General features: G+C 68.9%; 49 protein-coding genes. 27 read left to right on the top strand and 22 right to left on the bottom strand.

The annotated features are described in order from the left end of the window. Nucleotides 1-459, bottom strand: a 459-nt coding sequence (locus tag QQK83_RS11015; protein ID WP_284264227.1) for an AMIN domain-containing protein, incomplete at its 3' end; no start/stop codon positions are given. 114 nt (nt 460-573) lie between these two features. Continuing rightward, entirely contained in the window at nt 574-1722 is a 1149-nt protein-coding gene (locus QQK83_RS11010; protein WP_284264224.1) for a pyridoxal phosphate-dependent aminotransferase, read from the bottom strand. A gap of 160 nt (nt 1723-1882) precedes the next feature. Between QQK83_RS11010 and QQK83_RS11005 the strand changes: the two genes are divergently transcribed. Beyond that, on the top strand, nt 1883-2635 hold the full coding sequence (locus tag QQK83_RS11005) for a DsbA family protein (protein ID WP_284264222.1): 753 nt from the start codon (nt 1883-1885) through the stop codon (nt 2633-2635). A 68-nt stretch (nt 2636-2703) separates the two neighbouring features. Here the strand turns inward: QQK83_RS11005 and QQK83_RS11000 are convergent, their stop codons facing one another. The 7 genes from QQK83_RS11000 to purC form a co-directional block, all read right to left on the bottom strand. Continuing rightward, nucleotides 2704-5448, bottom strand: coding sequence for an Rne/Rng family ribonuclease (locus QQK83_RS11000; protein WP_284264220.1), 2745 nt, complete (start codon nt 5446-5448; stop codon nt 2704-2706). Nucleotides 5449-5859: 411 nt separating this feature from the next. After that, nucleotides 5860-7176 (bottom strand): sigma-54-dependent transcriptional regulator, encoded by a 1317-nt coding sequence (locus QQK83_RS10995; protein WP_284264218.1) that lies wholly within the window; start codon nt 7174-7176, stop codon nt 5860-5862. 19 nt (nt 7177-7195) lie between these two features. Next, complete coding sequence (locus tag QQK83_RS10990; protein WP_284264216.1) at nt 7196-8965, bottom strand: sensor histidine kinase; 1770 nt, start codon at nt 8963-8965, stop codon at nt 7196-7198. A 49-nt stretch (nt 8966-9014) separates the two neighbouring features. Further along, nucleotides 9015-9683, bottom strand: a complete 669-nt coding sequence (gene purQ, locus QQK83_RS10985) for a phosphoribosylformylglycinamidine synthase subunit PurQ (RefSeq protein WP_284264214.1) — start codon at nt 9681-9683, stop codon at nt 9015-9017. 18 nt (nt 9684-9701) lie between these two features. Beyond that, nucleotides 9702-10745 (bottom strand): zinc-dependent alcohol dehydrogenase family protein, encoded by a 1044-nt coding sequence (locus QQK83_RS10980; protein ID WP_284264212.1) that lies wholly within the window; start codon nt 10743-10745, stop codon nt 9702-9704. After that, on the bottom strand, nt 10745-10975 hold the full coding sequence (gene purS, locus QQK83_RS10975) for a phosphoribosylformylglycinamidine synthase subunit PurS (protein ID WP_284264233.1): 231 nt from the start codon (nt 10973-10975) through the stop codon (nt 10745-10747). The genes QQK83_RS10980 and purS overlap by 1 nt, the downstream gene beginning before the upstream one ends. Nucleotides 10976-11038: 63 nt before the next feature. Continuing rightward, nucleotides 11039-11800 carry a phosphoribosylaminoimidazolesuccinocarboxamide synthase gene (gene purC / locus QQK83_RS10970; protein WP_284264210.1) on the bottom strand — a complete coding sequence of 254 codons (762 nt, stop codon included), beginning with the start codon at nt 11798-11800 and terminating at the stop codon, nt 11039-11041. A 175-nt stretch (nt 11801-11975) separates the two neighbouring features. Between purC and QQK83_RS10965 the strand changes: the two genes are divergently transcribed. Together QQK83_RS10965 and bmt are read left to right on the top strand one after the other, a co-directional pair. Further along, nucleotides 11976-12290: a DUF1476 domain-containing protein gene (locus tag QQK83_RS10965; RefSeq protein ID WP_284264208.1), complete on the top strand. Its 315-nt coding sequence runs from the start codon at nt 11976-11978 to the stop codon at nt 12288-12290. A gap of 180 nt (nt 12291-12470) precedes the next feature. Beyond that, nucleotides 12471-13487: a betaine--homocysteine S-methyltransferase gene (bmt, locus tag QQK83_RS10960; RefSeq protein WP_284264206.1), complete on the top strand. Its 1017-nt coding sequence runs from the start codon at nt 12471-12473 to the stop codon at nt 13485-13487. Here the strand turns inward: bmt and QQK83_RS10955 are convergent. Further along, nucleotides 13484-14083 carry an SAM-dependent methyltransferase gene (locus QQK83_RS10955; RefSeq protein WP_284264204.1) on the bottom strand — a complete coding sequence of 200 codons (600 nt, stop codon included), beginning with the start codon at nt 14081-14083 and terminating at the stop codon, nt 13484-13486. The two genes, bmt and QQK83_RS10955, sit on opposite strands and share 4 nt — an antisense overlap. A gap of 56 nt (nt 14084-14139) precedes the next feature. Between QQK83_RS10955 and QQK83_RS10950 the strand changes: the two genes are divergently transcribed. The 6 genes from QQK83_RS10950 (at nt 14140) to QQK83_RS10925 (ending at nt 18168) form a co-directional block, all read left to right on the top strand. Beyond that, on the top strand, nt 14140-14391 hold the full coding sequence (locus tag QQK83_RS10950) for an N-(5'-phosphoribosyl)anthranilate isomerase (RefSeq protein WP_284264202.1): 252 nt from the start codon (nt 14140-14142) through the stop codon (nt 14389-14391). A 263-nt stretch (nt 14392-14654) separates the two neighbouring features. Beyond that, nucleotides 14655-15359 (top strand): corrinoid protein, encoded by a 705-nt coding sequence (locus QQK83_RS10945; protein WP_284264200.1) that lies wholly within the window; start codon nt 14655-14657, stop codon nt 15357-15359. Between the two features lie 82 nt (nt 15360-15441). Beyond that, complete coding sequence (locus QQK83_RS10940; RefSeq protein WP_284264198.1) at nt 15442-15867, top strand: GNAT family N-acetyltransferase; 426 nt, start codon at nt 15442-15444, stop codon at nt 15865-15867. Nucleotides 15868-15909: 42 nt separating this feature from the next. Beyond that, nucleotides 15910-16644: a metallophosphoesterase gene (locus tag QQK83_RS10935; RefSeq protein ID WP_284264196.1), complete on the top strand. Its 735-nt coding sequence runs from the start codon at nt 15910-15912 to the stop codon at nt 16642-16644. Continuing rightward, complete coding sequence (locus QQK83_RS10930; RefSeq protein ID WP_284264194.1) at nt 16641-17531, top strand: EamA family transporter; 891 nt, start codon at nt 16641-16643, stop codon at nt 17529-17531. Before QQK83_RS10935 ends, QQK83_RS10930 begins: the two co-directional genes overlap by 4 nt. A 7-nt stretch (nt 17532-17538) precedes the next feature. Further along, nucleotides 17539-18168, top strand: a complete 630-nt coding sequence (locus tag QQK83_RS10925) for a DUF1638 domain-containing protein (protein ID WP_284264192.1) — start codon at nt 17539-17541, stop codon at nt 18166-18168. A 78-nt stretch (nt 18169-18246) separates the two neighbouring features. Here the strand turns inward: QQK83_RS10925 and QQK83_RS10920 are convergent, their stop codons facing one another. Then, nucleotides 18247-18675 (bottom strand): SufE family protein, encoded by a 429-nt coding sequence (locus tag QQK83_RS10920; protein WP_284264231.1) that lies wholly within the window; start codon nt 18673-18675, stop codon nt 18247-18249. A 146-nt stretch (nt 18676-18821) separates the two neighbouring features. Here QQK83_RS10920 and QQK83_RS10915 point away from each other — a divergent pair, with 146 nt between their 5' ends. Next, the gene (locus QQK83_RS10915) at nt 18822-19268 is read left to right on the top strand and encodes a hypothetical protein (RefSeq protein WP_284264190.1); all 447 of its coding nucleotides are present in this window, start codon (nt 18822-18824) and stop codon (nt 19266-19268) included. A gap of 43 nt (nt 19269-19311) precedes the next feature. Here the strand turns inward: QQK83_RS10915 and rnd are convergent, their stop codons facing one another. Together rnd and QQK83_RS10905 are read right to left on the bottom strand one after the other, a co-directional pair. Next, a complete protein-coding gene (gene rnd, locus QQK83_RS10910; RefSeq protein WP_284264229.1) occupies nt 19312-20469 on the bottom strand; it encodes a ribonuclease D in 1158 nt (385 codons plus the stop codon). Nucleotides 20470-20584: 115 nt separating this feature from the next. Beyond that, nucleotides 20585-21547 (bottom strand): DUF808 domain-containing protein, encoded by a 963-nt coding sequence (locus tag QQK83_RS10905; RefSeq protein WP_284264188.1) that lies wholly within the window; start codon nt 21545-21547, stop codon nt 20585-20587. Nucleotides 21548-21749: 202 nt separating this feature from the next. Between QQK83_RS10905 and gap (QQK83_RS10900) the strand changes: the two genes are divergently transcribed. After that, nucleotides 21750-22754, top strand: coding sequence for a type I glyceraldehyde-3-phosphate dehydrogenase (gene gap / locus QQK83_RS10900; RefSeq protein ID WP_284264185.1), 1005 nt, complete (start codon nt 21750-21752; stop codon nt 22752-22754). A gap of 6 nt (nt 22755-22760) precedes the next feature. Here gap (QQK83_RS10900) and QQK83_RS10895 read toward each other — a convergent pair whose 3' ends face one another. Continuing rightward, nucleotides 22761-23051 (bottom strand): CcdB family protein, encoded by a 291-nt coding sequence (locus QQK83_RS10895; protein ID WP_284264183.1) that lies wholly within the window; start codon nt 23049-23051, stop codon nt 22761-22763. Continuing rightward, on the bottom strand, nt 23039-23293 hold the full coding sequence (locus tag QQK83_RS10890; protein WP_284264181.1) for a type II toxin-antitoxin system CcdA family antitoxin: 255 nt from the start codon (nt 23291-23293) through the stop codon (nt 23039-23041). Before QQK83_RS10890 ends, QQK83_RS10895 begins: the two co-directional genes overlap by 13 nt. A 234-nt stretch (nt 23294-23527) precedes the next feature. Between QQK83_RS10890 and QQK83_RS10885 the strand changes: the two genes are divergently transcribed. From QQK83_RS10885 to QQK83_RS10835, 11 genes are all read left to right on the top strand, one after another. Beyond that, on the top strand, nt 23528-23776 hold the full coding sequence (locus QQK83_RS10885) for a PepSY domain-containing protein (protein WP_284264179.1): 249 nt from the start codon (nt 23528-23530) through the stop codon (nt 23774-23776). A gap of 82 nt (nt 23777-23858) precedes the next feature. Continuing rightward, nucleotides 23859-24398, top strand: a complete 540-nt coding sequence (locus tag QQK83_RS10880) for a cytochrome b/b6 domain-containing protein (protein WP_284264178.1) — start codon at nt 23859-23861, stop codon at nt 24396-24398. After that, nucleotides 24395-24928, top strand: coding sequence for a helix-turn-helix transcriptional regulator (locus QQK83_RS10875; protein WP_284264176.1), 534 nt, complete (start codon nt 24395-24397; stop codon nt 24926-24928). The genes QQK83_RS10880 and QQK83_RS10875 overlap by 4 nt, the downstream gene beginning before the upstream one ends. 67 nt (nt 24929-24995) lie before the next feature. After that, nucleotides 24996-25139: a hypothetical protein gene (locus tag QQK83_RS10870; RefSeq protein ID WP_284264174.1), complete on the top strand. Its 144-nt coding sequence runs from the start codon at nt 24996-24998 to the stop codon at nt 25137-25139. A gap of 149 nt (nt 25140-25288) precedes the next feature. Beyond that, entirely contained in the window at nt 25289-26128 is an 840-nt protein-coding gene (locus QQK83_RS10865) for a substrate-binding periplasmic protein (protein ID WP_284264172.1), read from the top strand. Next, entirely contained in the window at nt 26125-26982 is an 858-nt protein-coding gene (locus QQK83_RS10860) for an amino acid ABC transporter permease (RefSeq protein ID WP_284264170.1), read from the top strand. The genes QQK83_RS10865 and QQK83_RS10860 overlap by 4 nt, the downstream gene beginning before the upstream one ends. Next, nucleotides 26979-27728, top strand: a complete 750-nt coding sequence (locus QQK83_RS10855) for an amino acid ABC transporter ATP-binding protein (protein ID WP_284264169.1) — start codon at nt 26979-26981, stop codon at nt 27726-27728. The genes QQK83_RS10860 and QQK83_RS10855 overlap by 4 nt, the downstream gene beginning before the upstream one ends. A gap of 149 nt (nt 27729-27877) precedes the next feature. Then, complete coding sequence (gap, locus tag QQK83_RS10850; RefSeq protein ID WP_284264168.1) at nt 27878-28882, top strand: type I glyceraldehyde-3-phosphate dehydrogenase; 1005 nt, start codon at nt 27878-27880, stop codon at nt 28880-28882. A 222-nt stretch (nt 28883-29104) separates the two neighbouring features. Then, the gene (locus tag QQK83_RS10845) at nt 29105-30709 is read left to right on the top strand and encodes an ATP-dependent DNA ligase (RefSeq protein ID WP_284264167.1); all 1605 of its coding nucleotides are present in this window, start codon (nt 29105-29107) and stop codon (nt 30707-30709) included. 128 nt (nt 30710-30837) lie between these two features. After that, nucleotides 30838-31020 carry a hypothetical protein gene (locus tag QQK83_RS10840; RefSeq protein ID WP_284264166.1) on the top strand — a complete coding sequence of 61 codons (183 nt, stop codon included), beginning with the start codon at nt 30838-30840 and terminating at the stop codon, nt 31018-31020. Between the two features lie 104 nt (nt 31021-31124). Further along, nucleotides 31125-31514: a DUF4149 domain-containing protein gene (locus QQK83_RS10835; RefSeq protein WP_284264164.1), complete on the top strand. Its 390-nt coding sequence runs from the start codon at nt 31125-31127 to the stop codon at nt 31512-31514. A 30-nt stretch (nt 31515-31544) separates the two neighbouring features. On the opposite strand, the gene QQK83_RS10830 is transcribed toward QQK83_RS10835, so the two are convergent. The 6 genes from QQK83_RS10830 to pepN form a co-directional block, all read right to left on the bottom strand. Beyond that, nucleotides 31545-32324, bottom strand: a complete 780-nt coding sequence (locus tag QQK83_RS10830; protein WP_284264162.1) for a gamma-glutamyl-gamma-aminobutyrate hydrolase family protein — start codon at nt 32322-32324, stop codon at nt 31545-31547. A 142-nt stretch (nt 32325-32466) separates the two neighbouring features. After that, nucleotides 32467-32886: a GlcG/HbpS family heme-binding protein gene (locus QQK83_RS10825; protein ID WP_284264159.1), complete on the bottom strand. Its 420-nt coding sequence runs from the start codon at nt 32884-32886 to the stop codon at nt 32467-32469. A gap of 100 nt (nt 32887-32986) precedes the next feature. After that, nucleotides 32987-35131, bottom strand: coding sequence for a malate synthase G (locus QQK83_RS10820; protein ID WP_284264156.1), 2145 nt, complete (start codon nt 35129-35131; stop codon nt 32987-32989). 244 nt (nt 35132-35375) lie between these two features. After that, nucleotides 35376-36269 (bottom strand): Hint domain-containing protein, encoded by an 894-nt coding sequence (locus QQK83_RS10815; protein ID WP_284264154.1) that lies wholly within the window; start codon nt 36267-36269, stop codon nt 35376-35378. Nucleotides 36270-36320: 51 nt separating this feature from the next. Next, a complete protein-coding gene (locus tag QQK83_RS10810; protein WP_417750346.1) occupies nt 36321-36509 on the bottom strand; it encodes a DUF2256 domain-containing protein in 189 nt (62 codons plus the stop codon). A 53-nt stretch (nt 36510-36562) separates the two neighbouring features. Then, nucleotides 36563-39166, bottom strand: a complete 2604-nt coding sequence (gene pepN / locus QQK83_RS10805; RefSeq protein WP_284264150.1) for an aminopeptidase N — start codon at nt 39164-39166, stop codon at nt 36563-36565. Nucleotides 39167-39329: 163 nt separating this feature from the next. Here pepN and QQK83_RS10800 point away from each other — a divergent pair, with 163 nt between their 5' ends. From QQK83_RS10800 to QQK83_RS10785, 4 genes are all read left to right on the top strand, one after another. Beyond that, complete coding sequence (locus QQK83_RS10800; protein WP_284264148.1) at nt 39330-39713, top strand: VOC family protein; 384 nt, start codon at nt 39330-39332, stop codon at nt 39711-39713. After that, nucleotides 39713-40432: a helix-turn-helix transcriptional regulator gene (locus tag QQK83_RS10795; protein WP_284264146.1), complete on the top strand. Its 720-nt coding sequence runs from the start codon at nt 39713-39715 to the stop codon at nt 40430-40432. The genes QQK83_RS10800 and QQK83_RS10795 overlap by 1 nt, the downstream gene beginning before the upstream one ends. 123 nt (nt 40433-40555) lie before the next feature. Beyond that, the gene (locus QQK83_RS10790; RefSeq protein ID WP_284264145.1) at nt 40556-40732 is read left to right on the top strand and encodes a hypothetical protein; all 177 of its coding nucleotides are present in this window, start codon (nt 40556-40558) and stop codon (nt 40730-40732) included. 48 nt (nt 40733-40780) lie between these two features. Next, nucleotides 40781-42307 carry an FAD-binding domain-containing protein gene (locus tag QQK83_RS10785; protein ID WP_284264143.1) on the top strand — a complete coding sequence of 509 codons (1527 nt, stop codon included), beginning with the start codon at nt 40781-40783 and terminating at the stop codon, nt 42305-42307. A gap of 3 nt (nt 42308-42310) precedes the next feature. Here the strand turns inward: QQK83_RS10785 and QQK83_RS10780 are convergent, their stop codons facing one another. Next, the gene (locus QQK83_RS10780; protein WP_284264141.1) at nt 42311-43072 is read right to left on the bottom strand and encodes a heparan-alpha-glucosaminide N-acetyltransferase; all 762 of its coding nucleotides are present in this window, start codon (nt 43070-43072) and stop codon (nt 42311-42313) included. Nucleotides 43073-43119: 47 nt separating this feature from the next. On the opposite strand from QQK83_RS10780, the gene QQK83_RS10775 reads away from it, so the two are divergent. After that, nucleotides 43120-43985 (top strand): 1-acyl-sn-glycerol-3-phosphate acyltransferase (locus QQK83_RS10775; protein WP_284264139.1); only part of this gene is annotated, 866 nt, incomplete at its 3' end.

Raw genomic sequence — 43985 nt, 5'->3', positions numbered from 1 at the left:
CTCGTCCTCGGCGACCGGTGCAAGGGTCACCGCGACCTGCGCCATGCCGCTCGCGGGGTCGGTCGTCATCGCCGCGGTCCGCGGGGCCAGCGGTGCGGTCAACGTCAGCACCAGACGGGTCCAGCCCGCCTCGCGCGCGGGCCCCGCCGCCAGCGACGCAATGCCCGGCGGCAAGGCATCCGCCTGTGCCTCGGGCCAGTCGCCGAAGGCGACTTCGCGGAAATCGACGACAACGCGCGCCGGGTCGGCCAGCGTGAAGACACGGAACGGCACCGGCTGGCTCAGGCCCAGCGTGACGGACACCCCGTCGCCCGACGCCACGATCCGGCTGTCCTCGGGCAAAAGGCGCGACAGCGCGCCAAACCCCTGCGCCTGGGCGACGATGGGCAAAAGGCACAGCACAAGGCTGGCCAGAACACGGGTTACTGCTGCTCGGCGCACGGGGTTGGTCCCGGTCATGGTCTTGGTTGCCGACAGGTTACCAGACCGCCCCGGCAGGCCCAAGGACTTTGGGCGTCCCTCCCGCGAAAAACGCCGCGGCGCATCGCGGCACGGATGACCACGGCCTTGGCGTCACGCCAGAGTGCCGAAGAACCGGGCCAGACGTGCCACGCCTTCCTCGATCTCGGGCGTCGAGCGCGCATAGGAGAGCCGCAGGAACCCAGCCCCCCGCGCCTTGTCGAAATCGAGGCCCGGCGTGACCGCGACGCCCGCCTCCGCAAGGATGCGGGAGCAGAGCGCAAGGCTGTCATCGGTCAGGTGCGAGACATCGACATAGACGTAAAACGCCCCGTCGGCGGGGGCAGTTCCGGTCAAGCCCGCGGCTGCCAGACCATCAAGCAAAATCTTGCGATTCCTGACATATACGGTGCGATGTTCATCCAATTCCGCGCGCCCCTCGGGGCTGAGGGCGCCAAGGGCGGCGATCTGGCTGGCGTGGCTGGGGCAGATGAACATGTTCTGCGCCAGCCGCTCGACCACGCGCACGTGATCCGGCGGCACGACCATCCAGCCCAACCGCCACCCGGTCATCGAGAAATACTTGGAGAAGGAGTTGATGACATAGACGTCATCGGTCACTTCCAGCGCGCTGACGGCGCGGTCCCCGTATTGAAGCCCGTGGTAAATCTCGTCCGAAATCAGGGATATACCAAGCGATGTTGAAGTATCACTCAAACCTTGCAGCTCGGGCTTGCCCAGCATGGTCCCGGTCGGATTGGCGGGGCTGGCCACGATCAAACCGGCGAGGTCACCGGTCAACTGCCCCGGCACCGGCTGATAGCGCGTCGCCAGCTCGGTGCGCAGCGCAACCGGCTCGAGGCTCATCGCGGTCAGGATCTGACGATAGGACGGGTAGCACGGCTCGCCCAGCCCAACGCGGTCGCCCGCGTCGAACAGCGCCGAGAAGGCCAGAAGGAACCCGCCCGACGCCCCCGAAGTCAGGATCACGCGCGCCGGGTCGAGGTCGAGATCATACCACTCGCCATGGAGCGCCGCGATGGCCGCGCGCAGGTCGGGCCGCCCCAGCGCCACGGTGTAGCCCAGCGGCCCCTTCTCCATCTCCTCGGCCAGCCGCTGCCGCGCGGCCCGTGGCGCGCCGGTGCCGGGCTGGCCCACTTCCATGTGGATGATGTGGCGACCCGCCTCTTCGGCGGCGCGGGCGGCCTCCATGACATCCATGACGATGAACGGATCAACGGCGCTGCGGCGCGAAACACGCATGGAACCCTCCGGTTGCTGTGCCCGCGCCTTGAACCAGCCGCGCCCGCCCGCGTCAACGGTCACGCCCGCGTGAGCACCCCTCGGCGCAAGGTGTCGGTGCTGGCAAGCGGGCGCGGATATGCTACGCATGGAGCGACACCGCAACGAATGAGCAACGCCCGTGCTGAAACACCTCTCCGCCCTCGCCCTGACCTGTGCCATGGCCCTGCCGGCCGCGGCGACCGATCTGGACAATCTCACCGATGCCGAGCGCGCGGCCTTTCGCGCCGAGGTGCGCAGCTACCTTGTCGAGAACCCCGAGGTTCTGATGGAGGCCTTCGCCGTGCTCGAGCAGCGCCAGGCCGAGGCCGAGGTCGAGCGCGACGCCATGGCCGTGGCCGCGAATGCAAACGCGCTGTTCGCCTCGGCCTTCGACGTGGTTCTCGGCAACCCCGAGGGCGACATCACCGTCGTCGAGTTCATGGATTACCGCTGCGGCTTCTGCCGCCGCGCCCATCCCGAGGTGCTGGACCTGGTCGAGCTGGACGGCAACATCCGCCTTGTCGTCAAGGAATTCCCGATCCTGGGCGAGCAATCGGTTCTCGCCTCGCGCTTTGCCATCGCCACCCGCGTCGCGCTGGGGGACGAGGCCTATTTCGAGATCTTCGACGCGATGATGACGATGCGCGGCGACATGACCCAACCCGCGCTGATGGCGCTGGCCGAGGGGCTGGGCCTGGACAGCGCGGCGATCGTCGCCTCGCTCGACGATCCGCTGGTGCGACAGACCATCGACTACAACCGCGCGCTCGGCGAGCGGCTGCAGATCTCGGGAACGCCCACCTTCGTGTTCGGCGACCAGATGGTGCGGGGTTACGTGCCGCTCGACGGGATGCTCGAGATCGTGGCGATGCTGCGCGACGACGCGCAGTAAACGTCGCGTCATACATGCGAAAAGGGCGCCCCTCGGGGCGCCCTTTGTCGTTTCGAACGGTCGGACGGTCAGCCCTTGGACCACCAGCCGCGGCGCTTGGGCTTGGTCGGTTCGGCCTCTGCCACCGTCTCGGTTGCCGTCTCGGTCGCAGTCTCTGTCACCGTCTCGGTCGCCGTCTCGAGCACCGGTTCCGCCGTGGGCTCCGCTGCGGCCGGTTCCGGCTGCAGCGCGGGCTCGGGCACTTGCTCTTCTGCAACCGCGGGTTCCGGCTCGGGCGTCACGACCGGTTCGGCGTCGGGCACAACCTCGGCCTCGGCCGCGGGCTTGGGGTCCACCTCAGGCTCTGCCGATGCCTCGGCGGCCTCGGCGGCGGGCGCTGCCTCGGGCTTCTTGCGGCTGCGCGTCGCACGCTTGCGCTTGGGCTTTTCGGCGGGCTCGGCCGGGGCCTCGGCCTCGACCGAGGCGTCAGCAGCCCCTTCCGCTTCGGCCTCGGCACCATCGGCCGCGGGTGCATCGGGCGCAGCAGTCTCGGCGGAGGCCGGGGCGTCGGCTGCGACCGCACCGGTCTTGTCCTCGTCGCCCGACCCGTCCGTGCCGTTCTCCTGCCCCTCATCCGACTGCCCGTCATCCGACTGACCCTCGTCCGACTTGCGCCGGCGTCCGCGCCCGCCACGGCGGCGACGGCGCTTTTTCTTGGGCTGATCGTCGTCGCCTTCGGCCTCGGGGGCGCGCGGGGCATTGGTGCTTTCGACGGCCTCGGCGGCGTCTTCCAGCACCTCTTCCGCGACGTCCTCCTCCTCCTCGAGGTCATCCATCAGCGTGGCATCCATCGAGACGATGGGCGCGGCCGCCACGATGCGACGGGTCGCAACCTTGGAGCGGTCGATCTTGTAATCGGGCGCGACAAGGCTCGGGTCGGCCTCGATCCGGATCGACAGGCCGTAGCGCGCCTCGATCGCGGCGAGGTAGTCGCGCTTCTCGTTCATCAGGTAGTTGACGATGGCGACGGGTGCCGTGACCGTCACCTCCTTGGCGCGGCGCTTGGGGCCCTCTTCCTCAAGCTGGCGCAGGATCGAGAGCGCAAGACTGTCGTCCGAGCGGATCAGGCCGGTGCCATGGCACGCCTTGCAGGGCTGCGTCGTCGCCTCGAGCATGCCGGGGCGCAGGCGCTGGCGCGACATCTCGAGCAGGCCGAAGGCCGAGATGCGCCCCACCTGGATGCGCGCACGGTCGGTCTTGAGCTTGTCCTTCAGCTTCTTCTCGACGGCGGCGTTGTTGCGGCGCTCGTCCATGTCGATGAAGTCGATCACGATCAGGCCCGCAAGGTCGCGCAGGCGCAGCTGGCGCGCCACTTCCTCGGCGGCCTCGAGGTTGGTCTTGAGCGCGGTTTCCTCGATCGAGCCTTCCTTGGTGGCCCGGCCCGAGTTCACGTCGATCACCACCAGCGCCTCGGTGATGCCGATCACGATGTAGCCGCCCGACTTGAGCTGAACGGTCGGGTTGAACATGTCGGCGAGGTAGCCCTCGACCTTGTGCTTGGCGAACAAGGGCGTGGGGTCGGTGTAGTTCTTCACGTTCTTGGCGTGGGACGGCATGATCATCTTCATGAAGTCCTTGGCCTGCCGGTAACCGGCATCGCCCTCGACGATCACCTCGTCGATATCGCGGTTGTAGAGGTCGCGGATCGCGCGGTGGATCAGGTTGCCCTCTTCGTAGATCGGGGCGGGCGCGATGGATTTCAGCGTCAGCTCGCGGATCTGCTCCCACTGGCGCTGCAGGTACTCGTAGTCGCGCTTGATCTCGGCCTTGGTGCGCTGGCTGCCCGCGGTGCGGATGATCAGACCCGCGCCCTGCGGCACCTCGATCTCCTGCGCGATTTCCTTGAGCTTCTTGCGGTCGGCGGCATTGGTGATCTTGCGGCTGATGCCGCCGCCCCGCGCCGTGTTGGGCATCAGGACGCAATAGCGGCCCGCAAGGCTGAGGTAGGTGGTCAGCGCCGCACCCTTGTTGCCGCGCTCTTCCTTGACGACCTGCACCAGCATGATCTGGCGGACTTTCACGACCTCCTGGATCTTGTATTTCCGCGGCCGCGGTTTGCGGACCGGGCGGATGTCCTCCTCGGTGTCGTCATCGGCGACGGTCTCGGCGGTGGCGCGGCCCTCGGCCTCGTCGCCCTCGCCGTGGTCGGCATCCTCGGCGGCGTCGTCCTCGCCCGAATCCTCCCCCGTGTCCTCGCCGCTGTCTTCGCCCGTGTCGGCGTCGACGTCCTCGGGTTCCTCGACGGGCGTTTCGGCGACCATCTCCATCGGCGAGAGCCCCTCCACCGAGGTGGCATCCTCATCCGTGTCCTCATCGCCCAGATCGACGACATCCATCCCCGAAGGACCGCCCGACACCTCGCCGGTGGTCACGGCATCGCTTGCCGCGGCCTCGGCGCGGGTGTCCGAGGTCTTGCGGCGGCGCGTCCTGCGCGCACGCTTGGGCTTGTTCTCCTCGGCCTCGGCCTCGGCGGCCATGGCCTCGGCGTATTCGCGTTCCTCGGCCAGCAGCGCCTCGCGGTCGGCGACCGGGATCTGGTAGTAATCGGGGTGGATTTCCGAGAAGGCGAGGAAGCCATGGCGATTGCCGCCGTAATCCACGAAGGCGGCCTGCAGCGAGGGTTCGACCCTCGTGACCTTCGCCAGGTAGATGTTTCCTGCAAGTTGCCGCTTGTTCAGCGACTCGAAATCGAATTCCTCGACCTTGGTTCCGTCTGCCACGACAACCCGGGTTTCCTCGGGATGGGTGGCATCGATGAGCATCGTCTTTGCCATTTTGTCCTTGCCCGCGACAACGCCCCCGTTGGCCCCGGCGGCGCACCGCTGCGGGACGGGAGTGTCACTTCGCGTTTCATGTTAAGCGCGATGCCACGGGGCGTGGCCGCGGCGAGGGCATTGACCCCCGTCCGTCTCACCATGTTTGCGCCCCTGCGCTGCATCGCGTCTGTCTCCGGCCACGCCGGGCAAGCCGGAGGGCCAATTCTGCCCCGGATCGGGGCGGTTTCGGGTGGGCCGGGCGTGTAAGGCGCCATCGGCCCAAGTGACCTGCGGTCCCTTTCGCGCGGTTCTTTCAGGCGCGGAGCAGGGATGCAGAGAAACTGATCGGACCGGCACAAGGCCGGTCACGCCACATTAAGGGGGGCTTGCGGCGAAAGACAATGGCAATTCGTGCAAGCGGCGGACAGCTCAGAGATAATCCGACCGGCTGAGCCCGTATTTTGCCATTTTCTCGTTCAACGTCCGGCGCGGCAGGCACAGCTCGTCCATCACGCCCGCGATGGAGCCGCGGTGCCGCCGCATCGTGTTGTCGATCAGCATCCGTTCGAAGGCCTCGACGTATTCCTTGAGCGGCTTGCCCTCGCCGATCGCCTGCGGCGCGATCTCGGCGTTGTCGGCCATCAGGAGCGAGGCGATGGAGCCAGAGCCGCGGCGCTGCTGCAGGATCGCGCGCTCGGCGATGTTGATCAGCTGGCGCACGTTGCCGGGCCATGGCGCCTGCAACAGTTGCGCCGCCTCCTGGGCGGTCACCTGCGGGCTTTCGGTGCCGTATTCCTCGGCGAACTGCTCGCCGAAACGGGTGAAAAGCGTCAGGATATCCTCACCGCGCTGGCGCAGCGGCGGCAGGTCGATGCGCATCGCGGCAAGCCGATAGAACAGGTCGGGCCGCAACGAGGCCTCGCATTGCTCGGGCTCGGGCGCGTTGCAGATCGCCACGATCCGCGTCTCGGCCGGGCTGCCCTGCTCGTTGATCACCGTCAGAAGCCGCGCTTGCAGGGGCTGCGGCAGGCTCTCGATATCCTCCAGCACCAGCGTGCCGCCGCGCGCCTGTTCCACCAGCGGCTTGTCCTGGTCCTCGCCCACCGGGCCGAAGAGCTTGGCGGCCAGCGTCTCCTCGTCATGCGCGGCACAGGACAACGCGACAAAGCTCTTGCCCGCCCGCGGCCCCACCGCGTGCAGCGCATGGGCCACCAGCGTCTTGCCGGTGCCCGTCTCGCCCACGATCAGCACGTGACCATCGGCCTGGCCGAGGTCGAGGATATCCTCGCGCAACCGCTCCATCACGGGGCTGGAGCCGATCAGCTTGCGCATCAGCACGGTGCCGTCCGACAGCTCGCGGCGCAGCGCCCGGTTGTCGAGCGTCAGGCGACGTTGCTGGCTCGCGCGCTTGGCAAGGTCGGTCATCCGGTCGGGGTTGAACGGCTTTTCCAGAAAGTCATAGGCCCCGATCCGCATCGCCTCGACCGCCATGGGCACATCGCCATGCCCGGTGATCAGGATCACGGGCAGGCCGCTGTCCACGCCCATCAGCCGCTTGAGGAAGGCCATGCCGTCCATGCCCGGCATCTTGACGTCCGTCACCACCACGCCCGGCCAGTCGGGGCCGATCGCCTTAAGCGCCTCTTCGGCGCTGGCGTAGGTCTCGGTCTCGAAGCCCGACAGCGCCAGCCACTGACTGATCGACTGTCGCATGTCCTGCTCGTCATCCACGATGGCGATCTTCATCAGCCTTCGTCCTTTCCTGTCACTCCGCCGCCTTCGCCCCGCCCTCGCCGATCAGCGGCAGGCGGATCTCGAAGACGGCCCCGCCCTCTTCGCCGTTGCGCGCGGTCAGCCGCCCGCCCAGGTCCGCGACGATCCCCGAGGAGATGGCAAGGCCAAGGCCCACCCCCTCGCCGGGCTTCTTCGTGGTGTAGAATGGCTCGAACAAGGCGTCGAGATCGTCAATCCCCTTGCCGCTGTCGCGCACCGTCAGCACCGCTTCCTCGCCCTCGGCGATCAGCAGGTCCAGCTCGCGCGTGCGGGCCTCCTTCATCGCGTCCAGCGCGTTGCGCAACAGGTTGATGATCACCTGCTCGAGCCGCAGCCGGTCGGCCATCACCATCACCGGGCGGCGCGGCAGGCTCTGTGTGATCGCCACCCGCGTCGTGCGCAACTGCGGCTCCATCATCGTCATCGCGCCCTTCAGCGCGTCGCGCAGGTCGACCGGCTCGAAGGCCTCGCCGCCCTTGCGGGCATAGGATTTCAGTTGCCGCGTGATCGCGCCCATCCGCTCGATCAGGTCGTCGATGCGCTGGAAGCTCGAGGCGGCCTCCTCCACCCGCCGGCGCTGGAGCAGCAGGCGCGCGCCCGCCAGGTAGGTCTTCATCGCCGCAAGCGGCTGGTTCAGCTCGTGGCTGACGGCAGCCGACATCTCGCCCAGCGCGGCGAGTTTCTGGCTTTGCGCAAGGCTTTGTTCGGCCTCTTCCAGCGTCCGCTCGACCCTCTGGCGCTCGGCGATTTCCCGCTGCAGCCGGGCATTCAACCGGCGAAGCTCCGCCGACTCGCGCGCCAGCCGCACCGACTGCGACCGCGCGCGGCGGCTCAGAACGTAGAAACCGCCCGCAAGCAGCAGCGCGAATCCCATGATCTCGAGCGCCAGAACCGCGTTCACCCGCTCGCGCACCGAGGTGTAGGCGGTGTAGCTGATGATGCGCCATCCCCGGAACGGGATGCGGCTTTCCAGCCGGATCGTGTCCGAGCCGAAGAAATCGGGCCGCCGGTCGCCGAAGGCGAATTCCCCCGTCGCGTCGATGGCGCGCTGGATCGCGCTTTGCGGCGGCTGCAGCGCCAGCGCCTCGGCCTCGGTGCGGCCGCGCCAGCGCGGTTCCGTCGACAGGATGATCTCGCCCTGGCTGTTGGTCAGGAACACCGCCTCGGTGGTGCCGCGCCAACGGTCGATGATCCGCGCAAGGTCCACCTCGACGAGGATCACCCCCAGAAGCCGGTTCTCGGGCCCCCTCAAGGCGCGCGAAAAGGTGAAATCGTAGCGCCCGGTTTCCGGCTCGTTCGAGGTGAAGACCGTGTCGGGCGAGCGCGTGGCCTGCACGAAGAACGGGTCCGAGTTCCGCAACTGCGCCAGCCGCGAGCGGTCGGTGGCCGCCACGATCCGCCCCTCGCGGTCCAGCAGCACGAGCGAGGCCGCGCCGATCTCGTCCACGTAGGAAATCAGGCGCTGCGAGGTATCTGTGAAACTGTTGGTCTCGAGCGACCGGATCAGCACCGGGTCGCGCGACAACAGAAGCGGCACGACCGAATGGCGCTGCAGCTCGGACTGCACGGTGCCCGAATAGATCGCCAGCCGGATCTCGGCGCGGTTGCGCGTGGTCTCGGTGAACCGCTGCGTGAGCCAGGTGTTCGACACCCAGATCGCCGCGACGGCGACCATCACGAAGACCACGAGAAACGCCCGCAGCACCCATGCGCGGCGGCGATGGCCGATGTCGGCCCCGGTCTGGCTGTCACTTGCACTCATGGCCCACATGGTAGGCGCGCCGCGCCCCTCGCTCAAGCCGCGGGATGCGTCAGGCCGCGACCAGCGCCTCGGCCAGCCCCTTGAACATCGCCGCCCCGTCGGTGCCGCCCTGCGCCGCGTCCACCACCCGCTCGGGATGCGGCATCAACCCCAGCACCCGGCGGTTCGCACTCAGCACGCCCGCGATGTCGTCCATCGCGCCATTCGGGCTGCCGATATAGCGGAAGGCGACGCGATCCTCGGCCTTGAGCATCGCCAGCGTCTCCGGGTCGGCGACGTAATTGCCGTCGTGATGGGCGATCGGCACGGTGATCTCCTGCCCCGCGGCATAGCCGGCGGTAAAGGCGCTGTCGCTGGTCTCCACCCGCAGCCCCTGCATCCGGCAGACGAACTTCAGCCCCGCGTTGCGCATCAGCGCACCGGGCAGAAGCCGCGTCTCGCACAGCACCTGGAACCCGTTGCAGATGCCCAGCACATAGCCGCCCGCCTCGGCATGGCGTGCGACGGCGCGCATGATCGGCGATTGCGCCGCGATGGCCCCGCAGCGCAGGTAGTCGCCATAGGAGAATCCGCCCGGCACGCCGACGATGTCGGTGCCCGCGGGCAGATCGGCCTCCTTGTGCCAGACCATCTCGACCTCGAAACCGGCGGACCGGAAGGCCACGGCAAGGTCACGGTCGCAGTTGGAGCCGGGGAAGACGAGGACGGCAGCTTTCATCGGTCGGGACCTTTCGGGCTAGCGGGTGAAATCGGTGATGACGGCGACGCCGGGCGGGGCCGCAGCGTCGAAAAGGGCCAGTTCGGCGGAGACATCGGACAGCGCAACGCGACGCGCGATGATCGGCGACAGGTCAAGGCCCGTCGCCGCGATGAACTCGAGCAGCGCGGGATAGCGATGCGCGGGCATCCCCCGCGTGCCGTAGACGGCCAACTGGCCGGAATAGAGTGCATCCCAGGGCAACTCGATGCGGGCATGGTCGCCCGCGGGCATCCCCACCTGCACCATGCGCCCCAGCTTGCGCAGGCTCTTCAACGCGTTCTCGGCGGTCACCGCGAACCCCAGCGCCTCGAGCGCGACATGGGCGCCGCCCCCGGTGGCCGCGCGCATCGCCCCGGCGGGATCGTCCCCGCGCGCGTCGATCACCGCCTCGGCCCCCAGCGCGCGCGCCATCTCGAGCTTTTCCGCCACCACGTCGGCCACGGCCACCCGCGCTCCCATGGCGCGACCCAGCATCAGCGCGGCAAGCCCGATGCCGCCCGCGCCCCAGATGCCCAGCCATTCGCCCGGCCTCAGCCCCGCGCGCCCGGTCAGCGCATGCCAGGCCGTCGTCACCCGGCAACCCAGGGCGGCGGCCAACGCGGGATCCATCCCCTCGGGCAGCGCGGTCAGGTTGGCGTCGGCGCGCACCACCGCGACCCGCTCGGCAAAGGCCCCGTCGCAGGTGAAGCCGGGAACGGCTTGCGTGGCACAGATCGTCTGGTTGCCCGACTGGCAATCGGGGCAGCGCCCGCAGGCCAGGATGAAGGGCGCGATCACCCGGTCGCCCGCGCGCCAACGCGTGACCTCCGGCCCCGCCTCAAGCACCACGCCGCAGAATTCGTGGCCCGGCACATGCGGCAGGCTGACGTCCGGGTCCGCGCCCGTCCAGGCATGCCAGTCCGAGCGGCAGATGCCGCAGGCCAGCACCTCCAGCACCACCCCGTCGGGCGGGCAGGCGGGATCGGGCAGATCCTCGATCCGGAGCGGCTGGCGCCAGGCGGTCAGCCGGGCCGCGCGCATCAGCCCATCTCCACCCGGTAGCTTTCGATGACGGTATTGGCGAGCAGCTTCTCGCACATCGCGGTGACGTCGGCCTCGGTCGTGCCATCGGCCAGGTCCAGCTCGATCACCTTGCCCTGCCGCACGCCGTTCACGCCGGCGAAGCCCAAAGCGCCCAGCGCCGATTTCACCGCCTCGCCCTGCGGGTCCAGCACGCCCTGCTTCAGCATCACGGTCACGGTGGCCTTCATCGCGCCCATCCCCTTCATCTTTCCAAAAATACGCAATCCCCCGGCTGCCACCGGGCGCCTGCGTCAGTTGATCAGCGTCGGCTTCGTCGTGCCCGTCTCGCGTTGCGGCATCACGCCGAGACGGCGGGCCACTTCCGTGTAGGCATCGGCGAGATTGCCGAGATCGCGGCGGAACACGTCCTTGTCGAGCTTCTGGCCGGTCTCGATATCCCACAGGCGACACGAATCCGGGCTGATCTCGTCGGCAACGATCAGGCGCATGTAGTCGCCATCCCAGATCCGGCCGATCTCGATCTTGAAGTCGACCAGCTTGATGCCGACGCCCAGCATCAGGCCCGACAGGAAGTCGTTCACCCGCAGCGCGAGCGAGACCATGTCGTCGAGATCCTGCTGCGTGGCCCAGCCGAAGGCGATGATGTGCTCCTCGCTGACCAGCGGGTCGCCCAGATCGTCGTTCTTGAAATAGAACTCGACGATCGGCCGCGGCAGCGCCGTGCCCTCCTCGATGCCCAGCCGCTTGGAAATGGAGCCTGCGGCGACGTTGCGCACCACCACTTCCAGCGGAATGATCTCGACCGCGCGGATCAGCTGCTCGCGCATGTTAAGGCGGCGGATGAAATGCGTCGGCACCCCGACCGAGTTCAGGCCGGTCATGAAGAATTCCGACAGCCGGTTGTTCAGCACGCCCTTGCCCTCGACCGTCGCCCGCTTCTCGGCGTTGAACGCGGTGGCGTCATCCTTGAAATACTGCACCAGCGTGCCGGGCTCGGGGCCTTCATAGAGGATCTTGGCCTTGCCTTCGTAGACCTTCTTGCGGCGTGCCATGCATGTCTTCCCGGAATTGTCTGTGGGGCGGTATGCGGTCACGCGCCCTTAACCTGACGCGCCTATAGGGCAAAGCGCGCTGTGTCGCAAGCGAGGCCGGGCATCGGCGCTTGCAGCCGGTCCGCCGCGCGCCCTAAACTGACGTCAACAGGCCAATTGGACGATGGAGAGCCCGATGACCACCTTCGACGACCGCGAGAACGCGTTCGAGAACAAGTTCGCCCATGATCAGGAAATGCAGTTCCGGGCCGAGGCGCGGCGCAACAAGCTGATGGGCCTTTGGGTGGCCGACATCCTCGGCAAGACCGGCGACGAGGCCGAGGCCTACGCGAAAGAGGTGGTGAAGGCCGACTTCGAGGAAGCCGGCCACGAAGACGTGATGCGCAAGGTGATGGGCGACCTCGGCGACCGGGTGGCCGAGGCCGAGGTGCGCCGCAAATACGATGCGCTTCTCGCCGAGGCCAAGGGCCAGCTGCTGAACGAAAGCTGATCGCTCGACGACCCGTGCCCCGGCCCGGATGCTTTTTCGACGGCCCCGCCCGACCGGCGGGGCCGTTCGCATTTCGGACATGAGCCTCGCTCATGATCTTCATGCAAAATTTGCGCCTTGCTCATAACGGGTGAAACCGCCAAGTGAGCTCCGCGCGCCCTCGATCCCACGGAGACCCCGATGACAAACCCGCTTGCCGAGCTTCTGCAGACCCGCGACTGGCTGATGGCCGATGGCGCGACCGGCACGACGCTGTTCAACATGGGCCTGCAATCGGGCGACGCGCCCGAGCTGTGGAATGCCGACCACCCCGACCGGATCACCGCGCTCTACAAGGGCGCGGTCGATGCGGGCTCGGACATCTTCCTGACCAATTCCTTCGGCGGCACCCGCTCGCGGCTGAAGCTGCACAACGCGCAGGACCGCGCCTACGAGCTGAACAAGCTCGCCGCCGAGATCGGGCGCGAGGTGGCGGACGCCTCGGGCCGCCGCGTGATCGTCGCGGGCTCCATGGGCCCGACGGGCGAGATCATGGCCCCCATGGGCCCCCTCACCCACGAGGCCGCTGTCGAGATGTTCCACGAACAGGCCGAGGGGCTGCGCGACGGCGGCGCGGATGTGCTCTGGGTCGAGACGATCAGCGCGCCCGAGGAATATGCCGCCGCGGCCCAGGCCTGCGCGATGGCCGGAATGGACTGGTGCGGCACCATGAGCTTCGACACCGCGGGGCGCACGATGATGGGTCTGACCTCGGCGGGCATGGCCGAACTGGTCGAGAAACTCGACCACGCGCCGCTCGCCTACGGCGCGAATTGCGGCGTGGGGGCCTCGGACCTTCTGCGCACGGTGCTGGGTTTCCGCGCCGCGGGCTCGGAACGGCCCGTGATCGCCAAGGGCAACGCGGGCATTCCCAAGTATCACGATGGCCACATCCATTACGACGGCACGCCCGAGCTGATGGCGCGCTACGCGGTCATGGCCCGCGATGCGGGCGCCACGATCATCGGCGGCTGCTGCGGCACCACGCCCGAGCACCTGCGCGCCATGCGCAAGGCGCTGGAAGAGACACCCCGCGGCGCGGCCCCTGCGCTGGAAGAGATCGCCGAGGTGCTCGGCGGCTTCTCCTCGGGCTCGGACGGCACCGACGACAACGGCCCCAAGCGCGAGCGCACGAGCCGCCGCCGCGCAAAAGGCTAATGACCCGGCTTGCGCGCAACGAAATCCACCAGCGCGGAGCGGCCCGAATGGGCTGTTCCCTCTTCGATCTCGGCGTCGTAATCGGCGCTGTGCAGGATCTCCCAGCCGGCAAAGGCCTCGGCCAGCAGGGCCTCGGTATACATGTTCTCGGCGGCCTTCGGGCCGCCCGTGCCATACCCCACCTGCCGCGGCGCATAGCCGTGCAGGAGCAACAGGCCCCCGGGCCGGATCGCTGCGGCGAAGCGTGCGAACGCCGCCTCGCGCGCCGCGGGCGGCAGGAACTGGATGAAGACCGCGACCAGCGCATCGACCGGTTCGGACCAGTCCCAGGCCTCGAGCGTGGAGACCTGGAAGGCGACCTCGACCTCGGCCTCGGCGGCCAGCGCACGGGCCTTGGCGATGGCATTGGGGCTGATGTCGAAGGCGGTGACCCGATGGCCGAGCCGGGCAAGGTGAACGGCATTGCGCCCCTCGCCGTCGGCAACCGACAGCACCCGCGCGCCCGGCGGCAGATGATGCGCCTGCGCCACCAGGAAGGCCGCGGGGGCCTGCCCGAAAAGATAGTCTTCGCGCGCGTAGCGGCTGTCCCAGTCCATCGTGATCTCCCGGCTGTTAGGGTCACGTTAACCGCACCGGTGGCAGAGTTGGAGCCATGCCGGATCTTTTTGCAATCGCCCCGCCCAATCCGCCAAGCGTCGACCCCGAGCTCTGGCTTCATCACATGTTCTCGTCGGATGCCGCGATCCGCGGCGGCGTCGTCCGACGAAAGGCCCGCGATGTCGAGCGCATCGTCGGCTGGCCGCGCTTTCGCGCGGAGCTGCATCGGCGCGGCTATCGCGCCGTGGTCAACGGCGGGCAGGTGGTGGTGTTCTGCAACGCGGAGCCCCTGCGCAGGCTCGACTGACGCGCCCCGGTTTCTTGCAAGAAACCGGCCAGAGCCTTGCAAGGCTCTTGTTCACGCCCTTGCAAGGGCGTGGCGAGAATTTTGCAAAATTCTCGCGCGGTGCCCGCAACCACGCTTCGCGCCCAAAAACCGGGGCGGAAACAATCCCTCCGGGTCGCGCCGCGCGCGGCCCATGTCGCAATTCGGCATTCGCCGGGACGTAATTCGACTACGAACCAATCCACACGCGCATCGCGCGGGGCCAGCAGACAGGAGACGCCCCCATGTCGGATGAAGAAGACATCATCCTTTCCGAGCTCGACGACGACGAGCTTGTCAGCCAGATGTTCGACGACCTCTACGACGGTCTCAAGGAAGAGATCGAGGAGGGCGTGAACATCCTGCTCGAGCGCGGCTGGACGCCCTATGACATCCTGACCAAGGCGCTCGTCGGCGGCATGACCATCGTCGGCAACGACTTCCGCGACGGCATCCTCTTCGTGCCCGAGGTGCTGATGGCCGCCAACGCCATGAAGGGCGGCATGGCGATCCTGAAGCCCCTGCTGGTCGAGACCGGCGCACCCCGCATCGGCAAGATGGTGATCGGCACCGTCAAGGGCGACATCCACGACATCGGCAAGAACCTCGTGTCGATGATGATGGAGGGCGCGGGTTTCGAGGTCGTGGACCTCGGCATCAACAACGCCGTCGAATCCTATCTCGAGGCGCTCGAGACCGAAGGCCCCGACATCCTCGGCATGTCGGCGCTGCTGACCACGACGATGCCCTACATGAAGGTCGTCATCGACACGCTGAAGGAGAAGGGCATCCGCGACGATTACATCGTCCTCGTCGGCGGCGCGCCCCTGAACGAGGAATTCGGCCGCGCCATCGGCGCCGACGCCTATTGCCGCGATGCGGCCGTGGCCGTCGAGACCGCCAAGGAATTCGTCGCGCGCAAGCACAACCAGATGGCCGCCCGCGCCTGAGCGGCGCTGCCTCTCCGGTAGCGAAAACCGGCCCGGCCTTTTGAGGCTGGGCCGGTTTCGTTTTCCAAGGTAATGGGGGCACATGGCCGTTTCCGTCTTCATCGCACGCCGCATCGACGCGGGCCTTTTCCGCCACGTCCACGAGGACGTGTTCGATGCGCCCCCCGATCCGCTTCTGACCGATGACTTCCTCGCAGCCCCGCATCTGCACATCGCCGTCGCCGTCGAACGCGACCTGATGGTCGGCATGTGCTCGGGCGTGGTGCATCACCACCCCGACAAACGCCCGCAATGGTGGATCAACGAGATCGGGGTCGCGGGCCCGTGGCGCAGGCAGGGTATCGGCACGCGTCTGGTGATGACCTGCGCGGACCATGCGCGCCGCCTTGGCTGCACCGAAATCTGGGTGGTGTCCGACCCCACCGACATGGCCGAGGGGTTTTGGCAGAGCCTGCGCTGGAGCCGCACCGGCACGCGGCTGGCGATGTTCTCGCACCCGCTGGACTGACCGGGTCTTGCGCTTTGCCGCCCGTGGGCGTTTGGTCGGCGCATGACGATCTACGCCATCGGCGACATCCACGGCCATCTCGACCTGCTCCGCGCGGCGCATGACCGCGTTGAGACGGACCGCGCGCGCGAAGCCGGCACCGATGCGCCGCTGGTGCATGTGGGCGACCTCGTCGATCGGGGCCCCGACAGCGCGGGGGTGGTCGCCTTCGTCATGGCGCGTCATGCCGAGGATGCGCGCATCGAAACCCTGACCAGCAATCACGACAGGATGTTCACCCGGTTCCTCGAACCGGTTCCGCGCCCGGACCCGAGGCTTCGCGCCGGTCTGGGCTATCTCAGCCCGCAGGTGGGCGGATTGGACACGCTGGCCTCCTACGGGGTCGCACGGGACGCTCCCGACCCACAGCTTGCCGCGCGCGCCCGCGTGCCCGAGGCGCACCTGGCCTTCCTGCGCGACCGCCCGCCATCCCTTGCGACCCCGCAGGTGTTCCTCGCCCATGCCGGGGTCCGCCCCGGTGTGCCGCTCGAGGCGCAGGACATCGACGACCTCGTCTGGATCCGGGAGCCGTTCCTGAGCGACACCCGCGACCATGGCGCGCTGGTGGTCCACGGTCACACCCCGGTCGAGCGGGTCGAGCTGCACCCCAACCGGCTCGCCATCGACACCGGGGCCGCCTATGGCGGACCGGTGAGCGCCGTCGCCATCGAGGAGGACGGGCGCGTCTTCGTCCTGACCGACGCGGGCCGCGTCCCCGTCAGGCCGATGTCGCCATGATGCCGCCCCGCGATCTTGCCCTCGTGGGGCTCGTGATCCTCGCCTGGGGCTCGAATTTCAGCGCGATGAAACTCGCGCTCGAAGAGCTGCCCCCGCTTCTGTTCGTCGGGCTGCGCTTCGCCATCCTCGTGCCCTTCCTCGCGCTGTTTCCGCGCCCCGCGGGCTGGCCCGCGATCCTCGCGGTGGGGGCGCTGATCAACATGGGGCAGTTCGGGTTCCTGTTCTCCGCCCTGCAGGCCGACGTGACGGCGGGCCTCGCCTCGCTCATCCTGCAAAGCCAGGTGCCGCTCACGATCCTTCTGGCCTGGCTGGTCTACGGCGAGCGCATCACCCTAGTGCAGGTTTTGGGCATCGGGCTGGCGGCCTGCGGGCTGGCGGGGTTCGGGCTGGCCTCGGGGGGCAACATCACCCTCATCGGTCTCGGCCTGATCCTCTGCGGTGCGCTCTGCTGGGCCTGCGGCAACCTCGTCCTGCGCCGCCTTCCGGGCGTGGACATGCTGGCGCTGTTCCTCTGGGCCAGCCTCGTGCCGCCGCTGCCGATGCTCGGCCTGTCGCTGATGACCGAAACCGCCGATCCCTGGGGGGCGGTCATGGCCCTCAGCCCGGCGGGCTGGGGCGCGGTGGTCTACGTGGCGTTGATCTCGACGGTGCTGGGCTACTCGATCTGGGGCACGCTCCTGTCGCGCCATCCCGCGGCGCTGGTCACGCCCTTCGCGCTGCTGATCCCGGTGGTGGGGCTGGCCACGGCTGCGGTCGTGCTGGGCGAACGCGTCACCGCGCCCGAGGCGCTGGCCGGGCTGACCGTTCTGGCAGGCCTCGCCCTTGCCGTTCTCGGACCGCGATATGCCGCGCGCAGGGCTTCCCGCCGCGCGCCCCCTGCCCCATGATCGCCCCATGACACGGCTCGACGACCAGACCCTGACCGAGACCGGCCTTGCACCCGAAGGGCGCGGCCGCGTGCTGCTGATCGGCTGCGGCGCGCTGGCGCGCGAAATCCTCGACCTCAAGGCCGCGAACGGCTGGGATCACCTCGACCTGCATTGCCTGCCCGCGATCCTGCACAACCACCCCGAGAAGATCCCCACAGCCGTCGAAGAGGCGGTGACGGCGCGGCGCGGCGACTATGGACAGGTCTTCGTCCTTTACGCCGATTGCGGCACGGGGGGGCTGCTGCAGGCGGCCTGCGCGCGACTGGGCGTGGAGATGCTGGACGGGCCGCATTGCTACAGCTTCTTCGAGGGCAACGCCGCCTTCGCCGCGCGCGAGGAAATGACGGCCTTCTACCTGACCGATTTCCTCGTCCGGCAGTTCGACGCCTTCGTGACGAAGCCCCTCGGCCTCGACCGTCACCCGCAACTGCGCGACATGTATTTCGGAAATTACACCACGCTGGTCTACCAGGCGCAGACCGACGACCCGGAGCTGACCGCGAAGGCCCGCGCCTGCGCGGCCTTTCTCGGGCTCGCCTTCGAGCGCCGCTTCACCGGCTACGGTGACCTCGAAGGGGCACTCCGCCAGGTCTGACGCGCCGGAAAACTCAAGTTTTCCGACGCGGAAAGCTGAAGCTTTCCGAAACCGAAAAACTGCAGTTTTTCGCCCCCCTCACGCGGCGGCCGTGGCCGCCGCCAGCGATCTGATCCGCTCCACCATCGCCCTGAGGCCGTTCGAGCGTTGCGAAGACAGGTGATCGTTCAGCCCCAGCCGCGCCAGCTCGCCGCCCGCGTCGACCTTCAGCACCTCGCCCACGCTCAACCCGTCGTAAAGCGCATGCAGCACCGCGATCAGCCCGCGCACGATCATCGCATCGCTGTCGCCGTGGAACCGGAACACCGCACCCGGCCCCTCGCCCTCGATCCGCGGCAGGATCCAGACCTGGCTCGCGCAGCCGTCGACCTTGGTCGCGGGCACCTTCACCGCGTCCTCCAGCGGCTCCATCGCCTTGCCCAGCTCGATGACATGGCGATAGCGCTCCTCCCAGTCGTCGAGGAACTCGAAGGTGTCGGCGATCTCTTCGAAGGCGGGGTTGGCCACTGGTCTTCTCTCCGCTCGGTCGGTCATTGACGGTGCCCCTGACCTATGCCGCCGGGACACGCACGTCCAGAGCCGGGTTTTCCTCGCTTTTCTTCGCGCGCCGGGTGCGCTACCCAAGACGGGCACGACCCCGACGGAGAAAGCCGATGCTGCGCGTGATCCTCAGCCTTGCCCTGGTGACCAGCCTTGCGGCCTGCGGCGCGAGCCGTCTGAACCCGCTCAACTGGTTCGGCGGCGACCGCGAGACGCGGGTCGAGACCGTCGAAGCGGCCGAGCCCGCCGATCTGCGCGGCCTGGTGGCCGAGGTCACCGCGCTCTCGGTCGAGGCGACCTCGCAAGGCGCCATCATCCGCGCCACCGGCCTGCCGCCCACGCAGGGCTTCTGGGAGGCCGAACTGGTCGAGGTCGCGCGCGGCGAGGGTTCCATCACTTATGAATTCCGGGTCTTCCCGCCGGTCACGCCCGCGCGGGTCAGCACGGCGCAATCGCGCGAAGTGATCACCGGCACCCAGCTGAGCAACCGCGAGCTGGCCGAGATCCGCAGGGTCACCGTGATCGCCGCGCAGAACAGCCGCACCGTCAGCCGCCGCTGAGGCGGCGCGACAGGCCGCGGGGGCAAGTCAAAGGGTCAGCCGGTCAGACCGGAACGATCCTGACCTGGTCGCCGACCGCCGACAGCGCGATCTCGCCACGCAGAAGCCGCAGCGCATCCTCGCCGAAAACCTCGCGCCGCCAGCCCGTCGCCCAGATCCCGTCATGCGCCCCGCAGGCGATGTCGTCGAGATCCGAGGACGAGGCGATCAGCTTGGCCGCGACGCCCGCCTGCTCGGCCTTGGCCTTGAGCAGAACGCGCAACAGGTCGGCGAGCGCGGGGTTCATGTTGGACCGGTCGCGCCCTTCCTCGGGCTTCGGGTGCTTCTCGCCCGGCAGTTCGAGGCCACGGCGCACCGCGGCGACCAGCCCGTCGGCGATCTCGCCCTTGCGCGCATCCCGCAGCAAGAGCCGCGACTTGGACAGGTCGGCCAGCGATTTCGGCTTGGTCGAGGCCAGCTCCATCAGCGCGTCATCCTTCAGCACGCGGTTGCGCGGGATGTTCTTGGTCTGGGCATAAGTCTCGCGGAAGGCCGCCAGTTCCCGCGCGATGGCCAGCGTCTTGCCGGAATTGGTGCGGACCTTCAGCCGCTTCCACGCCTCGGTCGGGTCGGTGACATAGGCCTCCGCATTGGTCAGCGCCGTGAGCTCTTCCTCGAGCCAGTGGGTGCGGCCCGTGCGCGCCAGTTCGCCGGCGAGATGCTCGTAGATCTGGCGCAGATGGGTCACATCGGCCAACGCATAGGTCTTTTGCGCATCTGACAGCGGGCGACGCGACCAGTCGGTGAAGCGCGAGGACTTGTCGAGCGGCGCGCGCGCGATCTTGCGCACCAGCGTCTCGTAGCCGACCTGGTCGCCGAAACCGCAGACCATGGCGGCGACCTGCGTGTCGAACAAGGGCGCGGGCACCACGCCGCCCTCGACGTGGAAGATCTCCAGGTCCTGCCGCGCGGCGTGGAACACCTTGACCACGCCCGGCGCGCGAAAGAGCTCGTAGAGCGGATCGAGCGACAGCCCCTCGGCCAGCGGATCGACCAGCACCGCGTCGGTGTCCTCGGTGCCCGGCAGCGCCAGCTGGACAAGGCAGAGCTGCGCGAAATAGGTGCGTTCGCGCAGGAACTCGGTGTCGACGGTGACGTAAGGCGCTTCGGCCGCGCGGGCGCAGAAGGCGGCAAGGGCGTCGGTGGTGGTCAGGGTCTGGATCAAGGGCGCTGGTCTTTTCGCGGCAGGTCACAAAACTGGCCGCTGCATAGGCGAGCCGGGCCAGAAAGGAAAGAGGCCGCGTCCCGCGCGCCCTGCCCGCGTCCGGTGCCGCCGCTCAATGCCCCTTGGCCCCGCCAAGCCCCACGGCGCGCAGAACCGGTGCCAGCACACGGGCCACCAGCGGCATCAGCGCGGTGCCCAGCGCAAGGCCCAGCGCCCCGTGCAGCACCGCCCCCGCCAACCATTCCGCGAAACCGCCCAGCGCGGCGAAGGCGTGGGCGATGGCATGGACCACGCCCTCGGGTCCGTGCCAGCCCATCCCCGCCAGCGCGTGCGTGACGATGGCCCCGCCCACCCAGAGCATCGCGCCGGTGCCCACCACCATCAGCGCCTTCAGGAACCCCGGCATCCCCCGCACGACGGCGCGCCCAACGGCCCGGCCCAGCCCTGTCCGCCCCGCCTCGGCCATGTGCAGGCCGATGTCGTCCGCCTTCACGATCAGCGCGACCGAGCCGTAGACCAGCGCCGTGATCGCCAGCCCCACGATCAGCAGGGCCGCGGCCTCGAACCAGATCGAGTCGGTCTCGAGGGCGGCCAGCGCGATGGTCATGATCTCGGCCGACAGGATGAAATCCGTCTTGATCGCGCCTTTCACCTTCTGTTCCTCCAGGTGGGCGGCGTCGAGGATCTTTTCCTCCACCGGCGTGGCGTGATCGGCGGGCGGGTTCAGCCAATGCCAGATCTTCTCGGCCCCCTCGAAACAGAGGTAGAAGCCCCCCAGCATCAGAAGCGGCGCGATGGCCCAGGGCGCGAAGGCCGAGAGCAGCAGCGCCGCGGGCAGCAGGATCACCACCTTGTTGAAGATCGAGCCCTTGGCGATCTTCCACACGATCGGCAACTCGCGCGCAGGCGCGAAGCCATGCACGTATTTCGGCGTCACCGCCGCGTCGTCGATCACCGCGCCCGCGGCCTTGGCGCCCGCCTTGGTCGCCTGCCCGATCACGTCGTCGACCGAGGCCGCGGCCACCTTGGCGATGGCGGCAACGTCGTCGAGCAATGCCAGAAGTCCGCTTGCCATGACCTGCCCCTTTTGCACCTTTCACGCGTCACGGGGCACTCTACCGCCCGTGTCCCGAGCCACAAGTGTTAGCGCAAACCAGCCATGTTTCCGCTAACGGTTACGCTAACATCCGGAAAACCCATGGAATCCGGCTTGGCGGCTGCGCCCCCTTTCGCTATCGCAGCGACAACCGCTGCGCGAACGGACGAAAGGTTCATCCATGACGATCACTCTCGGCATCAACGGGTTCGGCCGCATCGGGCGCTGCACGCTCGCCCATATCACCGAGGCCGCCCGCAATGACGTGCAGGTCGTCAAGATCAACGCCACCGGCCCCATCGAGACCAACGCCCACCTGCTGAAATACGACAGCGTCCATGGCCGCTTCCCCGGCGAGGTCCGCGTCTCGGGCGACACGATGGACCTTGGCCGCGGGCCGATGAAGGTGTTCTCGACCTATGACCCCGCCGAGCTGGACTGGGAGGGCTGCGATGTCGTCCTCGAATGCACCGGCAAGTTCAACAACCGCGATGCCGCCGCCGTCCACCTGACCCGCGGCGCCAAGCGCGTGCTCGTCTCGGCGCCGGCCAAGAACGCCGACAAGACCATAGTCTACGGCGTGAACCACCGCGAGCTTCTGGACACGCACCATGTCGTCTCGAACGGCTCCTGCACCACCAACTGCCTCGCGCCTCTGGCCAAGGTGCTGAACGATGCCATCGGCATCGAGCGCGGGATCATGACGACGATCCACAGCTACACCGGCGACCAGCCCACGCTCGACCGCCGCCACAAGGACCTCTACCGCGCCCGCGCGGCGGCCATGGCGATGATCCCGACCTCGACCGGGGCCGCCAAGGCCCTGAAAGAGGTTCTGCCGGAGCTCGAGGGCCGCCTCGACGGCACCGCGCTGCGCGTGCCCACGCCGAATGTCTCGGCCGTCGACCTGACCTTCGAGGCGGGCAAGGATGTCACCGTCGCCGACGTGAACGAGATCATCCGCGAGGCCGCCGAGGGCCACATGCGCAGCGTGCTGGCCTATGACCCCGAGCCGAAGGTCTCGATCGACTTCAACCACACCACCCATTCCTCGATCTTCGCGCCCGACCAGACCAAGGTCGTGGGCGGCCGCACCGTCCGGGTGCTGGCGTGGTATGACAACGAATGGGGTTTCTCGGCGCGCATGGCCGATGTCTCCGCCGCGATGGGGCGGCTGCTGCACTGAGCGGCCTCAGACCCCCGAGATCAGCACATCCAAGGCGCGGGTGATCGCATCGCCCGCGCCTTTTGCTGTCCCGACCTTCGCCAAGGGAGCCCGGCGGACAGCGGCGATCAGGCGCGTGGCCAGAACCAGCTTCCGCCCCTCGACCTCGATCACCGGGTTCAACCGCGCGACCGCGGGGTAATCCGGCAGAAGCGGGATGATGACGACCGTCGGATCGGGCGGCAACAGGTCGCTTTCCACGACCACCATCAGCGTGCCGCGAAACTCGGCGATGTCGAACCGGGTCAGTCCGTCCATGTCGCCCGGCCCGGCCCCGCCATGATCTCGGCCAGCGGATGACCGTTCTCCGCGTGCCAGCGGGCCTGCGCTGCAAAGGCCTCGGCGTTCTCCTCGAGCCACTGCCGCTGCCGCGCCTCGGCCAGCGCGGTGCGCAGGGCGGCCTCGGCCACGGCCGAGACGTTGACGCCCAGCGCGCGGGCCTCGTCAAGCGCCGCCGCATCGAGACTGAGAGAGGTCTTTCGTTTCGCGCTCGAAGACATTCAGCACCCTCCGAAATACCGCATGATCATACCGCCCCAGCCTCGACCTTGCAACGCACCAGCAGCGTTCAAGGCCGTCGCGCGCCCCTCAACCGCAGTTGCAGACGCCTCTGCCAAAGGTTTGCCCACCCCCGTCCCAACCCCGGTCCAATGGCGCAGGCCGCCCCGACCCGTCATCTCCCGTCTCGTCAAGGCGCCGCATCCCGCAGCGTCACACCACAGGAGACTGACCCCATGAACCGCATCCTCCCCGCCGCCCTCGCCATCGCCCTGCCCGGCATGGCGCTCGCGTCGCCCGACACGCCCGTCTCGGAAGAGACGCAAACCGCCATCCGCACCCTGCTCGAGGCCGAGGGCTACGAGGTCCGCCAGATCCAGACCGAGGACGGCATGTTCGAGGCCTATGCCCTGAAGAACGGCCAGCGCTACGAGCTCTACATCGACGCCGACATGCAGATCGTCCGCACCAAGCGCGACGACTGACCCCACGGTCGTCCGTGGCCCGACGGGGGGGCTCTGTCCCTTCGCCTCCCCTCGGGCACCCCCTCATCCAAGGATCGCAACCATGACCCGTCACCCCGTCTGGGACCCGTTCATCCGGCTCTTCCACTGGTCGCTCGTCGGCCTCTTCGCCGCCAACGCACTGTTCACCGACGACGAAAGCACGCTGCACGAATGGGTCGGCTATGCCGCCGTCGCGCTGATCGCGGCGCGCCTGATCTGGGGCCTGATCGGCCCGCGCCACGCGCGCTTCGCCGATTTCCTGCCCTCCCCCCGCGCCGCCCTGCAGCAGCTGCAGGACATCGCCACCGGCCGCCACCGTGTCCACCTCGGCCACACGCCGCTGGGGGCGCTGATGATCCTCAACCTGCTGGCCACGATCCTGTTGATCGGGGCGACCGGCTACATGATGACCACCAACGCCTTCTGGGGTGTCGGCTGGGTCGAGGAGACGCACGAGGTTCTGGTCAGCTGGGCCGAGATCTCGATCGTCGCCCATATCGCCGCGGTGATCTGGGAATCGATCCGCACCGGCGTGAATTTGCCGCGGGCCATGGTCTCGGGGGTCAAGTCCGTCCCGGACGATGCTACCATCGTCGAATGATCCGCGGCCTGTCCGAAAACCCGATGGCGCTTGCCGCCCTGATCCTTGCGCAGGGGGCCTGCGCGGGGATCTTCCTGTTCGACGTGGTGCTGGACGGCGGCGCGATGCAGACGCTCTGGCCGCTCGACTGGCATTTCGCGGTCGAGGCCGCCGCGGTCGCGGGCCTGATCGCGGGCATCGCCTTCGAGATCCGGGTGCTCTTGCGCCTGCTGGCGCGCAAGGCGCATCTGGAGCGGCAGGTCAGCATGGCCGCAAGCGCCCTGCACGACGTGATCGAGGCGCATTTCCGCGACTGGTCGCTCACCGCCTCCGAGGCCGATGTCGCCTGGTTCACGGTCAAGGGGCTTCCCATCGCCGAGATCGCGCGGCTGCGCGGCTCGGCCGAGGGGACGGTGAAAAGCCACCTGAACGCGATCTATCGCAAGGCGGGCGTGTCGAACCGGGGCGAGCTGCTGAGCCTTCTGATCGAAGACCTGATGGACGACCCCGCCGAGCCCGCGGCCCCGCTGTCTGCCCCGCGCAGCGCATGAGCGATTTGCCCCTTTGCCTGCCCGCGCCGCCGTGGCAGGGTCCGCGCGCAACGCGAAAGGGGCAGGCATGACCAACGGGCTGGCGATCTTTCTGGGCCTCTGCATCGCGGCCTTCCTCGCCGTCGATGCCACGCTTTTCGGCTGGGACCTGTCACTGAACCTTGCCCGTCGCTTCACCGACCTTCTGCAGTGGCTCGCCTTCTGGCGGTAATTGGCCCGCCCACTGCCCGTTTTGGCGGCATTTGCCCGGTGCATCGGCACAACCCGCCCCACGGGGAATTGCAGCCCGACGGGGCCGCCGCTAATCTTGCGCCTCGATGCCCGCCCAGACGGGCCGACCAACAGCGAAGGATTGACCCGATGACCTCCGTTTTCGACCTCGCGCGCGGCACCACGCTGGCGCTTGCCGCGGCGCTTCTGACCGCGCTGCCCTTTGCCGCCGACGCGCAGGAGCGCACGCCGCAGGACCCGCGCCTGTTCACACCCGGCCAGCTGACCGTCGGCACCGGCGACCCGGTCTATCCGCCCTGGATGATGAACAACGACCCCGCCGGCGGCGAAGGCTTCGAGAACGGCCTCGTCTACGCGCTGGCCGAGGAGATGGGCTTTGCCGCGGACCAGGTCGTCTGGGTCGGCCAGACCTTCGACCAGGCCATCGCGCCCGGCGCGAAACCCTATGATTTCGGCATCCAGCAGATCTCCGTCACCGAAGCCCGCGCCGAGATCGTCACCTTCTCCCAAGTCTACTACCAGCCGCAGAAAGCCGTCATCGCGCTCCCCGGCACGGCGGCCGAAACCGCCACCAGCTTCGAGGATCTGCGCAGCTTGCGCTGGGGCGCCGTGATCGGCACGACCGACAACGACTACCTCGTCAACGTCCTCGGCATCGACGACGCCGCGATCTACAACGAGCAGGTCGACGTCTTCCAGGCGATGCAGGCGGGCCAGATCGACGTGACGCTGGCCGCCCTGCCGACCGCGCTTTTCGTGACCGCCGTGCAGGTGCCCGACGCCTCGATCGTCGCGCTGCTTCCGGCGGATGAGAACGACCGCGGCCACGGCCTGCTGTTCGAGTTCGGCAACCCGCTGGTCGACTGGGTCGACGAGGCGCTGAGCGCCCTCATCGAACGCGGCACTGTGGATGAGCTGGTCGCCACCTGGCTGGTGGCCGACCCGGATCTGCCGATCATCACCGAATGAGCATGGACAAGGCGCGGCGGGGTCCACCCCCGCCGCCCCCGAAACGCGGCTTCGACTGGCGCGCGGCGGCACTCCCCTCGGCGATCAGCGCGATCAGCGTGCTGATCGTCTTCGGCGCGCTCGGCTGGGCCATCACCTCGGCCGAACAATGGCCGCGCATCAAGCTCCAGTTCTTCAACCTCGACGCGATGGTCGCGGCCTTCCCCCGCGTGCTGCAGGGCTTCTGGATCAACATCCAGGTCTGGCTGACGGTGCTGGCCGCGATCCTGCTCTGGTCGCTGGTGCTCGCCGTGATCCGCGCCCTCCGCGCGCCGTGGTTCGCCCCCTTCCGGCTGATGGTGGTGCTCTACATCGACATCTTCCGCGGCGTCCCCGTCCTGTTGCTCGTCCTCCTCTTCGGCTTCGGCGTGCCCGCGCTGAACCTGCCGGGCCTGCCCAATTCGGGCCTCTTCTGGGGCGGCGTTGCCATGGTTCTCAGCTACTCGGCCTATGTCGCCGAGATCTACCGCTCCGGCATCGACGCGGTCCACGAGGGCCAGCGCGCCGCCGCCAAATCGCTGGGCCTGAGCGAATGGCAGACCATGGTCCACGCCATCCTGCCGCAGGCGCTGCGCAACGTGGTGCCCGCGCTGATGAACATCGTCGTCGCCCTGCAAAAGGACGTGGCCCTCCTGTCGGTCATCGGCGTCCGCGACGCGGTGCGCGAGGCGCAGATCTACACCGCCACCACCTTCAACTATTCCTCGCTGATCGTGGCCGCGGGCCTCTTCCTGCTGGCCACCATCCCCATGGCGCGGCTGGCCGATTACCTGACCCGCCGCGACCGCGCGCGCCGATTGCAGATCACCGCATGACCACACCCCGCATCCAGATCGACGAGGTCACCAAGTATTTCGGCGACAAGCTGGTCCTCGACCGCGTCAGCCTGAGCGTGAACCCGCACGAGGTCACCTGCCTGATCGGCGCGTCGGGTTCGGGCAAGTCCACGCTGCTCAGATGCGTCAACCGGCTGGTCGAGCACGACTACGGCACCATTCGGCTGGACGGCGTGCCGGTCGATGACCCGAGCTTCGGCAAGACCGGCCTGCAGCGCCGCGCGGGCATCGTCTTCCAGTCCTACAACCTGTTTCCGCACATGAGCGTGCTCGACAACATTACGCTCGCCCCCCGCAAGGTCCACGGCACACCCCGCGCCGAGGCCGAGGACCGCGGCCGCGAGGTGCTCGCCCGCTTTGCCATGGACCGTTTCGCGCAGGCCTATCCCGAGCAGCTTTCGGGCGGCCAGCAACAGCGCGTCGCCATCGCGCGTGCGCTGATGACGAAACCGGACGTGCTGCTGCTGGACGAGATCACGGCAGCCCTCGACCCCGAACTGGTGGGCGAGGTGCTGGCGATCATCCGCGGCCTCAAGGACGAGGGGATGACGATGATGATCGTCACACATGAAATGGCCTTCGCCCGCGAGGTCGCCGACCGCGTGGCCTTCCTCGATGGTGGCCTGATCCTCGAAGACGGGCCGCCCGAACAGATCTTCGGTGCGCCGCAAGAGGCCCGGACCCGCGCCTTCCTCCAGCGCATCATCAGCGCGGGCCGCCTCTGAGATCCCCCCTTCCCATCGCGCCATAGCCCCGTTACACAGGCGATGTTACCGCTAACATCACGCGCGGCCCCGCCGCCGTTTTGCCGATCGTGAAACCCGTGGCAGGCTTGCGCGTAGATATGTCGACCCCAAAGGGACGGGAGAGCAACATGACCGTGAAAGTCGCCATCAACGGGTTCGGACGCATCGGGCGCAACGTGCTGCGCGCGCTGGTCGAACAGGGCCGGACGGATATCGAGGTGGTCGCCATCAACGACCTCGGCCCGGTCGAGACCAACGCGCACCTGCTGCGCTTCGACAGTGTCCACGGCCGCTTCCCCGGCGAGGTGAAGACGACCGAGACCACCATCGACGTGGGCCGCGGCCCGATCGAGGTGACGGCAATCCGCAACCCCGCCGAGCTGCCCTGGGGCCATGTCGACATCGTGCTGGAATGCACCGGCATCTTCACCGACAAGGACAAGGCGCAGGTCCATCTTCAGAACGGCGCCTCGCGCGTGCTGGTCTCGGCCCCCTCCAAGGGTGCGGACAAGACCATCGTCTACGGCGTGAACCACGGCACGCTGGGGCCGGATGACGTGATCGTCTCGAACGCGTCCTGCACCACCAACTGCCTCGCCCCCGTCGCCCATGTGCTGCATGACGCCATCGGGCTGAAGCGCGGCTTCATGACCACGATCCACAGCTACACCGGCGACCAGCCGACGCTCGACACGATGCACAAGGACCTCTACCGCGCGCGCGCCGCGGCGATGTCGATGATCCCCACCTCGACCGGCGCGGCCAAGGCCGTGGGCCTCGTGCTGCCCGATCTCGCGGGCAAGCTCGACGGCGTGGCGATCCGGGTGCCGACGCCCAATGTCTCGGTCGTCGACCTGACATTCGAGGCCGCCCGCGACACCACCGCCGAAGAGATCAACGCCGCCATCCATGCCGCCGCCGGCGCGGGCCCGCTCAAGGGCATCCTCGGCGTGACCGACGACATGCTGGTGTCGATGGATTTCAACCACGACCCCCATTCCTCGATCTTCGCCACCGACCAGACCAAGGTGATGGACGGCACCATGTGCCGCGTCCTCAGCTGGTATGACAACGAATGGGGCTTCTCGAACCGCATGCTCGACACGGCGGTCGAGATGGGCAAGCACCTGTAAGCGGGGCAAGCCGGGGGATTTCCGTATTTGGGGGAAGATGAAGGGCAATTTTAGTCGAATTGTCCGCATCTCCTGCCCGGATCATCGTCTTTCGGCGGTGCGCTTGCCGGATGACCGGCAGGGCGCCCGGCCCGACGCCCGGCATGGCGCGGGCCGCGGATGCCGCGCGCAAGATGGGGGTTTCGGGCTCGCTCCGGCCTGAAACCGCCTTACCTTTGCGGCATGGACGATTTCGCAGCCCTCTTCACCACGCTCGACCAGACCACGAAGACCAGCGTCAAGACCGCCGCCCTGGCGGAGTTCTTTCGCACGGCCGCCGATGCGGACAAGCTCTGGACCGTGGCGCTGCTGTCGGGCCGCCGCCCGCGGCGCACGATCACCACCACGAAGCTGCGCGACTGGGCCGCCGGGCGCGCGGGCATTCCGCTCTGGCTGTTCGAAGCCTGCTACCCGGTGGTGGGCGACCTGTCCGAGACCATCGCCCTCCTGCTGCCCGAACCGGACCCCGCCGCGCGGATCCGCAAGCCGCTGAGCCGATGGATCGCCGAGCTGCGCGCGCTCGACCGGGCCGATGACGCCGCGCGCAAGGCCTTCATCCTCGCCGCCTGGGACGGGCTGCCGCCGACCGAGCGTTTCGTCTTCAACAAGCTGATCACCGGCGGTTGGCGCATGGGCGTCAGCCAGAAGCTGATGACCCGCGCCCTCGCGCAGGCCACCGGCATCGACGAGCCGGAACTGGCCCATCGCCTGATGGGCGACTGGTCCCCCGACACAACCAGCTGGCAAGCCCTGATCGAGGCCCCCGACCCCGGCGCGGACCTGTCGCGCCCCTACCCGTTCCAGCTCGCCCACCCGCTCGAGACCGCGCCCGAGACGCTCGGCCCCGTCACCGACTGGCTGGCCGAGCGCAAATGGGACGGCATCCGCGGCCAGCTGATCCTGCGCGGCGGCGACCGTTACCTGTGGTCCCGTGGCGAAGAGCTGATGACCGACCGCTTCCCCGAACTGGCGCAGCTGGTCGATGCCCTGCCCGGCGGCTGCGTGATCGACGGCGAGATCCTTGCCTGGGACCGCGCCGCCGAGGCTCCGCTGGGCTTTTCCAGGCTGCAACCGCGCATCGGGCGCAAGAGCGTGCCGAAAAAGCTGCTGGCCGAGGCCCCGGTGATCGTCATGGCCTATGACCTGCTCGAAGACGCGGGCCAGGACATCCGCGCCCTGCCGCTGACGGAGCGCCGCGCGCGGCTTGCCGGCCATATCGCGCCCCTGCCCCCGGCCTGTCCGATCCGCCTGTCGCAGCCCGTCGCGGCCGGGGATTGGCCGGAGCTGGCCGCCGCGCGCGCCCTCTCGCGCGAGCTGGGGGCCGAGGGGCTGATGCTCAAGCGCCGCGACGCGGCTTACGTCGCGGGGCGGAAAAAGGGCGGCTGGTGGAAATGGAAGCTCGACCCGCTCACCATCGACGCGGTGATGATCTACGCCCAGGCGGGATCGGGCAGGCGCGCGACGCTCTACACCGATTTCACCTTCGCCGTGCGCGACGGCGACGCGCTGGTGCCCTTCACCAAGGCCTATTCCGGCCTGACCGACGCCGAGTTCCGCGAGATCACCGCCTGGGTGCGCAAGAACACCACCGACCGGTTCGGCCCGGTGCGCGCGGTCAAGCCGCATCATGTCTTCGAGATCGCCTTCGAAGGCATTCAGGCCAGCCCCCGCCACAAGTCCGGCGTGGCGCTGCGCTTTCCGCGCATGGCCCGCTGGCGGCGCGACAAGCCGGTGTCCGAGGCCAACACGCTCGACGACCTGAAGGCGATGCTGGCGCACTACGGCTGACCGCCGCCGGTCACGCGCCAAGGGGCCGCGAATCCCCCGACGATGTGCTATGATCATCATCCCGGTGCCACCGGGCCGGGCCGACAGGCCTTGCCCCTCCCGGCACCCGAGACCCGGAGGAGACAGCCATGCATCACGCCGATCTCGTGCAATACGCCCGCAGCCTCTACGACGCCCATGGCGACAGGGCCGAGGCCGAGGCCGCGCAAAAGGCCGCCGCCGCGCGCCATGACGGCAAATCCGACGATGCCGCGAAATGGGACAAGATCAGGTTCCATATCAAGGAGTTGCGCGGCCCCCGCGCGACCTGATCCGGCACCGGCACCGAACTGGCCCCAAGCCGGCGCATCACCTGCGGCATCCGATCGCCCCCGCGGGACTGGACCGGCCGGGCGCGCCGCCTAACTGGCAGGTCATGACCCTGATCGCCCTGCTTGCCACCGCCGGTCTTTTCGGCGGCATGATCTTCTTCAGCTTCGGCTTCGCGCCGGTGCTCTTCGCGCAGCTGCCGCCCGACCGGGTGCGCCCGATCCTGCGCGGCACCTTTCCGTTCTACTACCTTGCCGTGATCGCGCTGGCCGGTCTTGCCGCGCTGGCCGCCCTGCCCGTCTCGCCACCGGCCGCGGCGCTTCTGGCCGGGATTGCCGCCAGCACGCTCTACGCGCGCCAGGACCTGATGGGGCGCATCAACGCCGCCACGGATCGCGGCGACCGCCGCGCCTTCGGGCTGCTGCACGGGCTGTCGGTGGTGATCCAGCTGGTCCAGATCGGGTTTGCGGGCTGGGCCGTGGCCCTGCTCGCCTGACCGCCTGACCGCCTGCGCGCCCCGCGCGTCTCAGGCGACCTCGGCCACCGGCATCGGGCGCTTGCCCTCGGCCCAGGCCCGCGCGGCGGCGCCGAAAGCCTCGAAGAGCGGCCGCGACACGGGGTCCTGCGCCGCGCGATACTCGGGGTGCCACTGCACCGACAGCGTGAAGCCCGGCGCGCCCTTCACGTAGATCGCCTCGGGCGTGCCGTCGGGCGCATGGCCGTCGATCACGATCCGGCAACCGGGGGTCTTGATGCCCTGCCCGTGCAGCGTGTTGGTCATCACTTGGGCCGCGCCCATCAGCCGGTGAAACGGCCCGCCCTCGGTGAAGCTCACCACGTGGCGCAGCGCGAATTTCTCCTCGATCGTGCCATCGGGCGGCATCCGGTGGTTCATCCGCCCAGGCAGGTCGCGGATTTCCGGGTAAAGCGTGCCGCCCATCGCCACGTTCACCTCCTGGAAGCCGCGGCAGACGCCGAGGATGGGCTGCCCCCGCTCCACGCAGGCCCGGATCAGCGGCAAGGCCACCGCGTCGCGCGCCCGGTCAAAGGCGCCATGCGCCTCGGTCGCGGCCTCGCCGTATTCCTCGGGGTGGACGTTGGGCCGCCCGCCGGTGAAAAGGAAGCCGTCGCAGACCTCCATCAACTCGGCCACGCAGACAAAGCGCGGATCGGCGGGGATCACCAGCGGCAACCCGCCCGCCACCTCGGCCACGGCCTCCGAGTTCATCGTGCCGCCCGCATGGGTGGAATACTGATCGTTGATCAGGTGATGATTGCCGATGATGCCGATCACGGGCCGTGCCATGCGCGCTCCTCTCTGTCTCGTGTCCAGATGTAGCGCCGTTCAGCACGGACGGAAAGCCGCAGGGCGCGCAGAGCCGCCCTGCACAGGTGCAGATGCACAGGAAAAAGGCAGGCCGCGCCCGAAGCGCGCAGCCCCCGACGGCTCAGGCCAGCGCCTCGAACCCCGCCGCCTCGATGCCCGCGACCGCCGCGGCCGCGTCATTGTCCGAGGTGTCGCCGGTCACGCCCACGGCCCCCGCGACTGCGCCGTCCTTCATCACCAGCACGCCGCCCGGCACCGGCACGACCTTGCCGCCGAAGGCGCCGTTCACGGCCGCCATGAAATAGGCCTGCCCCTCGGCGCGGGCCATCTGCGCCGAGCCGGGCATCCCCAGCATCACCGCGCCATAGGCCTTGCCGCGGGCGATCTCGAACCGCCCCGGGCTCGCGCCATCCTCGCGCTCGAAGGCCAGCAGATGCCCGCCCGCGTCCAGCACGCAGACCGACAGCGGCTTCAGCCCCATCTCGCGTCCCTTGTCCCGCGCGACCGACACCATCGCCCGCGCCTGATCCAGTGAAATCATCTCAACCCTCCATTAAGGTTAACGCGCGCGCCCGCCCCTTCATCTTCCCCCAAATACGGACTTCGGGAGCAACGGGGCCAGCGCGCGCAACGTCCGTGGTTCACGCCGATTTCAGCTCCAGCCGACGGGCATGCAGCACCGGCTCGGTGTAGCCCGAAGGCTGCTCGCGCCCCTTGAACACCAGGTCACAGGCCGCGGCAAAGGCGATCCCGTTGAAGCCCGGCGCCATCGGCACATAGCCCGCATCGCCCGCGTTCTGGCGGTCCACCACCGCGGCCATGCGGCGCAGGATCTCCATCACCTGCGTCTCGGACACGACGCCATGATGCATCCAGTTGGCGATATGCTGCGCCGAGATGCGGCAGGTCGCGCGATCCTCCATCAGCGCCACATCGTTGATGTCGGGCACCTTGGAGCAGCCCACACCGGCGTCGATCCAGCGCACCACGTATCCCAGGATGCCTTGGGCGTTGTTCTCGACCTCGCGCGTGATCTGCGCCTCGGACCAGCGCCGGTAGCTCGCCAGCGGAATATCCAGCAGCGCAGTGACATAGGCGCGCCTTCCGCCCGCCTCGAGCTTCTCCTGCACCGCGGCCACGTTCACCTGGTGGTAATGCAAGGCGTGCAGCGTCGCCGCCGTCGGCGAGGGCACCCAGGCGCAATTCGCACCCGCGCGCGGATGCTCGATCTTGGCCTCCAGCATCGCGGCCATGGCGTCGGGCATGGCCCACATGCCCTTGCCGATCTGCGCCCGCCCCCGCAGCCCGCACTCCAGCCCGATATCGACGTTCTGGTTCTCGTAGGCGGTGATCCAGGACTTGCGCTTGATGAAATCCTTGCGCGAGAACGGTCCCGCCTCCATCGAGGTGTGGATCTCGTCGCCGGTCCGGTCGAGGAACCCGGTGTTGATGAAGGCCACCCGTTGCTTCGCCGCCCGGATGCATTCCTTGAGGTTGACGCTCGTGCGCCGCTCCTCGTCCATGATGCCGAGCTTCACGGTGTAGCGCTCCAGCCCCAGCATCGCCTCGACCATGCCGAAGGTCTCGTCGGCGAAAGCCACCTCTTCCGGCCCGTGCATCTTGGGCTTCACCACATAGACCGACCCTGCGACCGAGTTCCGTGCGCCCTCGTCCTTCTTCAGGTCATGCAGCGCGATCAGCGTGGTGATGACCGCGTCCATCAGCCCCTCGAAGGCCTCCGAGCCGTCCTCCAGCCGGATCGCCGGATTGGTCATCAAATGCCCCACGTTGCGCACCAGCATCAGCGCGCGGCCCTTCACCGTCATCGCCGAGCCGTCGGGCGCGACGTAATCGAGGTCCGGCGACAGCGCGCGGGTCATCTGCGCCCCGCCCTTCTCGAAGGTCTCGGTCAGGTCGCCCCGCATCAGCCCCAGCCAGTTGCCATAGGCCAGCACCTTGTCCTCGGCATCGACGCAGGCGACCGAATCCTCGCAATCCATGATCGCCGAGACGGCGGCTTCCATCCGCACATCCGCCAGCCCCGCCTGGTCGCGCGAGCCGATGGGATGGGTGCGGTCGAAGACCAGCTCGACGTGCAGCCCGTTGTTGACCAGCAGAACCCGCTCGGGCGCCTTGGGATGGCCGCGGTAGCCCGCGAATTTCGCCGGATCTTCCAGCGGCTTGTCGTCGATCAGCAACTGGCCGCGGTCGACGTGGTAGCGCCGCGCATCGGCGTGGGAATGCCCCTCGATCGCAAAGGCGCTGTCGAGAAAGACCCGCGCCCGCGCCACCACCCGCGCGCCGCGCCCGCGGTCATAGCCACCGGGCTTCGGCAGGCTGCCCATGGCGTCCGTGCCGTAGAACGCGTCATAGAGGCTGCCCCACCGCGCATTGGCCGCGTTCAGCGCGAAACGCGCATTGGTGATCGGCACCACAAGCTGCGGGCCCGCGACCGTGGCGATCTCGGGGTCGATCTTGGAGGTGTCGATGGAAAACGCCTCCCCCTCGGGGAGAAGGTAGCCGATCTCGCGCAGGAACTCCTGGTAGGCGTCGCCGTCAAAGGGCTGCCCCCGGCGCGCGATGTGCCATTGGTCGATCTTTTCCTGCAGCGCCTGCCGCTTGTCCAGAAGCGCCCGATTCTTCGCGGCCAGCCCGTTCAGGATCTCCGACATCCCGTCCCAGAACCGCGCGGGCTCCACGCCCGTGCCGGGCAGGGCCTGTTCCTCGATGAAGGCCGCCAGCCCCTCGGCCACCTCGAGGGACGCGCGTTTCACATAGCCTGTCATGGTGTTTTCCTCGCTTGCCGTTGCATTGCGTATGCCGCCGCATACCACCCGGGGCGCGGATTACGAAAAAAGTTTCCGATAGGCAACAAGCCGAGGTGAAAGCCGCGCGCGCAACCCGCAAGGCCGGAGCTCAAGGCCGGAGCTCAAGGCCGGAGTCTCGGCCCCCGAACAGGCAGGTTTGAAAGACCGGCGCGCAGCGCCGGACGCGATGCCAAGGCCCCGCTCCCGCGCGACCGAGCCCGCCTCAGCCGATCCAGTCCAGCGCCGCATCCTCGGTCAGGCGGGGCAAGACGGGCGCGTCATGGGTGACATCCGCCTCGGGCCAACCCTCCGGCCGTTCCCCCGACAGGTCGGGCGCATGAAGGCTCGCCACCGCCATCCCCGCGGCATGGATCAGCGCATGTTCCGGCAACAGCAGCTGGTGCCAGCTGACCGCCCCGCCGAACTCGCGCCCCGCCCGCCCCGTCCGCTCGAACACCGACGCGGGCACAAGCGCCTCCGCCCCGGCCTTCTCGATGCGCAGGTATTGCGTGGCGGGCACCAGGATATCCTCGGTCAGCCCCAGCAGGTCACGCGGCAGGCGCAGCGGCGCGGCCAGCCCACGGGCCGGCAGGCTTTGAACCCCGTGCCACAGCACGGGCCGGAACTGCCCGGCTTCGGTCCAGACCCGCTCGCCGGGCGCGATATCCTCGATGGGGCGCTTGCCCCGCTCGGTCAGGATGCGCGTGCCCCCCGCAAGCGCGCCCGCGCGCAGGATGGCCTCGCCGCCCTTGGGCAGCTCAAGCGACAGGTCCAGCCCCTGCCCCTGCTTGAGCGGCAACATCGAGGTGATGACCGTCAGCGGGGCATCCCGGACGCTTTCGTCCTCCCGCATCTCCGCCTCGAGCCGGTAGGCCGTCAGCCGCAGACCGCGCCGCACATCCGCCAGCGTCCAGAGCGGCTGCACCCGCACCCCCGCATCGAACGCCCGCCCGGCAATCTGCAGCGGCGCGGCCAGCCTGCCCTCGTCGATCTGCATGGGCACCGGCCGCGCATGCTGCGACAGCCGCGTGGGGATCTGCACGACGGTCTGCGCCACGGCCAGCGGATCGTCCGGCAAGGGCCCTGCGAACTGTTCGGGAAAATAAGCGTAGCGCACGACCTGTGCCAAAATCGTTACCGAACCCTTCGGAGGCAAGCCGGTTTCCGGTCAACCGCGACGCCGCGCGGTCCCCGCCCCATCCTGCGCCCCAACCTGCCCGCCCAAGGACCGCGTGTCGCGGCACTTGCGGGAACAATACCTGACCTCGTCCCACACCTTTTCCCACTTCTTGCGCCACGTAAAGGGCCGCCCGCAGGTCACGCAGGTCTTTTGCGGCAGGTCGCGTTTCTTTTGCATCTTGGCCATGAGGGGGGCAGCTAGCGCGCGGCCCCGCCCCGGCCAGAGCGCGCTCAACTGCCGCGGATGCGGCTCACCATCTCGCCCAGGTCGCGGCTCAGACCCTCGGCCGCGGCGATCCGGTCCAACTCCCCCGCGATCAGCTGTTGCCGGTCGGCGTCATAGCGCCGCCAGGTCTCATAGGCCGTCGACATCCGCGCCGCCGTCTGCGGGTTCTTGGCGTCCACCTTGAGCAGCCAATCGGCAAGGAAGCGGTAGCCCGCCCCCGTGGGGTCGTGGAACCCCGCCGGGTTTCCGGCGGTCAGCCCGCCGATGACCGAACGGAAGCGGTTGGGGTTCTTCCAGTCGAACAGCGGATGGTCTGTCAGCCGCTGGGCCACCGCGACCGCCTGTTCGGGCTCGGCATGGGCAATCTGCACCATGAACCACTTGTCCATCACCAGCCGGTCGCCCTTCCAGCGGTCGTGGAAGCGCGCGGCGACCTGCGTGTCGCCCGCCTCCAGCAGCGCGGCGAAGGCCGCCATCTCGTCGGTCATGTTGGTGGCCGCGTCGTAGCGCGCCTGCGCCCGCTCCGGCCCCTCGACACGGGCAAGCAGCATCAGCGCCGCGTTGCGCAAACTGCGTTTCGCGGCCTGTTCGGCGTCGGGGGAATACACCGGGCCGGGGTCCATCGCGTCATGCAGCGCCGCGAGCACAGGCTGCAGCGCCTCGGCCATCGCCGTCTGCAGCGCCCGCCGGACGCCGTGGATCGCCGTGGGGTCCGGCACCACGCCCGCGTCATGGGCCGCCTGCGCGATGTCGTCCTCGGAGGGCAGCGCCAACGCCAGCGCGCGATAGGCCGGGTCGAGCGTGTCGGTTGTCAGCAGCGTCGCCAAGGCCTCGAACAGCGCCGCATCGGGCGCGGCCCCGTCGGTCAGCATCGCCAGAAGCGTCTCGCGCATCAGGCTGCGGCCCGCCTCCCAGCGGTTGAACGGGTCGGGGTCATGGGCCAGCAGCACCAGCCGGTCCGCGCGGCTGAGCGGCGCATCGAGGATCACCGGCGCGGAAAACCCGCGCAGAAGCGACGGGATCACGCGCTCGGGCATGGCGACACCGGCCCGCTCCGCCATCCCCGCGATGTCGAACTCCAGCTCCGCCTCCCGCCCGTCGAGCACCACCAGCGTCTCCGGCAACAGCTCGGTCCCGTCGGGCGCAAGCAGCCCCAGCGCCACCGGGATCACCGCGGGTTCCTTGAGCGGCTGGCCGGGGGTGGCGGGCAGCTCCTGGGCCAGCGTCATCTTCAGAGTGCCGCCCGTCCGCGCCCAGCGCGCACTCACCCGCGGCGTGCCCGCCTGCGTGTACCAGCGCTTGAACTGCGACAGGTCGCGGCCCGTCACATCCTCGAACACCGCCAGCCAATCCTCGATCGTGCAGGCCTGCCCGTCATGGCGGCTGAAATAGGCGTCCAGCGCCGCCCGGTAGCCGTCCGCGCCCACAAGCCGGTGCAGCATCCCGATCACCTCGGCGCCCTTCTCGTAGACGGTCGCGGTGTAGAAATTGTTGATCTCGACATAGCTGTCGGGCCGCACGTTATGCGCGAGCGGCCCCGCATCCTCGCGGAACTGGCGCGCGCGCAGCTGCAGCACCTCCTCGATCCGCTTCACCGGCGCTGAGCGCATGTCGGCGCTGAACTGCTGGTCGCGGAAGACGGTCAGCCCCTCCTTCAGGCACAGCTGGAACCAGTCGCGGCAGGTGATGCGGTTGCCGGTCCAGTTGTGGAAATATTCATGCGCGACGATGCCTTCGATGAAATCGTAATCCCGGTCGGTCGCGGTCTCGGGCGTGGCCAGCACGAACTTGGAGTTGAAGATGTTCAACCCCTTGTTCTCCATCGCGCCCATGTTGAAATCATCGACGGCCACGATGTTGAACACGTCCAGATCGTATTCGCGGCCGTACACCTCTTCGTCCCAGCGCATCGAGCGTTTCAGCGCATCCATCGCGTAGGCGCATTTCCCCTCGTCACCCGGCCGCACCCAGATGTTCAGCGCCACCTCGCGCCCCGACATGGTCGTGAAGCGGTCGGAATACGCCACCAGCTCACCGGCGACCAGCGCGAAAAGATAGGAGGGCTTCGGCCACGGGTCATGCCACTCGGCCCAGCCCTCGCCCGAGGCCACCGGGTTGCCGTTCGACAGAAGCACGGGCAGATCGCTCTCGATCCGCACGGTGAAGGGCGCCATCACGTCGGGACGGTCGGGGTAGAAGGTGATCTTGCGGAACCCCTCGGCCTCGCATTGGGTGCAGAACATTCCGTTCGAGGTGTAAAGCCCCTCCAGCGCGGTGTTTTCCTCGGGGTCGATCTCGACCTCCGCCTCCCATGTGAAGGCCCCCTCGGGCAGCCGCGCCGCGGGCACGGTCAGCCCCTCGGCGGTCAGCAGGTAGTCGAACGCGGTCAGCGGCTCCCCGTCGATGGAGCAGGAGATCAGCCGAACCCCCTCGCCGTCGAGATGCAGGTTGCCATCCTCCAGCCCCTCGGGGTTGGCGCGGAAGCGGACCCGCGACAGGACGCGGGTGCCCTTGGGCTGCAGCCGAAAGGTCAGCCGAACCTCCTCCACGAGATACGAGGGCGGGCGGTAATCGGCGAGGTGGATGGGCTGGGGGGCTGCGTCTTTCATCGGGACCTCTCGGGGAACGGACAGGGGACAAGCTAGGCCGCAGCCGGGATGGCCGCAAGCGGACCGCCCGAATCCACCCGGCTCGAAACCCTCCTGACAGAAGGCTGTCAGCAGGGGTATGTCATGACAACAGGGTCAGTCACATCAACCGGAGCATCCCGACATGACCTTCACCCCCGCCCTTCCCGTCGCCTGGACGGAAATCCCCGTCACCGACCTCGACGCCGGGACCGCCTTTTACGAAACCGTCACCGGCTGCCGCCTCGAGCGGCAGAGCATGGGGCCGAACGACACCGCCGTCTTCGTCACCGACCCGCCGATGTCGGGCGGCGGCGTTCACCTTTACCCCGGCAAGCCCGCGCCGGGCGGCGTGGGCCCCACCGTCCACCTCGCCATCGCGGATGCGCTGGAAGACGCCATCGCCCGTGTCGCCCCCGCGGGCGGCACCGTCCTCTCACCGCCCATCCAGATCCCGGACGGCCGGTTTGCCTACATCACCGACCCCGACGGCAATTCCATCGGGCTTTTCCAAGCGGCGGGGGGCTGATGCGCCGGGCCGACCGCCTCTTCCAGATCGTGCAGCACCTGCGCGGCGGTCGGCTCGTCACCGCGCAGGCACTGGCCGAGCGGCTCGAGGTCAGCACCCGCACGATCTACCGCGACATCGCCGACCTGCAGGGGTCTGGCGTGCCGATCGAGGGCGAGGCGGGCGTGGGCTACATCATGGCGGCGGGCTTCGACCTGCCGCCGCTGATGTTCACCCGCGACGAGGTCACGGCGCTGGTCGCGGGCGCGCGCCTGCTGCAGGCTTTCGGCGGGGCCGAGATGGGCCGCGCCGCGGAAGAAGCGCTGGTCAAGATCCGCGCCGTCCTGCCCGAGGCCGAACAGGGCCCCGCCCGCGAGGTGGCGCTGGCGGCCATCGGCATCGGCTTCGACGCGCCCCTGCGCGCGCGGCTCGACGCGCTGCAATCGGCCATCGACGGCAGGCTGCGCCTGCATCTGGACTACCGCGACGAGGCGGGCCTGCCCTCCGCGCGCTGCGTGCGCCCGCTGGGGCAACTGTTCTGGGGCAAGGTCTGGACGCTGATCGCCTGGTGCGAGCTGCGCGAGGATTTCCGCATGTTCCGCGCCGACCGGATCGAGGCGATGACCGAGGGCGAGCCGTTCCGCCCCGAGCGCGGCAAGCGCCTTGTCGATTTCTACGCCCGGATCGAGGCCGAGAACAGCGCGCAGGACCACGGCCCCCTGCCGCTCCGCCGCCCCTGACCGTCTTCACGACCCCGTGAGTCAAGCCTTGAAGCCCCCGCAAAGGGCCATAGGTCGCGCCCCTCGCACCACCGGCCACCCAAGGCCCGTGGCATCGACAGCAACGCCCGAAGGAGGAACACCATGTCCGCCCCAAGCACCAATGTCGAAACCGAGGAACGCCGGCACAAGCCGGTTCTCGTCGTCCTGCGCGCCCTCATCGCGCTTGCCCTCATCGCCCTTGCGGGCTTCATCGGCTACCAGATCGGCGTTGCCGGCGACCCGTCGCCCTCGGCCCTGCCGCGCGTCGAAGGGAACTGACGCGAAACCCCCTTTGACAGGCGCGCGCCGCCTGCTATCTGCCCGCGCATGAGCTCGGATGTTCTCGTTTGGTTCAAGCGTGACCTGCGCCTGCAGGACAACCCCGTGCTGGCCCTCGCGGCCGCGCGCGGGGGCCGCGTGCTGCCGCTCTTCATCGCCGAGCCCGAGGGCTGGGCCCAGCCCGACGCCTCGGCCCGGCAATGGCGTTTCGTGGCCGAAAGCCTTGCCACGCTGCGCGAGGATCTGGCCCGCATCGGCGCGCCGCTGATCGTTCGGACCGGCCCCGCGCGCGACGTGCTGGCCGATCTCTGCGCCGCCACCGGCATCCGCGAGGTTCTCAGCCTCGAGGAAACCGGCAACGGCTGGAGCTACGCCCGCGACCGCGCCATCGGCGCTTGGGCGCGGGCGAACGGCATCACATGGACCGAACTGCCGCAACCGGGCGTCGTGCGCCGCCTCAAGGGCCGCGACGGCTGGGCCGCCCGGCGCGAACGCGCGATCCGCGCCGACGCAGCCGAAACGCCCACGGCGCTGCAGGGCTTCCCCCTCGACCCCGGCCCGATCCCCGAGGCGCGCACCCTTGGCCTGCCCTTCGACCCCTGCCCCGGCCGCCAGCGCGGCGGGCGGGCCGAGGCCGAGGCGACGCTGGCCTCCTTCATCGACACCCGCGGCCAAAGCTACCGCAGCGCCATGTCCTCGCCGCTGGAGGGGGCCACCGCCTGCTCCCGCCTCTCGCCGCACCTCGCATGGGGCACGCTCTCCCCGCGCGAGGCGGCGCAGGCGGCCAAGGCCCGCAAACAGCAGGCGCGCGGCACCCGCGACGGCTGGTCCGGGTCCATGACCAGTTTCGAGGCCCGCCTCGCCTGGCGCGACCATTTCATGCAGAAGCTCGAGGACGAACCGACGCTCGAGCACCGCTGCCTGCACTCCGCCTACGAGGGGTTGCGCAGCGACGACACCGCCCGCCGCATGGCGTGGGAAAAGGGCGAAACCGGCCTTCCCTTCGTCGATGCCTGCATGCGCTCCCTGATCCACACCGGCTGGCTCAACTTCCGCATGCGCGCGATGCTGGTGGCGGTCGCCTCCTACCACCTCTGGCTCGACTGGCGCGCCACCGGCCCGCATCTGGCGCGGATGTTCACCGATTACGAGCCGGGCATCCACTGGCCGCAGATGCAGATGCAATCGGGCACGACGGGCATGAACACCATCCGCATCTACAACCCGGTGAAACAGGGCCATGACCAGGACCCCACCGGCGCCTTCACGCGGGCGTGGTGCCCCGAGCTGCGCGAGGTGCCCGACGCTTGCCTGCAAACGCCCTGGACATGGGACGGCGCGGGCAAGCTCCTCGGCCGCGCCTATCCCGCCCCCGTCATCGACGTGGCCGAGGCCGCCCGCGCCGCCCGCGACCGCGTCTGGGCCGTCCGCCGCGGCGATGCCTTCCGGGCCGAGGCCGAGCGCATCGTCACCAAACACGCCAGCCGCAAGGACGGCGGCGCGGGCCGCCATTTCGTCAACGACCGCGCGCGCAAGCCGCGCAAACCCGATGCGCAGCTGAGCCTAGACCTGTAACGGTCAAAGAAACGTCGCCAGCCACACCAGCGAAATCAGCACCGGCTGATGCACGAGATAGACCAACAGGCTGTGCCGCCCCGGCACGGCCAGGGCGCGCGCCACCGGCCCCGCCTCCCACGCCGCCAGCCGCGCCCAAAGCCCCGCGCGCTCCATCGCCTTCGCCGCGGCGATCCCGAACAGCACCGGCCCGAACCACGGGAAGACCGGCACGAAATCGACCGAGCGCACGCCGACCGCCTGCAACCCCGTCCACCACAGCCACGGCGCGTCGAACACCTCGAACCGCGCCGCCTGCGGCAGCCAGATCACCACGGCGCCCAAGACCACCAGCACGACCACCGGCAGCCGCAGGAACGCCAGCCCCAACAGGCTTGCCACCGCGATGGAATGCAGGATGCCGAAAAAGACGAAAGCGCCGGGAAACACCACCCATGTCGCCGCCGTGATCACCAGCGCGGCCGCCGCGACCCTCCCCAGCCGGCGCCAGTAGCCGCGCCAGCGGATGCCGCGGCCATGGCCCAGCCACAGCCCAACCCCGACAAGGAACAGGAACGACCCGGCCGTCAGAAAGGCCAGCCAGCGCCAACCCGGCAGCATCGTGGTGCCCTGCGCCACGAGGCCGAACATCTCGAGGTCGAAGACGAAGTGAAACACCGCCATCGCCACCAGCGCGCCCGCGCGCGCCAGGTCCAGCGCCACGATGCGCCCCCGCGCCACGCCTGCCGCCGCAGGCCCTGCTCCTGTCATCACCGCCTCGCTCATCGGACCCGACCCTAGCATCGGGCCACAGCCATGCCTACATCCATCCCATGCGTCACGCGACCGTTACCAACGACTGCGAGACCGCGGGCATGGACATGGCCTCCCGCATCGACCCGCTTCTCGCCGAGCGCGCGCCCTGGATCGCCCGCGACCACATGGCCGGGCGGCTGGCGCGACCGCTCCTCCACCGCCTGCTGGGCTATCGCCGCACCCTCGCGCTGGCCGAAAGCCTGTCCGAGCGCCCCGGCCCCGAGATCCTCGAGCGCGCCGCCCGGATCATCACCCGCGACATCGCCGTCACCGGGCTGGAACATATCCCCGCCCACGGCCCCGCGCTGATCGTGGCCAATCACCCCACCGGCATCGCCGACGGGCTGGTGTTGACCCGCATTCTCGCCGCGCGGCGCTCGGACGCGTTCTTCTACGCCAATGCCGACATCCTGCGCGTCCTGCCACAGCTCGACACCGTCATCGCCCCGGTCGAATGGCGGCCCGAGAAACGCAGCCACGCCAAGGCGCGCGAGACCATGACCTATACCCGCGCCGCACTTGAAGAGGGGCGGCTGGGCGTGATCTTCCCCTCGGGCCGGCTCGCCAAGCGCCGCGGGCTGACCCTGCACGAGCGGCCCTGGATGCCGTCCGCGGCCAGCATCGCGCGCAAGTTCGACCTGCCGGTGATCCCGGTGCATCTCGATGCGCGGAACTCGGCGCTGTTCTACGCCTTCGACCTGCTGCACCCGACGCTGCGCGACATCACGCTGTTCCACGAGACGCTGAACAAGGGGCAGATGCCCTATCGCGTGACGGTAGGCGCGCCCATCGCAGCCCGCGACCTGCCCGCCGATCCCGAGACCGCCACCGCCGCCCTGCGCGCCGCGACGCTCGGCCTTGCGCCCGACCCGCGGCTCGACCG

Origin of the sequence: Roseicyclus amphidinii, from assembly GCF_030163755.1 — a bacterium.
In the GTDB taxonomy this organism is placed as follows: Bacteria; Pseudomonadota; Alphaproteobacteria; order Rhodobacterales; family Rhodobacteraceae; genus Roseicyclus; species Roseicyclus amphidinii.
This window is presented reverse-complemented; position numbering and strand designations above follow the sequence as displayed.

Bases quoted from the DNA above. Each gene is read 5' to 3' on its own strand.
- purQ (WP_284264214.1), bottom strand. From the start codon at position 9,683: ATGAAAGCTGCCGTCCTCGTCTTCCCCGGCTCCAACTGCGACCGTGAC.
- gap (WP_284264168.1), top strand. From the start codon at position 27,878: ATGACCGTGAAAGTCGCCATCAACGGGTTCGGACGCATCGGGCGCAAC.
- QQK83_RS10995 (WP_284264218.1), bottom strand. From the start codon at position 7,176: ATGAAGATCGCCATCGTGGATGACGAGCAGGACATGCGACAGTCGATC.
- QQK83_RS10965 (WP_284264208.1), top strand. From the start codon at position 11,976: ATGACCACCTTCGACGACCGCGAGAACGCGTTCGAGAACAAGTTCGCC.
- QQK83_RS10855 (WP_284264169.1), top strand. From the start codon at position 26,979: ATGACCACACCCCGCATCCAGATCGACGAGGTCACCAAGTATTTCGGC.
- QQK83_RS10795 (WP_284264146.1), top strand. From the start codon at position 39,713: ATGCGCCGGGCCGACCGCCTCTTCCAGATCGTGCAGCACCTGCGCGGC.
- QQK83_RS10860 (WP_284264170.1), top strand. From the start codon at position 26,125: ATGAGCATGGACAAGGCGCGGCGGGGTCCACCCCCGCCGCCCCCGAAA.
- QQK83_RS10785 (WP_284264143.1), top strand. From the start codon at position 40,781: ATGAGCTCGGATGTTCTCGTTTGGTTCAAGCGTGACCTGCGCCTGCAG.
- QQK83_RS10810 (WP_417750346.1), bottom strand. From the start codon at position 36,509: ATGCAAAAGAAACGCGACCTGCCGCAAAAGACCTGCGTGACCTGCGGG.
- purS (WP_284264233.1), bottom strand. From the start codon at position 10,975: ATGAAGGCCACCGTGACCGTGATGCTGAAGCAGGGCGTGCTGGACCCG.
- QQK83_RS10890 (WP_284264181.1), bottom strand. From the start codon at position 23,293: ATGTCTTCGAGCGCGAAACGAAAGACCTCTCTCAGTCTCGATGCGGCG.
- QQK83_RS10875 (WP_284264176.1), top strand. From the start codon at position 24,395: ATGATCCGCGGCCTGTCCGAAAACCCGATGGCGCTTGCCGCCCTGATC.
- QQK83_RS10925 (WP_284264192.1), top strand. From the start codon at position 17,539: ATGACACGGCTCGACGACCAGACCCTGACCGAGACCGGCCTTGCACCC.
- bmt (WP_284264206.1), top strand. From the start codon at position 12,471: ATGACAAACCCGCTTGCCGAGCTTCTGCAGACCCGCGACTGGCTGATG.
- QQK83_RS10840 (WP_284264166.1), top strand. From the start codon at position 30,838: ATGCATCACGCCGATCTCGTGCAATACGCCCGCAGCCTCTACGACGCC.
- QQK83_RS11000 (WP_284264220.1), bottom strand. From the start codon at position 5,448: ATGGCAAAGACGATGCTCATCGATGCCACCCATCCCGAGGAAACCCGG.
- QQK83_RS10950 (WP_284264202.1), top strand. From the start codon at position 14,140: ATGCCGGATCTTTTTGCAATCGCCCCGCCCAATCCGCCAAGCGTCGAC.
- QQK83_RS10955 (WP_284264204.1), bottom strand. From the start codon at position 14,083: ATGGACTGGGACAGCCGCTACGCGCGCGAAGACTATCTTTTCGGGCAG.
- QQK83_RS10880 (WP_284264178.1), top strand. From the start codon at position 23,859: ATGACCCGTCACCCCGTCTGGGACCCGTTCATCCGGCTCTTCCACTGG.
- QQK83_RS10885 (WP_284264179.1), top strand. From the start codon at position 23,528: ATGAACCGCATCCTCCCCGCCGCCCTCGCCATCGCCCTGCCCGGCATG.
- QQK83_RS11010 (WP_284264224.1), bottom strand. From the start codon at position 1,722: ATGCGTGTTTCGCGCCGCAGCGCCGTTGATCCGTTCATCGTCATGGAT.
- QQK83_RS10935 (WP_284264196.1), top strand. From the start codon at position 15,910: ATGACGATCTACGCCATCGGCGACATCCACGGCCATCTCGACCTGCTC.
- QQK83_RS10800 (WP_284264148.1), top strand. From the start codon at position 39,330: ATGACCTTCACCCCCGCCCTTCCCGTCGCCTGGACGGAAATCCCCGTC.
- QQK83_RS10780 (WP_284264141.1), bottom strand. From the start codon at position 43,072: ATGAGCGAGGCGGTGATGACAGGAGCAGGGCCTGCGGCGGCAGGCGTG.
- QQK83_RS10790 (WP_284264145.1), top strand. From the start codon at position 40,556: ATGTCCGCCCCAAGCACCAATGTCGAAACCGAGGAACGCCGGCACAAG.
- QQK83_RS10945 (WP_284264200.1), top strand. From the start codon at position 14,655: ATGTCGGATGAAGAAGACATCATCCTTTCCGAGCTCGACGACGACGAG.
- pepN (WP_284264150.1), bottom strand. From the start codon at position 39,166: ATGAAAGACGCAGCCCCCCAGCCCATCCACCTCGCCGATTACCGCCCG.
- QQK83_RS10905 (WP_284264188.1), bottom strand. From the start codon at position 21,547: ATGGCAAGCGGACTTCTGGCATTGCTCGACGACGTTGCCGCCATCGCC.
- QQK83_RS10895 (WP_284264183.1), bottom strand. From the start codon at position 23,051: ATGGACGGACTGACCCGGTTCGACATCGCCGAGTTTCGCGGCACGCTG.
- QQK83_RS10865 (WP_284264172.1), top strand. From the start codon at position 25,289: ATGACCTCCGTTTTCGACCTCGCGCGCGGCACCACGCTGGCGCTTGCC.
- QQK83_RS10820 (WP_284264156.1), bottom strand. From the start codon at position 35,131: ATGACAGGCTATGTGAAACGCGCGTCCCTCGAGGTGGCCGAGGGGCTG.
- QQK83_RS10930 (WP_284264194.1), top strand. From the start codon at position 16,641: ATGATGCCGCCCCGCGATCTTGCCCTCGTGGGGCTCGTGATCCTCGCC.
- QQK83_RS10825 (WP_284264159.1), bottom strand. From the start codon at position 32,886: ATGATTTCACTGGATCAGGCGCGGGCGATGGTGTCGGTCGCGCGGGAC.
- purC (WP_284264210.1), bottom strand. From the start codon at position 11,800: ATGGCACGCCGCAAGAAGGTCTACGAAGGCAAGGCCAAGATCCTCTAT.
- QQK83_RS10835 (WP_284264164.1), top strand. From the start codon at position 31,125: ATGACCCTGATCGCCCTGCTTGCCACCGCCGGTCTTTTCGGCGGCATG.
- QQK83_RS10830 (WP_284264162.1), bottom strand. From the start codon at position 32,324: ATGGCACGGCCCGTGATCGGCATCATCGGCAATCATCACCTGATCAAC.
- QQK83_RS10870 (WP_284264174.1), top strand. From the start codon at position 24,996: ATGACCAACGGGCTGGCGATCTTTCTGGGCCTCTGCATCGCGGCCTTC.
- gap (WP_284264185.1), top strand. From the start codon at position 21,750: ATGACGATCACTCTCGGCATCAACGGGTTCGGCCGCATCGGGCGCTGC.
- QQK83_RS10990 (WP_284264216.1), bottom strand. From the start codon at position 8,965: ATGAGTGCAAGTGACAGCCAGACCGGGGCCGACATCGGCCATCGCCGC.
- QQK83_RS10845 (WP_284264167.1), top strand. From the start codon at position 29,105: ATGGACGATTTCGCAGCCCTCTTCACCACGCTCGACCAGACCACGAAG.
- QQK83_RS10980 (WP_284264212.1), bottom strand. From the start codon at position 10,745: ATGCGCGCGGCCCGGCTGACCGCCTGGCGCCAGCCGCTCCGGATCGAG.
- QQK83_RS10915 (WP_284264190.1), top strand. From the start codon at position 18,822: ATGCTGCGCGTGATCCTCAGCCTTGCCCTGGTGACCAGCCTTGCGGCC.
- QQK83_RS10940 (WP_284264198.1), top strand. From the start codon at position 15,442: ATGGCCGTTTCCGTCTTCATCGCACGCCGCATCGACGCGGGCCTTTTC.